This window comes from Candidatus Enterovibrio escicola (genome assembly GCF_002464935.1).
Classification (GTDB): Bacteria; Pseudomonadota; Gammaproteobacteria; order Enterobacterales; family Vibrionaceae; genus Enterovibrio; species Enterovibrio escicola.
Window position 1 is genome coordinate 1 of record NZ_NBYY01000036.1, and the last position, 57,671, is coordinate 57,671.

Genomic DNA, 57,671 nt, shown 5'->3' on the forward strand with positions numbered 1-57,671 from the left:
ATTGGAAGTGCCCTAACTGTGGCATTCAACATGACCGAGATATTAATGCAGCCTTGAATATTCAGCATCAAGGAATAATTGAAATAAAAGCGGCGGGACACGTCGTTACTGCTTGTGGAAGCTTGCGTAAATCTCGTCACGAACGAGTTGCGGCCTAAGAAACAAGAAGCCTCGCCCGATTAGGGCGAGGAGTAGTCACCTATACATAAATGTCTTGTTTTCTAACCTCAGTTTCCCCAAAACCTTTAATAAAAAGTCTCAATAACAATAAATGAGAGCGTTCTTTAACACGAAAGAGGTGTAATATGGAATGTCACATTACAATCGGTACTGCATGCATATACACAAAAAAAGCCCCAGTCGTTAACTAGAGCTAATGTATTACTACTTTAATTTCAATGACTTATAGAGTTGTTTTCTATCTTCTCTAAGATGTTCTCCTCAATAACTTAAGTTAGTTGTTAGGTATTAATAACCTAGACGCTGTTTGCTAGACTTCCCTCCCTGCGTGGAAAAAACACCTCATTTCTTCCGGTATCAAACAAGGAAACAAGCCTTCTCGCCTCTCAGTTAGCGAAGTGATGACGATAGTGATAGCTTTCCATCAATCAAGATATCGCGATTTTAAAACCTATTACATCCACTTTGTTTGTCGTTACCGCACGGTCAGGCAAAGCCGACAAGGATTGCCTTCGTTGATTCGTCTAGGCTACAAATTTATCACAACCTCCGAATTTTTAAACATCAGGTTTTTGAAGGTATAGCGAAGTAAGGAAAAGAAACGATGGGGTGGTTCTACGGTTTTGAATTATACTTTATTATCAATGAGTAAGCTGTTATTATCTCAGTTAAAGTGACGATGGTTAACGTGGATGATAGAAAGCTTGTGTCGGAAATTACTGACGAGTTTTGGGGTTTTTTATACGGGGATAAATGTTATATCTCTGGTCCGTTGGAGCAGGAATTCTCAGACAAGGGAGTGACACTAATAACGGGTGTAAAAAAGAACATGAAACCTAAAGTGATGAAATTTTGGGACCGCCTGATACTCCTGAAACGATTTATTATTGAAACTGTTTTTGAGCAACTAAAAAACACATCCCAAATCAAGCATTCTCGGCACCGTAGGTGTATCAGTTTTATGGATAATTTGCTGGCGGGGTTCATCGCGTATTGATTTCAACCAAAGAAACCGTGTATCAAGAGGACTCAGCTTGATAAGCAAGCGCTTATGCAGGTCTGAGGTTAAATTATTCATGCCTAAGTCAGTTTGAAACTGATTATTTAGTTCATTTCTTATGTGTAGTTCAGCTTGAGTCTTATATTTGGATGACTAGAAATATCTAGAGAGATGATCTTTATTATCGTTACACGATGCTATATTTAAACAACTTGAAGATGCAGGTGTCAGCGGGTTTTGCTGATTTCATGATTAGATCATCATTTTGTAAGTATAGGGAGCTCCATCAAAAATGGAAAACACCGTGCAGGTCACTCTTAAATTTGCCCCACGGGGGCATCTTGGCGATCATTCCGTCGTTAAATCTCGTGAAATAGACTGATTGCTCCTATGAAGATTTACTTCGAACTGAACGTACTGATGACCTTTAAAATTTGGTTATGTATTCAATAAGTTGGTTCCCGTTTAGAAAATAAACGCTTTTATGGTACAAATCCTGTTAGGACATGTGATATCTCCGGTAGTAGACAACAGGGTTGAAAGCCATACTGGCGAACCATTCAACTTATTGAATATATAACCCTAAAATCGAATTTCTTTAAGTTACTTTGGTATAGCTCATTATCATTAAAGAAAATCTTCCTTTACTAATTTTGTTACCAGCGAAGGTGTTGTAAATAAAGTAATGTCGTACCCTTTAATCACTCTATTACGAATGTCGGTACTTCTCACATGAATAGTTTCCGGACATACCAGTATATTCCACCGTTCCATAATCTCGGTGAATTTATGGAATTTGCCAAAGTTTAAAAAATTGTCTGGCCCTATAACAAAGGTCAAAATAGCATTTGGATATTGGTTTTGAAGTTGATTGAGTAATGCCCACGTTGTTATCGGACCTTTTTTTCCCAATTCACGTTCATTTGAACACAGTGAAAGGTTAGCAAGACTGGCGTCCGAAATAAAAGTAGTTACCCAATCGCATCGTTTATCAAAATTGATCATTGCCTTTCCCCATACGTGTACACGGCTTGGAACGAGTAATACCTGATCAAAGTGTGATAATCGTTTGATAACACTAAGATGTCCAAGGGTTGGAGGATTAAACGCACTCCCAAACACGGCAATTTGTTCTAATCTGTTCTTGTTCTTCATATTATTTCCCTTTTTTCTAGCAATGATTCTTAATTTGATTCAGTTAATTAAATAGGAGAAGTAGTACGGATTAGTTTGAGGCAAATAAAACGGAGTTGTTGATTATATAATGCCTATAACGCACTGATCTTAATTTTTTTACAGTCTTAATTTGTCTGCAGGCTAAGAGGCATATCGAGTCTTATAACTTTGTGCATCGCTTTCATATTTACCAGCGCTTAACCAACTTGAGCATTGTAATTACGAAGAGTTAGTTTAGGGCTGAGCAACTATTTAATAGCGAAATAGTGTTGTCTCTGCTAATGAGTGTTTGTGATAACGCCTGTTCTTTTTCCACCTCGCCAGTTTGTCATCTATCAACGCTTTTACAGCTTCATTTCTAGGATGGCCTTCCTCCCAGTACCAAGCGTTGCTTCGAGGTGGAATGAGTTATTTCTTTGTTCTTCAGTACGTGGTGAGATGCTTTTGTAGCATAGGCCCCATCGGCACTTACTTGCTGTATCTTTCGTCGTTATAGGTTAAGAAATTATAGGTAAAACCTCATTGTCACCCACAGAAACTAGGCTAACTTTTGCAGCAATATCCTCATGAGCAAACACATCAATAGTAAGATGAAGTTTACGTCAGATATACTGCTTTTCTTTACTGTGTTTCCGCATTTTGAATTGACCTTTGTCGTATACCTTTAGGCCTGTCGCATCAATAACGACGTGGGCGACAGCTCCTCGACTCGGTAAAAAGTACTTAACTTCTACGTTCTTCAAACGCATTACTAATGCAAGTGTATGTAGGGGATTCCAGCGGGATATTCATCAACGTGAGAACAGAATTTAGAAGGCCTTTTAATCCACGAAGTGGCGCTTGAAAATATTTTTCACCATCAGTGATGTTGCGATCGCAGTATCCAAAAATATAAACCTACGGTCACGATGATCATGATGTTTTAAATAATACTATGCCTTAATGGTAGCGGTGTCTATTCAAAAACTGACTGAGCCACGGTTTAGTAAAACTTGATTATATTGTTTCCAGTTGCTGATCTTGTGCTTGGCCTTTCTTATCATTACCTCCCGTTTAACTCCATGATTATCTGACCGTAGTAATTTTGATTAGTTAAACTGAGTTGTGCATAAGAAATGAACTAAATGTCCAAGTCGCGAGTCTGGTTGTTTAAAATAACCATATTGACTGCACAAAGATTTGAGTATGAATAATTTAGACGATGTTTTCGTTGATGTCGATGAATTCTGCCAAACTTTCCTTCCTATATGGGGAAATACTTCCTTTCTTTCGATATCAAGCAAAGAAATAAGCCTTAATGCCTCTCCGTTACCGAGTTTACTAAACTAAAAAACCCGCTTAATGAACTGCTGAAACAAGGCGTACATCAGTTGTAGGCTAAAGCTATAGAAGCCGAGGTTTAATCCTTGCTCGATAATTTCATATCACTCCAAGCTAACGGAAAGCAGGGAGTGGTTCGTAATGGACATTTGCCTGAGAGATACCTACAAACTGGACTCGGCGACATTACCGTCAAAGTTCCAAAAGTTCGAGATAGAACAGGGAGCGAGATCAAGTTCAACAACACACTGGTTCCGCTTTATCTCAAGCGAACCAAAAACATAGAAGAGCTTATCTCTTGGGTCTATCCTGCGGGAGATCCCACGGGAGATATGCAGCTAACCTTGAAATTACTCTGAGTGAAGCAAACCAAGGGGTTGTCATCAAATAATCTTTCTCGACTCAAGCAGCAGTGGGAAGCAGAATACGACGAGTAGCGTAAGCGGGAGCTAAGTAAGCTTAGATCTACATAAGCGCTTGCTTATCAAGCCGAGTTATCTTGATGCTTGGCTTTTTTGGTTGAAATGAATATGCGATGAATCCTGCCAACAAGTTGGCCATAAAGCTGATGCAACTACAGTTGTCAAAATGCTTGATTTAGGATATATTTTTAGTTAGTCAAAAACGGTTTCGATAATAAATCGTTGCTGGAGTATCAGGCAGTCCCAAAGTTTCATCACTTTGGGTTTCATATTCTTTTTTATACCCGTTATTAGTGTCACTCCCTTATCTGCAAGTTCCCGCTACAATAGATCAGAGATATAACCTTTATCTCCGTATAAACACCCCCAGAGCTCTTCAGCCATTTTTGATACAAGCTTTCTATCATTCACGTTAGCTATCGTCACTTTGACTAAGATAATGCTACCTTGGTCATTGATAATAAGGTGTAATTTGAAACCGTAAAACACCCCATCGTTCCTTTTCCTCGCTTCGAGGTACCTTTAAAAACCTGATATCTAAGAATGCGTAGGTTATGACAAACCTGCAGCTTGAATGAATTAACGAAGGCAATCCATGTCGGCCTTGCCTGACGGTGAGTGAGGTAAGAGAAAAGTGGGACCAGAACACCTTGCATGAATTTGAGTATGTTCGTGTAGCTGACTAATTCAGGAAATTAGTTGGTGAAACAGAGGCAAGCTAAAGTGGATGTAATAGGTTTTTAAGTCTCGATACCCCGATTAATGAAAAGCTATCACTATCCTCAACACTTCGTTAACTGAGAGGAGAAAATGCTTGTTTCTTTATTTGATACCGGAAGAAATGAGGTGTTTTCCCATACAGGGAGGAAAGTCTGGCAGAAATCGTCGACATCGACGAAAATGGCGTCTAAGTTATTCATGCACAAGTCCTTGTGCAGTCAATAGGTTATTTCAAACAATCAGATCGCGATTTTGGCATTTAGTTCATTTCTTGTGCGCAGCTTAGGTTAAGTAAACGGCAGTATGTTTAGATTTAGACTGATGGTATTTACTGTAAAGTTCGGATGGATGACAAGCTTTGTTTGCTTGTTGTCATCGGCGTCGATGATGCCGACCGTAAGGAAGTTCTAGCCGTTGTCAATGGGTACAGGGAGTTAGAGGTCAGTTAGCTTGAAGTTCTGTCATAGCTAACGTACCAAGGTATCAGTATCACTTCTGACCCGCCATTGGTGATGGCGCTTTTGGTTTTTGGAATGCAGTGATAATGCAGGTGATAAATTATTGGTTAACGACGCGTCATCAGTGCTTCTGGGTACACAAAACGGTCTTTGTATTAAACAAAGTCCTAAAATCTGTTCAATTAGAAATGAAAGAAACGCTTCGCGATATCTAGATGACAGAGACATAACAAGAGGTACAGAAAGCCTTCGGACAGTTCGAAACACGATATGATACTAAATAGCCTAACGCAGCGGAGTGCCTATATCAAATACAAAGTAGAAATGCGGGCATTTTACGATTTTCCCGTCAATTACTGGACACATATTCGAACGACAAACCCCATTGAATTAATGTTTTCAACGGTGAGGCTAAGAACGAACAAAACCAAGAATTGTGGAAGCCAAAAAACGACACTGGCAATGGCCTGCAAATTGATGCGAACCGCTGAGGTTAACTGGTGTAGCCTGCGAGGCTTTAAATTACTCTCGGATATCATCAAAGGCGTGAAATTCAGAGATGGCATTCGTGAAACAAACGTCAATCATCAGGACACTGCTCTGGAAGCTTTACACCAGATTTGATCATAGTTCTTCATTTCAGATGATGGAGGGTATTCTAAACCTAGACAAACTGTAAGTAAGACCACAAACAGTTAACTGTAAAATGTCAGATTAAGAGTAGCTTACTTTACATATGCATTGGAAGTTTGTGATAACAAAAGAGTATTTAAACAAGCTTATCGTGTTCATTGATAAGAGTTCTTACTAAAGTACAAAAATGAGATCTAAATCGCCTTATCAAGGAAATATCTAAGGGGTTTAATGAGAAGCTAAATCTTCATGCTTTTTCCATGTAAAGGAACCTCTTATTTTTAAAATTTACAGCAACATATCTTCCTCAATTGGAATAAAGTAATCCGCACTATTCACTAAGGAATTAGCCGTCAGTGAAGGTACACCAAACACGAAGGTTTTTTTGCCATATCCCTGACTTACTTTTTCAATCAGCAAGTCAAAATCTCCATCACCAGAAAGTAAGACAACGATGTCAACATATGTTACAATGTCGAGCATATCAATGACGATACCCACATCCCAGTCTCCTTTGCTGCTGCCGTCACTGCGTTGAATATAAGGCTTCAGTTTAACATTGAAACCTATGTGACGTAGTGCATCTTGGAACTTAATCTGCAGATTATCATGACGACGAATCGCATAGGCCGTAGCATAAACAACTTCACCTATTTCTGCTAGTTTTTTCCAAAAAAGGTGGTAATTGAACTGACGTCCATACACTTGCCTAGTGGTATAATAAACATTTTGAACGTCAGCGAAAACGGCGATCTTTTTCAAGATTTCTCCTACAGAGCAGTAGTAAACAACCGTAAAATCGTAGCACAATAGCCCATGGTTTTGTTGAAATATCGGAAAATAAACGACGATGAACTGAAATTCTCAATTTAAATCGCAACGAATGCAATGTTCGTTGTTATGTTTAAGAAACAACACCTTCTACACATCCTCTTTATGGCTTGGAAATGTGCATGGTTCATAAACAGTTAAATGACAATGACCTATTTTATATTAAGCTACGATTGGTTGAAGGTGATTCCTTTAACCAGATTGTTTGAACACATGGCTGTACTTCCTCCACTCTCAGTCGAGAAATAAAACGTCATATCCCAGATAATTTTTCCGATGTATACTGTCATCGCTTTGCATCAGAACAGGCTAAAGAAACCTGCCCAAACACCAGAAACGTACTGGCTTTTGGTTTTATTTATTTGGAGAGAATGTAGGCTTTGATTCATGAACGTCTCAGTACACATACATCACTCGATGTGATTAACCTCAGATCTACATAAGTGCTTGCTTATCAAGCCGAGTTATCTTGATGCTTGGCTTCTTTGGTTGAAATGAATACGCGATGAGCCCTGCCAACAAGTTGGCCATAAAACTGATGCAACTACGTTGCTGAAAATACTTGATTTGGGATATATTTTTAGTTGGTCAAAAACGGTTTCAATAATAAAGCGTTTCCGGAGTATCAGGCGATCCCAAAGTTTCATCATGTTGGGTTTCATATTCTTTTTTACACCCGTTATTAGTGTCACTCCCTTATTTGCAAGTTTCCACTACAATAGATCAGATATATAACCTTTATCTCCGTATAAACACCACAAAGCTCGTCAGACATTTCAGATACAGGCTTTCTATCAGCCACGTTAACCGTTGTCACTCAGACTGAAATAATGCCACCTTGGTCATTGATAATAAGGTGTAATTTGAAGCCGTAGAACCACCACATCGTTCCTTTTCCTCGCTTCGCGGTACCTTTAAAAACTTGATGTCTGAAAATACGTAGATTGTAACAAACCTGTAGTTTGGATGAATCAACGAAGGAAATCCCTATCGGCCTTGCCTGACGGTGAGTGAGGTAATAGAAAAGAGAAACCAGAACACCTTGCATGAGCCTGAGCATTTTCATATAGCTGACTAATTCAGAAAATTCAGTGGTGAAATAGCAGAAAACAAAGTGGATGTAATAAGTTTTAAAGTCTAGATACCCAGATTCATGGATATCACTTCGCTAACTATAGAGACGATAAAGTTTGTTTCTTTGATACTGGAAAGAATGAGGTGTTTTTCCCATGTATGGAGGAAAATCTAGAGAAGTTGTCAACATCAACGAAAACGGCGGTATGTTTAGATTTAGACCGATGGTCTTTACTGTAAAGTTCGGATGGATGACAAGCTTTGTCTGCTTGTTGTCATCGGCGTCGGTGATGCCGGCCGCAAAGAAGTTCTAGCCGTTGTCGATGGGTACAGGGAGTTAGAGGTTAGTTAGCTTGAAGTTCTGTCACAGCTAACGTACCAAGGTATCAGTATTACTCCTGACCCGCCATTTGTGATGGCGCTTTTGGTTTTTGGAATGCAGTGATAATGCAGGTGATAAAGTATTGGTTAACGACGCGTCATCAGTGCTTCTGGGTACACAAAACGGTCTTTGTATTAAACAAAGTCCTAAAATCTGTTCAACTAGAAATGAAAGAAACGCTTCGCGATATCTAGATGACAGAGACATAACAAGAGGTACAGAAAGCCTTCAGACAGTTTGAAACACGATATGATACTAAATATCCTAACGCAGCGGAGTGTCTAATCCACACAAAGTGGAAATGCGGGCATTTTAGGATTTCCCCGCCAATTACTGGACACATATTCGAACGACAAACCCCATTGAATTAATGTTTTCAACGGTGAGGCTAAGAACGAACAAAACCAAGAATTGTGGAAGCCAAAAAACGACACTGGCAATGGCCTGCAAATTGATGCGAACCGCTGAGGTTAACTGGTGTAGCCTGCGAGGCTTTAGATTACTCTCGGATATCACCAAAGGCGTGAAATTCAGAGATGGCATTCGTGAAACAAACGTCAATTATCAGGACACTGCTCTGGAAGATTTACACTAGATTTGATCATAGCTCAGCAAGGAACAATCATCAGCCTGCAAAATGTTTAGGCCTTAAAGAACCTGCCGTTATTTCTAGCCATTTTTATCAGCCAATGGCTATAATACGTCGGAAATTTCCTAAAATAGTAGAAATGCAGATTCATGAAGCAGAATATTCTGATCTTTTTTAAAGGAATGGCGATGGGTGCAGCCGACGTCGTTCCTGGTGTCTCAGGAGGTACTATCGCCTTCATCATGGGTATTTATGACCCGCTTCTCGAGAGCATACGTCGCATCAATCCTTCGTTGATCTCAAAGTGGAATAAAGAGGGGATCTACGTTGTTTGGACACATATTAATGGCACTTTTCTTTGCTCACTCCTTGCAGGTATTTTGACCGCAATTTTAACACTGGCAAAAGTCGTTTCCTATGCTTTAACTGAACATCCTATAGTTATCTGGTCATTTTTTTTCGGACTTGTTATTGCCTCCACTATTCTTATGATTAAGCAAGTTAGAAATTGGTCTATTATAGAAATTTTACTGGTCGTAACGGGTGCTGTTTTTGCCTATGTAATCACCGTTGCCAACCCTATTACCCTAGAATTTACCTTACTTGCGGTGTTCTTTTCAGGTTTAATTGCCATTTGTGCTATGATCCTACCAGGAATTTCAGGTAGCTTCATTCTACTATTGTTGGGTATGTATGTACCCGTGCTTGATGCTGTGACAAGCTTCAACCTACCAGTTTTAGGACTGTTCACAGTAGGCTGTCTAATTGGTATTCTTTCATTTTCACATATGTTGTCTTGGTTGTTAAATAAATTCAGGAGCCTAACGATTGCGTTCTTAACGGGACTGTTGATTGGTGCATCATGCAAAATTTGGCCTTGGAAAGAAACTATCGGTTTCCGGGTAAACACCTCAGGTGAACAAATACCTCTACCTCTAATTGAAAAAGTCCTTTTTCCCGCGGCTTTTGAAACAGCGACTGGTCAGTCCGCCCAATTAGATATTGCTGTTCCCATGATGGTACTTGGCTTCGGATTGGTACTTGGCCTAGAGAAAATATCGATAAAACCTTCAGATTAAGCTTTGACAATATAAACTAATCTCAGATCTACATAAGCGCTTGCTTATCAAGCCAGGTCATTTTGATACTCGGCTTCTTTGGTTGAAATCAATATGCGATAAGCCCACCAGCAAGTTGACCATAAAGCTAATGCAACTAAGGTGCAGAAAATGCTTGATTTGGGATATGTTTTTTAGTTGATCAAAAACGGTTTCAATAATAAATCGTTTTCGGAGTATCAGGCGGTTCGAAAGTTTCATCGTTTTGGGTTTCATGTTTTTTATACGCGTTATCAGTATTACTCCCTTGTCTGTAAATTCCCGTTTCAATGGACCAGATATATAACCTTTATCTCCGTATAAACACCCCAAAGCTCGTCAGACATTTCAGATACAGGCTTTCTATCATCCACGTTAGCCATCGTCATTTTGACTGAGATAATGCCCCTTGATCATTGATCATAAGGTGTAATTTGAAACCGTAGAACCACCCCCTCGTTTCTTTTTCTCGCTTCGGGGTACCTTTAAAAACCTTATATCTGAAAATACGTAGGTTGTGACAAACCTGTAGCTTAGACGAATTAACGAAGGCAATCCTTGTTGGTTTTGCCTGACGGTGAGTGAGGTAAGAGTAAAGCGGAACTAGGATACCTAGTATGAGTTTGAGCATGTTCGTGTAGCTGACTAATTCAGGAAATTAGTTGGTGAAACAGAGGCAAGCTAAAGTGGATGTAATAGGTTTTTAAGTCTCGATACCCCGATTAATGAAAAGCTATCACTATCCTCATCACTTCGCTAACTGAGAGGAGAGAAAGTTTGTTTCTTTGTTTGAAACCGGAAGAAATTAGGTATCCTTCCCATGCAGGAAGGAAAGTCTAGTAAAAGTCGTTGATATCGACGAAAATGGTATCTAAGTTATTCATGTACAAGTCCTTGTGCAGTTAATAGGTTATTTCAAACGACCAGATCGCGACTTTTGCATTGAGTTCATTTCTTATGCGCAGCTCAGGTTAACCTAAGATCTGTATAAGTACGATTTTCTCAATTTGAGTGATTTTAAGGCTCTGCTCTTTAGGTTGGAACGTATACGCAATGAGTCCAGCAATCAGGTTGACCCTGATCTTAGACTCAAATTTAAGGGTTTAAGAATAGATCTTCAGAAAATATCAATCATGTATTTATTCGGCTAAAGAGAGTGATGAAGGCTAGCGATTTTCTCTAAGTTTGTGGGCACAGGCATTAAGACATAGCGCCTGTACAACCATTTTAGATTTTCACGTTGATATAGCTGAATTCCGTCACATATAATTTGCCTTGTAAAAACAAACGTTCAAGGCTATGAACGGAAATCTCTGTCTGTACTTTTTTAACTTAAATTTAGTAGGCTTTTAACGACTTGTATATACATATTCGTGTGATATTTCGTTACTCCAATCGCAGTGTCGATACATCACTTTAGATGTGAATAGCTATCATCATAATTTTGATTGTGTCAGCCTACTTTTACACACAAACATTTCGATGAAAAACGCGAGATTTTTTGAACATATTTTTGTATCGAGGGTTTCAATAAAAAAGGATAACCTCACGTGCAATCTGTTAATAGAGTTCTTCTGATATTGAAACAGTCTATGGTTTCACCAGAAACCAGAGCATTGAGGCACAAGTTATCCCAGAAGTAGGATAGGTTGAAACTACTGAGCAATCTCTTAAGAAGGAGACAACTTCGTTGGATTTTTAACATCGACTTGGAGTGGCGAGATAATGCATACTACATCAATAAGGCACTCAAGCTAGAGATATACGCCTGCCCTTCCGCAGGGATAGCTTACTGACGTCACATACGATGATATCTATTTTTGATGGCACTTACAATGCCTACAAATGGGTAGCTTGATCATAACATCAGTAAAATGCTTTGAAATCTACATCTTCAAGTTGTTTTGGTATATATCAGTGCCTAGGATGATTACACCTGAATTCAGGTATGAAGTGCGACACTTTTCAATCAAACATGTAAATGTATTTTTTAAAAAAATGTCAGGTTGCTTAAAGCCTAAGCATTTCTTAGGCCGATGATTGATCCTTGCTTGAGCGAAGGTAATATATTCATTTATGATCATTTTTAACTCTGTCCCTTTTTTTGCGCACTCTCTAAAAATTCTGTGAGCATCTTCATTTGCCCATCATTTCCATGAAAAGTAGGGTGTGTAAAATAAACTTCAACATCCAAATCTTTTGCTATTCATTCATAATGAACAAACTCTCGACCATTATTTGTCATAATTGTATGGACATTATTTTTTCATGGCATCAGTAAATCAATGGGCGCTGTGGTGACATCATTTGTTGATTTAAATGCTACTTTTTTAATTAAATAAGAACGGCTTTTACGTTCTAATTCTGTGACTGATAGCATCAGTACCATTTTTGCCTAAAACTATATCAATTCTCTAATTACCAAATTATTCCCGATGATCTACAGAAGGAGGGTAGCTCATCAATGGTGACCGCATTTTTAATGGTTGTTGACTTTTCTTTACGATCTTTTTGATATAGTTTAAGATCCTTTTCTTAAGTGAAGATAGAGCTTACATCCTTGCCGTTTATCGGATGCGCCTAAACAATAAATTTACTCATAGGTGACGTATGCTTCTGCATTTAGTTAGTACGTGTGATATTTTCTCTAGACTCCAATCGTTTTCGGGCAGTAGATTAACAAAAGATCTTTGATCTGTTGGTATATTGTATTTGCTTGCTTACGTGTGATTTATCGTCGATAGATTCGATAGATTCGATAGATATTGAGCAATGCGAGGGCAATAAGCACAGTTATTACTATAATTTTTCAAGACTCAAGAAACTGGAGAACAATGGCATTTGATTGCCCTTATAGGAGGTTGTTGATTAAATCAAGGCTGTAATGCACTGATCCCAATCTTTTTTACAGTCTTAATTTATCTGCTGTTGAACAGGCATACCGAGTTTTATAACTTTGTTCTTTCACCTAGGAATTTCCTTCCAGAAACTCTATGGTGGTGGGGCTTAAGGCATGTCCCTTTCTGTGATACATTTAGCACGATTGAATAGATAAAAGGCATGAATAAATTTCAAAGGTATCAAATCGAAGCTGCTTCGCTTTAAACGTATTTTTACTACTAATTGGATCATATTCATATCCAGTTATCTCCACTATAATACCGATTAGTATCATTCAGAAATTGCTAAGGTGCTGAAGTGTGAAAGCTCATAAAAGGGCTTTGCCACTTACCAATGATTGGGTTGAGGTCAAGGGCAACATAAAGTTAATTTTAATTGTAAGGGGAAAGCTTGTCCGCAATGTAAAAAGCGTTATGCACGGGAGATTGTGGTCAAAATAGGCGTCTGCCTATTTTCTAGAGTGAGCTATCGGCAAGTTGTCTTAACATTGGCTGAACAACTTCGTATTCCTTTCTATAATCACTCCAATCAGAAGCGTTTGTATTCTGGATTTATGGTCTTGGAGGAAGCCTGCTTATTAGATTTGATTCAGGCGCACTTTAAGACCGATGAGTGTGAAAGCGCCGTCATTGTTTTCATCCATACCCACAGTCCTAATGGCAACTACAATCTTCATTTACATGTGATACTGGCTGAAGGTGCATTTTTTTCTTCGAACCAAGATTGGAAAGGGTTTAAGCATTTATTGTTATCTCAGTTACGATTACTTTGGTAAAAACACTTACTGAAGTTAATGGAGATTGAGTTTCCGGCGCGTCAATATGTAATTAGAACCTTATGGGCTAATTATCCTAATGGTTTCTATGCCGTAATCGTTTACCAGTCTCCCATTAAAAAGAAATAAGTGATGATCATCTACCGATTGATAATTGCTTATTGAGAGATCTTTTCAGCCTGCCAAAAGGGCTTCATGAAAAAGAAGTATTTTGAAAATGAACCACCCACCGTGGAACAATTTGGCTCCGAGCAAGCCAACGTACTCATCCGTGAACTATGGAACAAGTTTCGTGAGTACGAGGATAAGTTGTCTGCTAGTTCACGGAACTCATCAAGCTCTCCGTCGTCAGACTCCCCCGCAGCGAGGGACGAGCGAAAAAAGTTTAACACCCTCGCAGCCGAAATCAGGTGGGCACTCAGCTTGACCACATTGCCGCTTTATCTGGCCAGTATTATCTGAGTATCTGCAAAATGCAGCGCCTTTTTATGGATAAATACGGTACGCATTTTTCTATTGGACTGATTAGTGAAGCCCAAGGACGAGTCAGTAGTATGTTAATGCCGTTGAATCAGGCGCTACATTACCATGTAAAATAATCTGCTGTTATTCATACTAGATGAAACAACGACAAACGAAATGGGGAAACGGTTACCTGATGGATCTGGCTCCTCAGTGGCAGTGATGCGGTATATCAGACCATTTGTTATCCTCGTAATGAGGAAGCCAATACTGGATGAACAGTGCCACGCGATAGTGATAACCAACTAATGTGGTAGTTATAACTGACTGGATCCCACGTGCCACCAGTTCTGTTGGGCACATGTCACCCGTAATTTACAACAAATTGTGGAGTACAGCGGTGGAGGTTTAACTTCTTATTATTGGCAAACGTCTTGTTCTGATCTGCCATGCGGTATTCCGAATTTAGCATCGTTATGAGCAAGGAAAAATTACCGACAGCGAGTGGCGGCGACGAATGTTTCGTCTTAGGAAAAACCTTTCGGATTGGCTAAAAAAAGGCGAACAGATCCCAACATATCGGTACACTGGAAAGTGTTCCTATATCTTGAAGCACGAATAGGGAATCTGGGTTCTCCTTGATCATGAAGGCGTACTGTTGACCAATAATGAAGCTGAGAGGTGTATTCATGGCAGCGTCATCATGCGGAAAATCTACTTAGGTACTAGCTCTCACCGAGCATAACAGTTCCGTTTACGTGTTCTGTCTATGGTGGAAACCTGTAAGAAACGTGGGCTGTCTGCATTGGATGTCATTAAGTGATGTAGTGTCATCGGTGATCCGAAAGAAATTTTATCCCGACGTGTTTAATTTCATAAACATTTAGTCAAGCCACCTCTAGTGAACGCTTACCCTTTTCGGTAGTTGGCTTTTTATTTTACGCTAGACGACAAGTGTGGCAGTCATTATCGGAATTTAGGAAACTATAATATATTAAAATTATAAATGGTATTGATTCTCATTTATAAGTCGGGTACTTTCTCTACATTGATAGGTCCAAGTATGAAGATGAACTAGTAGTGGAAATTCATAAAGTGACAAGATCAAAAGGATTATCATCCTTGTCTAACCTGCAATTTATGGGTAAATTTAAACGTAAGCTGATGATGTTGGGACCCGCATTTATTGCGGCAATCGCTTACATCGATCCCGGAAATTTTGCGACCAATATTGAAGCTGGGTCATCATTTGGTTATCAACTGTTGTGGGTGGTGCTGTCTGCAAACTTAATGGCAATGTTTGTCCAGTATTTATCCGCAAAGCTCGGTATTGTCACAGGTAAGAACCTAGCAGAACATTTGCGTGATCGCTTGCCAAATAAATGGGCGGTAGGTTTTTACTGGATCCAAGCAGAAATTATCGCTATCGCGACTGATCTGGCTGAGTTTATTGGTGCAGCGGTTGGTTTCCAGTTGGTATTTGGCATTTCGGTGTTCGAAGGGGCGATGGTCACCGGTATCACGAGCCTCCTGATTTTGATGTTCAACAAAAGAGGACAAAAGCCCCTTGAAATTATAATAGGATCTTTGCTGTTGTTGGTGGCAGTCATTTACATTGTTGAGTTGTTTTTTGCCCATCCGTCTGGCAGTAAATTAATGGAAGGGCTGTTGATCCCTAATTATATTGGTGAGCATCAGATATACTTAGTTGCGGGTATATTAGGGGCAACGGTAATGCCACACGTTATTTACCTTCACTCGGCATTGTTTAAGAACAGCTACGGAGAAAAAACGGAAATCCGTCTGAGTTCGACGCGTGTGGATATCTCAATTGCGATGGTGATTGCAGGCTTTGTGAATATCGCGATTGTTGTGATGGCTGCTGCGGTATTCCATTACTCAGGTAACCAAGATATTGCTGAGATTGAAACTGCTTATATGACGTTGACACCATTGGTGGGTACCGCAGCGTCACTTCTGTTCGGTATATCTCTGATTGTTTCAGGCTTGTCTTCAACGGTGGTTGGCACAATGGCAGGGCAGGTGGTGATGCAGGGTTTCGTTCGATTTACTATTCCGATGTGGGTACGCCGTGTAGTAACGATGGTGCCTTCATTTGTGGTTATTGGACTTGAAAGTAATACCACTGATATTTTAGTTATGAGCCAAGTCATATTGAGTTTTGGTATAGCGTTTGCGCTTATCCCGTTAATTATGTTTACCAACAGCGAGTTATTGATGGGAAAATTTAAGAATAAAGGGTGGGTATCCTGCGTAAGTATGGTTATCGTGGCTATCGTTCTAATGCTTAATCTATATCTGATGCTTACGTTGATATAAACTAAAAATAAATAATGAGTTGTACGTATACTTCTTTATTCTATGACGCAACAACCTTGGAGACGCAACAACCTTGGACTGTCTATTCTTCTCCTATGACCACCGAAAGGGTAAGTTATGGTTAACAAGTGGAGGGCGTTGTTTCCCAAATATTTGAACTAATCACAATTCCTACGATCAGATCATTATGGAGTTAAGAGGGAGTTTATAATGGGAAAGATCAAGCACAAGATCATGTCACCACGTACTGCAAAATAGAGGAATAACGCCCAGTATTCCATCTCGAAGCAATGCGGGTACTGGGAGGATGGCATCCTAGAAATGAAGCTGTAAAGGCTTTAAAATAGGACAAACTGGCGGAGTGGAAAAAGGACAGGGGTTATCACAAACGTTCATTAGCAGAGACAGTGATATTTTGGTATAAACAGTTGCTCAATCCTAAACTTGCTCTTCGTAATTACAATGTTCAAGTTAGTGAAACGCTGGCAAATGTGAAAGCGATGAACACAGTTATAAGACCCGGTATGCCTGTTCGCCAGCAAACAAAGTAAGAGTGTAAAGAATGTCAAGAAGATTGGGATCAGTGCGTTATAGGCCTTATTTAATCAACAATACCACAACTAACTCTAAGGTAAAAAACCTCAATGTTTCTGATCAGGAAGAATACCCGTAATCGTTCATCAGTCCCCTATTGAAAATCAATAAGTGATGATTATCTCCCGATTGATGATTACCTATTGAGTGATCTTCTCAGCCTACCAAACGGGCTTCATGAAAAAGAAGAATTTTGAAAATGAATCACCCACCGTGGAACAATTGGGCTCCGAGCAAGCCAATGTACTCATCCGTGAACTATGGAATAAGTTTCGTGAATACGAGTATAGGTTGTCTGCTAGTTCACGGAACTCATCAAGCTCTCCTTCGTCAAACTTCCACGCAGCGAGGGACGAGTGAAAAAAGCTGAACACCCTCGCAGCCAAAATCAAGTGGGCACTCAGCTTGGCCATAAGGGACATAAAAGACCAGTAAGCGAGCTTAAAGAAACCGATTCCATCGTTTGTTGTTAGCCAGATATTTGCTGCACCAAATGCAGTGGGAATGTTGTTCCGAATACGGAGTCTACCCAGGGTCATCAACTCTTTGAGTTACTAAAAGCATCGTTGGATATTACTGAATATCAGTTATTCCATGGTCGATACCCACACCGTCCGAGCCAATGTGCCCGATGATGCCCCATCAAGTCAGTTAGGACCTCGTGCTTGGCCACATTGCCGCTGTATCTGGCCAGTATTATCTGAGTATCTGCAAAATGCAGCGCCTTTTTATGGATAAATACGGTACGTATTTTTCTATTGGACTGATTAGTGAAGCCCAAGGACGAGTCAGTAGTATGTTAATGCCGTTGAATCAGGCGCTACATTACCATGTAAAATAATCTGCTGTTATTCATACTAGATGAAACAACGAGAAACGAAATGGGGAAACGGTTACCTGATGGATCTGGCTCCTCAGTGGCAGTGATGCGGTATATCAGACCATTTGTTATCCTCGTAATGAGGAAGCCAATGCTGGATGAACAGTGCCACGCGATAGTGATAACCAACTAATGTGGTAGTTATAACTGACTGGATCCCACGTGCCACCAGTTCTGTTGGGCACATGTCACCCGCAATTTACAACAAATTGTGGAGTACAGCGGTGGAGGTTTAACTTCTTATTATTGGCAAACGTCTTGTTCTGATCTGCCATGCGGTATTCCGAATTTAGCATCGTTATGAGCAAGGAAAAATTACCGACAGCGAGTGGCGGCGACGAATGTTTCGTCTTAGGAAAAACCTTTCGGATTGGCTAAAAAAAGGCGAACAGATCCCAACATCTCGGTACACTGGAAAGTGTTCCTATATCTTGAAGCACGAATAGGGAATCTGGGTTCTCCTTGATCATGAAGGCGTACTGTTGACCAATAATGAAGCTGAGAGGTGTATTCATGGCAGCGTCATCATGCGGAAAATCTACTTAGGTACTAGCTCTCACCGAGCATAACAGTTCCGTTTACGTGTTCTGTCTATGGTGGAAACCTGTAAGAAACGTGGGCTGTCTGCATTGGATGTCATTAAGTGATGTAGTGTCCTCAGTGATCCGAAAGAAATCTTATCCCGACGTGTTTAATCTCATAAACACCTAATCAAGCCACCTCTGGTGAACGTTGATGAATACCCAAGTGTAAAAAAACCAGCATCATACCTGACCAGAGTTACACTAATTGTCACCAAATACAGCTCAATATTGTATTCCAACAAGCTAGTTTTCCCATAAATCCCCAGCGGGTGACAGACAGGTAGGGTAGGTATCCAGTTAAACTTCCTATCGAGCAGCCAGAGATTGTGGAGAAATTTTTTCAAAAGCTTTTTTGATATGGTAAAGGTGATATAGTGTAATTCACAATTAAGGAGTCGATACTGCCTAGTGGGTATCCATCACACGGTGATCTTATTCCATAGCTATTGCTAGCTAACTTGAGCTGTGCATAAGAAATAAACTAAATGCCCAAGTCGCGATCTGATTGTTTGAAATAACCTATTGACTGCACAAGGACTTGTGCATGAATAACTTAGACGCCGTTTTCGTTGATGTCGACGATTTCTGCCAGACTTTCCTCCCTGTATGGGAAAACACCTCATTTCTTTCGGTATCAAATAAAGAAACAAGCCTTTTCGCCTCTCAGTTAACGAAGTGATGAGGATAGTGATAGCTTTTCATTAATCGGGGTATCGAGACTTAAAAACCTATTACATCCACTTTAGCTTGCCTCTGTTTCACCAACGAATTTCCTGAATTAGTCAGCTACACGAACATGCTCAAACTCATGCAAGGTGTTCTGGTCCTACTTTGCTCTTACCTCACTCACCGTCAGGCAAGGCCGACATGGATTGCCTTCGTTAATTCATTCAAGCTGCAGGTTTGTCATAACCTACGCATTCTTAGATATCAGGTTTTTAAAGGTACCGCGAAGTGAGGAAAAGGAACGATGGGGTGTTTTACGGTTTCAAATTACACCTTATTATCAATGACCAAGGTAGCGTTATCTTAGTCAAAGTGACGATAGCTAACGTGGATGATAGAGAGTCTGTATCAAAAATGGCTGAAGAGCTTTGGGGGTGTTTATATGGAGATATAAGGTTATATCTCTGGTCCATGGGAGCGAGAATTTGCAGACAAGGGAGTGATATTGATAACGGGTGTAAAAAATATGAAAACCAAAGTGATGAAACTTTAGAATCGCCTGATGTTCCCGGAAACAATTTATTATTTAAACCGTTTTTGACCAACTAAAAATATCCCAAATTGAGCATTCTAGGCACTGTAGTTGTATCAGTTTTATGGTTAACTGGCAGGTAGGGCTTATCGCGTATTTATTTCAACCAAAGAAGCTGAGCATCAAGATGGTTAGGTTTGATAAGCAAGTGTTTATGCAGATCTAAGGTTAAAAAATCTAGATCAGTGCATTAATAGGCCTTATTTAATCATAAATACCTTGCGGTGGTGGTTGCTTCGTGGATTTCTAGATCTTGAGAAATCATCGCGGTACTCTAACCTTCAGATGCAAGCACACCCGCTTTAATACGGACGTGAATAGACCATCACGCGTTGTATAATGCTGGGTCTCGACTGTTATTCTTGTTTTCGGTCAAAGTTCCTTTACGACGTAGTGCAGTGCGTAGTTTGACCTATATTTTACTGGAAATAAATCATTTTCAATGATTACGGGTATAGGCCTGTTGATGGTTTTGTTATTAAATGTTTTTATGTTTCTCCTATAAAACGCTTGATCAAGTTCTTTTAGTTTGTTATTAACGGTTTAATGATGCTGCCTATAGTCAAGGATTAGCTATGAGAATTGGTATTCCAAAAGAAAGAGTTGCACACGAAACACGAGTGGCTGCTACACCTAAAACGGTCGAACAGTTAATTCAAATGGGATTTGATGTGGTTGTCGAATACAATGCAGGGCAGCTTGCCAGTTTTGATAATGAGGCGTTTGAACAAGCCGGGGCTACGGTCGGTGATACTGATTTGGTTTGGCAATCAGAGATCATTATCAAGGTCAATGCCCCGATAAAGTGTGATGAATCTTGCGTCGATGAATTGGAGCTCATCAAAGAAGGCACAACGCTCGTGAGCTTTATCTGGCCAGCGCAAAATGAAACCCTGATGGGAAAACTGTCCGCTAAAAAAATTAATGTACTAGCCATGGATGCAGTACCGCGGATTTCACGGGCGCAGGCTCTGGATGCATTGAGTTCTATGGCAAACATTGCAGGTTATCGAGCAGTAGTTGAAGCAGCGCACGAGTTTGGACGTTTCTTTACAGGGCAAATAACGGCAGCTGGCAAAGTGCCACCGGCAAAAGTTTTTGTCGTTGGTGTGGGGGTCGCTGGTCTTGCAGCTATCGGCACTGCGGGTAGCTTAGGTGCGATTGTTCGTGCCTTTGATGTTCGTCCAGAAGTAAAAGAACAGGTTGAAAGTATGGGCGGTCAATTTCTGCAAGTTGCATTTGAAAAGCAAATGGGTAGCGGGGACTGTTCTACGAAAGAAATATCGGATGATTTTAATCGTAAAGTAGCTGAGTTATATGCTGAGCAGGCGAAACAGGTTGATATCATCATCACGACTGCATTGCTTGAAGGTCGTCCAGCACCAAAACTGATTACTACTGAGATGGTTGATGCGATGCAACCAGGCAGTGTGATCGTGGATTTAGCGTCGGCGAATGGGGGTAACTGCGAATATACCGTCGCTGATAAAGTTGTTGTAACTGATAATGGTGTGAAAATTATCGGATATACCGACATGGTCGGACGTATGCCTACTCAGTCCTCACAACTTTATAGTTGCAACGTTGTCAATTTAATGAAGCTACTTTGTAAAGAGAAAGATGGCAATATCCACATCGATTTTGCTGATGTGGTTTTGCGTGGTTTAACAGTGGTTAGAGACGGAAAAGTTACATGGCCTGCACCACCGATACAAGTATCTATGCAACCTCAAGTTGAGCATCAGGTTGAATCTGCGGTAAACCCCGTCAAGGAGTCAATCTCACCGATGAAAAGGCTGGTTGCACTTGTGTTGGGTATGGGTGGATTTACATGGGCTGCTTCGTTTGCCCCCGTGGCATTTCTTTCCCATGTTACGGTATTTGTTCTTGCCTGTGTTGTTGGTTACTATGTGGTTTGGAATGTGGCACACGCACTTCATACACCACTTATGTCGGTGACGAATGCAATTTCCGGTATTATTGTAGTTGGTGCGATACTCCAAATTACTCAAGGTAACGTTGTCGTCTCATTCCTTGCGTTTATTGCCATTCTGATTACGAGTATCAATATCTTTGGTGGTTTCACAGTAACCAAGCGCATGCTTGAAATGTTCCGTAAAGATAAATAGGGGGTAATCAGTAATGTCTGAAGGTTTAGCACAAGCGGCATATATTGTTGCTGTACTGTTTTTTATTATGAGTTTGGCAGGTTTATCAAAACAAAAATCTGCACAAGCAGGTAACTATTATGGTATCGCGGGTATGTCGATTGCTTTAATAGTGACCGTATTCGGTCCTGATTCTCAAGGTTTGGCATGGATTATCATTGCAATGGTGATTGGTGGTGGTATCGGTATTTATTATGCAAAACGCGTTGAAATGACCGAAATGCCTGAGCTGATAGCTGTATTGCACAGTTTTGTTGGTTTGGCTGCTGTATTCGTTGGTTTCAACAGTCTTTTTGCACCTCCGGAAATGGGATTAATTAATCCTTCTGGTATGGATGCTGAGAATGTTATTCATTTAGTTGAAATATGCATCGGTGTATTTATAGGTGCAGTTACCTTTAGTGGTTCGGTTATTGCCTTTTGTAAACTGCGTGGAATCATATCTTCATCTGCTCTAAAAATTCGACATAAACATAAGTTAAACTTAGCGGCTATCGTTGTTTCATCAATGCTGTTGATCCACTTTGTGGAGGTGGATGGTAGTATAGTGGCACTAATTGTAATGACACTCATTGCCTTTGCATTCGGAGCACATCTGGTTGCGTCAATCGGAGGTGCGGATATGCCAGTTGTCATATCAATGCTTAACTCTTACTCAGGTTGGGCAGCAGCCTCAGCAGGCTTCATGCTTGCTAGTGATCTTTTGATCGTTACGGGTGCGTTGGTAGGTTCTTCGGGCGCTATTTTGTCGTACATCATGTGTAAGGCCATGAATCGCTCATTCATCAGTGTTATTACAGGTGGATTTGGTCAACCCAGTTTTGTCTCTGGGGATATTGAAGAAAGTGGATATCACGAAGTGACCGCTGAAAAAGTAGCAGAAATGTTGAAAGAATCACATTCTGTGGTTATCACTCCTGGATATGGTATGGCAGTCGCACGAGCGCAATACCCTGTTCAGGAGATTACTGAAAAACTGCGTGCTAAGGGTGTGAATGTTCGCTTTGGGATTCATCCGGTCGCTGGGCGTCTTCCTGGTCATATGAATGTGTTACTTGCAGAAGCGAAAATTCCGTATGACATAGTTCTTGAAATGGCTGAGATCAATGATGATTTTTCTACAACAGATACCGTTTTGGTGATCGGTGCGAATGACACGGTCAATCCATCAGCCATTGATGATCCTAATAGCCCTATTGCTGGGATGCCCGTGCTTGAAGTGTGGAATGCAAAAAATGTTATTGTGTTTAAGCGTTCTATGAATACTGGTTATGCTGGTATTCAAAACCCACTTTTCTTTAAAGATAACACTTCGATGTTGTTCGGTGATGCGAAGGTAAGTATCTCTGCCATAGCAAAAGCTATTTAAGTGTATCAGTTTCGATATAAGTCTTTTATTCTCAACAAAAATATAAGAGATAACTTTCTATGCAGTGTATTGTCTCTGTTTTAATATTAACTCCTCCGGTCTTTTGATAGGTATTAGGAGGAACAGTAACTTTTAGCCTTGGTAAAAGAATGTGAAACGATTCAAAACAGCATAGTTTATCATCGTTCCTCATCGAAGATCTGTTTCCCACCCCTTCCTGAAAGTAAGGGGTGGGAAACAGTCAAGGTTTTGCCTTGAAAACTTATAATTGGTCAAATAAATAGACACGCTTACAGAAATAGGTATTTTAACCTCAGATCTGCATAAGTGGTTGCTTATGCAGATCTGAGGTTAAACAACTAAGTTGGAGCTTAAAAATACCTTTCATCAGCAGTGCTGTTTCAATCGATGTATCTAAAAATATAAACCCACGGCCACGATGACCGTGATGCTTTAGACAATGCCATACCTTAATGGCAGTGTCGTTTATCCAAAAAGTGATTGAGTCTAGGTTTACTAATCCTTGATTATATTGTTTCCAGTTGCTGATCTTATATTTTGCTTTTCCTTTTCCCATCAATCACCTCTTGCTTAACTCCATGATGATCTGATCGTAGAAATTGCGATTAGTTTAGATATTTAGGAAATAACACCGCGTGATATAGGTAATACCATTAACTCTCGATTTTCACGTAGCTCTCATTCATTCGCTATGAGGTTGCTACAGCACTTTGCTTTTTCCTAGAAGTTTGCTCCAGCTGAGGCGGAATATTACAAAACCTAGAGGTGGAGGATTACGTGATTCGTGACTCATCCCCGTTCTTTGACTATTTCATCGATCTCTAGGTAGCTAAGTTGATAGGAGACGTAGTAGTGGACAGCTTGAAAGATCAGTTTATCTGGATATTGCTTACCGTTGGAATCGAGTGCCATGGAGTTAATGCTCCTTGGAAATGTCGGAGAATTATCAAAATATTAACCCACCCCGTCAACTTTGCGACAGAACTCGATCTAAAGGCTTCATTATGTAATTTTGCTTACTTAATATTATTTGACAAAGATCTAGGACGTTAGATAGTATTATTGTATACAAATATGTATTTTAGAAAACAACTTCAACATAAATAGGACAAACGAAATGGCCAAATGGGAAGAATGGCTGCAAACAGACACTTCTAAGAAAGATAAATTTAACTTAAAATCCAACGAGGATTTTGATAACCGTCTTCAACGTGCAAAAAAAGGCCGTCGTAAGGTACGTATTAATCGTACAATTTGCTACGATATATATCCGTTTATTTGATGTAAAGGGTTGCGGAGGTGACCATCACTGACTCTATTATATTGAATGAATTAAACCGTAGTATCGGTGATGGACACTTAAGGTTATTGATACAATAAGTTAGAGGGTGTACCAACGTCACTGCAGCACGTTTCATTTCCCTAAAAGTCAGCTTTGGTTGAGGTGCATATTTAAAAATCCAGCGGTGGAGGGTTGAGTGATCCATGCCGAGTCCCCGTTTTTTGAATATTTCCTCGATGTTCCAGTAGTTAAGTTAAGTTGAGAGGAGATGTGGTAGCGTTTAGCTCGAAGGGTCAGTGTATCCCAGTATTTATTGCCGTTCAAATTGAGTGCCATAGGATTAATGCTCCTTGGAAATATCGGAGCATACATCAATATGTTAGCCCATCCCGTCTCTTCGAGACAGAACCGTTTATTAGCGTTTGTTCTTTAGGTAGCGCTGTCGGCGTTCTTTCTTTCTCCTGATTTGTTTATCTGCTTCCACTGCCATAGTTTCTTCCACTTTGAGTAGCTCTTTGTTGATTATGTCTGGGTATTCCAGTGTGATTAACCCTAGAACGCCATTACGTAGCTCGTTGATTAGAATTCTAGATGCTTTGGACAGGTCAATACGCCCGCCTGAACGTAGGCAACCACGTTTCTGGCCGATCATTCCCATTAATTCGATTGCATTATCGGGTAGCCTCTCGATATGATAACGTTTTCTTAGCAAGTCTGGATACGTGTTTGCAAGGTATTCCACGATGTAGAAAGCAACCTCATCATATTCTACCACCGTGTCTTTTACTGCCCCAGTTGCAGCTAAGCGGTAACCAGTATTGGGGTTTTCTAGCTTAGGCCACAAAATTCCTGGAGTGTCAGATAGTACAATACCACTTTCCAACTTGACACGTTGTTGCTGACGTGTGATAGCAGGTTCATTACCAGTTTTTGCTACCACACGTCTAGCCAGCATGTTGATAATTGTTGATTTTCCAACATTTGGGATACCTACAATGAGGGCATGAATATGTTTGCCAATTTTCCTTCGGTTTGGAAAAATACTGTGACAAAGATCTATGATCTTGTTTACCTCAGTGATCTGTGTAGTAGTGATAGCCATCGTTTTAGTGCCTTGCTCTTTTTCAAGGTGTTTAAGCCATAGGGCAGTCATTGCAGGGTCAGCAAGATCTCGTTTGTTTAGGACTTTGATAACGGACTTATCCTTGCGTAGGTGACGGATCAGTGGGTTTTTACTGCTAAATGGGATACGTGCATCAAGTATTTCGACTATGATGTCGGTCTTTGGAATTATTTCTTCGATTTGTTTGCGTGCCTTATGCATGTGACCAGGGAACCATTGAATTTTTTGATTATTCATTTTGATTATGTACTCTTTTCTAGTTACCTTAAGCGGTAAAACAAAGGGTAGTGAGATTTATTCTAAAAGATTTAGGTATTTTATTTTTGCTATTAGCCGCACCATTATGAGTTTGATCACTAAGTTTGAAAAGAACTGGAGATCGATTTTCTATGGACATATTTATGCTACCAGTGAATAAAACCACTTCCAGACAGACATGTAACCCGCCTTTTCCACCTCAGCTTTCCTGAGCATCTGCCACAGCCCAACATTGGTTATCGTGGCCTTAGGGGGTACTGTCAACGGATTTCCATCCTAGGCTCTGTCGCATCTTCCGCTTCACCGGATGATAGATCTGCTCCACGATGTTGTTAAACTATTTCAGCTTGAGTGCCTCTCTATAATCATCTCAACCACCACTGAAAAACCGATGACGCAGTTAAGATTGAATAACGCCAGTTCATTGGCACTGCTCTGCTCTATAACCAGTTTTTGAGGGAGTTCATGCAGGTCGTTGACCTTATCTAAAAAGCCTAGATGGCAGACTCATCATAGATTTCAAAGGGATAGTAATCCACAGAGTGTTGCTGTGCTTATCGATAGCGAGATACAGGTAATACCATACACCCTCGATTCTCACGTAAGTTTTATCCATTCGCTAGGACGTCGCTACAGCACGTTTCCTTTCCTGAAAGTCTACTTCATCTTAGGCGTAGTAGCGGATAGCTTGAAGTATCAGTCTATTCGGATATTGCCTGCCGTTGAAATCGAGTTTTATGGGGTTAATGCTCCTTGGAAATGTTGTTCCACCCCGTCAACTTCACGACAAAACAGAAGAAAGTCATCGTCAACTGTTGTGTAGACATTGTCTAACTTAAGATCTGCATAAGCGCTTGCTTATAAAACCGAATCCTCTTGATGCTTGGTTTCTTTGGTTGAAATAAATATGCGATAAGCCCCGCCAGCAAGTTGCACATTTCCGATACAGGCTTTCTATCATCCACGTGATCCGTCATCACTTTGATTGAGATAATGCCACCGTGGTCATTTATAATAAGGTGTAATTTGAAACTGTAAAACCACCCCATGATTATTTTCTTACTCTTCGATATACTTTAAAAACCTGATGTCTGAGAATGCGTAGGTTGTGATAAACCTGTAGTTTGGGCGAATCAATGAAGGCAATCCCTGTCAGCCTTACTTGACGTGAGTGAGGTAAGAGCGAAGCGGAATCAGAACACCTTGCATGAATTTAAGTATTTGCGTGTAGCTGACTAATTCAGGAAATACGTTGGTAAGACAGAGGCAAATAAAGTGGATGTCATAGGTTTTGAAGTCTCGATACCCCGATTGATGGAAAGCTATCACTATCGTTATCACTTCGCTAACTGAGAAGTGAAGAGACTTGTTTCTTTATTTGACACTGGAAGAACTTGGGTTTTTTCCCATGCAGGGAGGAAAGTCTGGCAGAAGTCGTCGACATCGACGAAAACAGCATCTAAGTTATTCATGTCCAAGTCCTTATGCAGTCAATAGTTTTTTTGGTATGCGGATTTAGTGATTGATTTTCACAGGATGTATTAATTGGTTAAAATCGGATTTAATGATTGACATCATAAACCAAATACACTTGTATTAAGAACGTGGAGACATCCACAGCCGAACTCAGCGGCGACTCTGAGAAGACAAGGATTTAACCATGAAAACTATCTCTATTGCTTAATTTGAAACTCTGGTAGCTCGCAACGACTGGCAGCGAGAACAAGATTGCGAAGTTTTAGAGCGTCTTGATCGTCAGGTTGAAGAGTGGAACGAAGAAAACGAATGTTTTGATCTGAACGATATTCCTCACGTTTTTGGTTTGGCTTCTAAAACCTCAACCTTAGATGGTATCAAAATTACTTATACCGAAGGCTTTAACTACGACGAATGCGACTCCGACTCTCTGTCTACATGAACCGAGGGACAGGATGCTGTTTGGTCTGTAGAAAGCGTTACGGTTGTTGATGAAGATTGTGACGAGCTGAATGCACATGAATTGGCTGACTATCTGGATTCTGATTTCAGTAGCATTAATTACAGCGTACTTGAGATAGAGCAAATAATTGACGTAGACGAGGACTCTGACATGGAAACATTTACACTTGATATTGATAACGCGCCAAACGTTCGCTTTACTGGTGAACTGGTAGCAAATGCGGCTAGTTCTGATAATCAAGCTATTGGCAGTAGTTATAACGGTCAAACTGGTCGTTGGACAGAGTTATCTCTTTACAAGACCAAAGCGGAAAATTTATCTGTCATCAAGTCGGTCGCACTAGAAGGCAAGATGAGCGTGACCGTTTTAGCGGCAAGGTCTGTGAAACGCTGGAAGAGGTTAAAGAGTTTTTCTTTGTCATTTGGAACAGTCAGACGCGTGATGAAGCTTAGCAAGCTTAGCAAGCTTAGCAAGCTTACTACGCTTGGCTACGACTGGTTTCACCTGAAATGACGCGGTATTTCGATCCGCTAATCAAAGCTATGGGGAACTGGCACAATGAAGTTTTTGCGTACTTTGATCATCCAATAACGAATGCTTATACGGAAAGTCTCAACAACCTCATTCAAGTTATGAACCGTACTGGTCGAGGTTATAGCTTTGAAGCTATTAGGGCTAAAATGCTATTTACTGAAGGGTTCCAAAAAGTGAAACGTCCACTATATCAACGAGATCCAATTCCTGATGATGCCATTAGCTTGTTTGATATGGCTGTGGAACAGAAAATAGTAACGAACTATGGTTCGAGCATATCAACTTTGATCAAAGAATTTGAAAGGGATTTTAAAAGTCCCATTTCACTCACTAAATCCGCATACCCGTTTTTTTAAACGATCAGATCTCGACTTGGGTATTTAGTTCATTTCTTGAGGACAGCTCAGGTTATTTATCTTTAATATACAAAGAGTAAGATACAGATATTCCTAATTCAGGATATTGTTAAATTATGAATTGCTGAGTAGTGAAGAATTATTCACTCTTATAGTACGGCATAAATAGGAGAAACTTTCTATAATTCGTTTATATGACGTTCGCTAACTGTATCGAGTGTATTGTCATTAATCTCGTGCGATCTGAATATAAGTTAAGCTGAGTGTTGATCTTTTAACTCATTTTCTAATGTAAAATGTATGTGAGATTTTAGTTCATATTTTTAATATTTTGATTTAGGGGATTATATATTGCAACAACTTTTGCGTCTGTCCCACGATAGTTGCAGAGTTTATATGACTTTGATGCCAAAGGCAGATCAATACGCCCCTCCAATTAAGAGGAAGCACATTGTGAAATGGCTGGTTGAGCATAACGTCGCCAGTTATTTTCGTTTCGAAGAATCAATTGAAAGAATTCTCCTTAAAATTAATGATCCCACTGATGAGTGGAGAGGGGAACCCGACGATGTGATCGTCGCAGAACGCCGAGATGCATCAGTGATCGCACGTATCGATGATGGAAAAATGACAGCATTTCTTCGTGTAAATGGTGCATGTGGTGGTAACCCAATTAGAGGTAATGATTTACTTGTGGCATTAAAAAGAGCACATATTGCTCGTGGCGTGAAAAAGCAGACGTTACAAAAACTATTAACCGCATCCGTGCGTCTCAAACCAGGTGAATATTTAGAGGTGCTGATAGCTGTTGGTAAATGGCCAATTATTGGCGATGATTCTAAACTTGTGTACCTAGTGCCAGATAGTAAGTCTCGTATCCTGCGTCCTCAAGAACGCGATGATGGTACGGTTGATATGCGTGATTTAGGAAAAATGGTTACTGTACAAGAAAGCCAGCCATTGGTGAAACGTATTCCACCAACGAAAGGGATAGAAGGTTTTCGTATCGACGGAACAGTGTTAGCGACAACTCCAGGTCGAGAACTACCACTCAAATTATATCCAGGTAGCCAATTCAGTTGTAGTGATGAAAACGTTATCGTGGCGACAACCTCTGGTATGCCTATTCTACAACCAGAAGGTGTTGAAGTAGACAACGCCTTATGTATTAAGGCGGTGACTGTAGCAACAGGTCATATTAACTTTGAAGGAAGCGTGGTTATTAACCATGACGTCAATGCAGGTATGAAGGTACAAGCCACTGGCTCAATTACCGTCGGTGGTGTGGTGGAAACAGCTATTCTTGAAGCGGGCGGAGACATTGTTATTCATAACGGTATTTTAGGAAAACAAGTACATATAGACCAGAAAAGCATAACAAGAATTAAGGCAAAAGGCTCTATTATCGTAAGATTCGCGCAATACGCTAACATTGAAGCTGAAGGCGATATTATCGTCAGTCAACATGCGATGCATTGTAATACGCGCACGAAAAGCAATCTACATATTGGTGATAAGGTAAAACGAACTGGCACATTAACAGGTGGCTATCATGTTGCTCGGTGTGGTATCCAAGTTGTTACTCTTGGTGCAACATCCGGTGTGGTTACACGTGTGCATGCGTTCTCAGGGCTAAGTGAACTCCTAGAAGAGACACTTAAAGTTACCAAAGAATTAGACATCGAGTATGAGGAATTAGTAAGAATTAAAGATGCAGAATTAAGATTGTTGCAACAACCTACGAATAAACGTACAAATACTCTGATAGAGAGATTAGCGTGGACGAAAACACATCATTTTGAACATATAGAGGAGCTTAAGACAAGAATAGAATCTAGCTCCTCTGAGCTACACACTCTTTATAGAAGACATACGGTCGATGTGATAAAAAATTGTTTCCCAGGCGTACATTGCCACATTGGAGATGCTATGTTGACAATTGACCATGAATATGGTCCATGTCGTCTCGTGAGCAATGGAAAAGAGGTTATTATTGAAACTCGGACATAAACGCTCTCATACTAGATACTAGAGAGGTTGATATTTATACCTTAAATAGGTGTTGTTGATTAAACTAGACCTATGATGCACTGATCCCAATATTTGTTACAGTCTTAATTTGCCTGCTGGCGAGCAGGCATACCGAGTCTTATGACTTTGTTCATCGCTTTCACATTTGCCAGCTCTCCACCAACTTGAGTATTGTAATTAAGCTGAGCGGCGTATAAGAAATTAACCAAATGCTAAAGTCGCGATCTGCTCGTTTGAAAAAAACTATTGATGAAATAAGGACTTTGGCATGAATAACTTAGAAGCTATTGTCGTCGATGTCGATGACTTCTGCCAGACTTTCCTCCCTGCATGGGGAAAAACCCAATTTCTTCCGGTGTCAAATAAAGAAACAAGTCTTTTTACCTCTCAGTTAGCGAAGTGATAACGATAGTGATAGCTTTCTATCAATCTTGGTATCGAGACTTCAAAACCTATGACATCCACTTTGTTTGCCTCTGTCTCACCAACGAATTTCCTGAATTAGTCAGCTACACTCAAATACTTAAATTCATGCAAGGTGTTCTGATTCCGCTTCGCTCTTACCTCACTCACCGTCAAGTAAGGCTGACAGGGATTGCCTTCATTGATTCGTCCAAGCTACAGGTTTATCACAACCTATGCATTCTCAGACATCAAGTTTTTAAAGTATATCGAAGAGTGAAAAAATAACCATGGGGTTGTTCTACGACTTCAAATTACACCTTATTATAAGTGACCACGGTGGCATTATATCAGTCAAAGTGATGACGGATCACGTGGATGATATAATGCCTATATCGGAAATTGATGACGAGCTTTGGGGCTGTTTATACGGAGAGAAAAGTTATATCTCTGGTCCATTGGAACGGGAACTTGCAGACAAGGGAGTGACACTGATAACGGGTATGAAAAAATATCCCAAATCAAGCATTCTTGGCACCGTAGTTGTATCAGCTTTATGGTCAACTTGCTGGCTGAGCTTCATTGCGTATTCATTTCAACCAAAGACACAGAGTATCAAGATGACTAGGCTTTATAAGCAAGCGTTTATGCAGATCTAAGGTTATTTATCTATATAGGCCATAGGCCTGATTTAATCAACAACGCCTTCAGTGTTACAATAGAAGCCCATGATTGAATAACTTGTTATGAAAAGTTGAAGAAATCTGTTTGTTAGTAGATATATCCTAGAAGGAAGGTGTTAGAGGATTAAATTTATTTTTGCCAACTAAGGCTTAGGGACACGGAATCGGCAAAGCGAAGTGCATGTGGTTTATCGATAGTTACTTTCGCGTACGTGACCCAACGATGATCGACTGTTATCCTGAGAACACTAGAAACCAATCTCTCAAGCAGCAGGAAACGTCCGTTTTCAACGTGATTGATAATAGCTTTGGTAATCACTTTATAGTTTAGGGCATCTTCGATGTTGTCATTTAAACAGGCTTCTTCTACGGGATAATGAACCTCAATATTTAATACAATATCCTGTTTTTTATTCTTCTCTTCTAAGTTGAGTCCAATATAAGTACGAAGGCGAAGATTAGTGATCATAATTATGGCATTTTGCATATTTGTCGTCCGTTATTACTATTTTTAATAGGACATTATTTGAGAGCACGACCTCCGTCCAGATTGATACTTTGTCCTGTCATATATCGGCTATTCAAGATAAATTGGACAGCATTAATCACTTCAAACACACCTGGTGAGATACCTAGCAGTGACTTTGACAGAACTTTCTTCTTATGTTCATTTCGATCATGGTTATTCAACATGATCAACGCAGGTGCGATGCTATTTACTTTTAATTTTGGAGCAAATTTTTGGGCGAAGGATAATGTTAAGTTATCCAATGCTGCTTTGCTAGCTGCATAGGCGATATGTCTTGGGCTGCCTTTTTTAACGACATAGTCAGTGAAATGAATAATGTCGCTATTAGAAAGCATATAGGGTTCCAGTGCGTGATTCAGTATGTAAGGCGCTTTCGCATGAACCTGCATCATTTTATCTAGAAGGGATGCTTGGTCATCAGTCTGGCTTTCTGATTTCCAATCCGAGGCATTATGAATGAGTCCTCGAATATTAAGATTTAACTCAATCACCGCCTCGGAAAATGCAGTTATGCCCGTATTGGTAGTAAAATCAGCTTGTATACATGTTACGCCTGAATTACGAAGGCTACGGATAGTTACCCGTTCTGTGCGATAGGACACTACGACAGGTATTTGTTGCTCTGTAAAGTGTTTAGCAAGCGCTAACCCTATGCGCTGTCCAGCCCCAGTGATCACGATTGTTTCTTGCTTCATATATTTTCTGTCCAACAAAAGTTATTGTGCGAATTCAGGTCAAGAACAACAATAATTTCATTATGACTTATATGAGATCCAAAATCTAACTGGGCTAGCAGCCTTCAAAGGAAGTTGTATAGGGGTAAAGACAGTATTGGGGGATGGCTCACATTTTGTTAGGAGAGATGCTGGTACATAATTTAGCCTAAGCTCTGTATAAGCGCAGCTTTTGAGAACTGAGTAATTTTAAGGTTACGATTTGTTGGTGGGAAACGTATAAGCAATGACTCCAGTAATAAAGATGACCATAAAGGTCATCCAATTTAGGTGCTGAGAGTGCTCTGTTTGGGATATGTTTTTAGTCGGATAAAGATTATCTCAATGATAAATCGTTTTCTCAACGTAAGACGATCCTAAAACTTCATCACCTTTGGTTCCCTGTTCTTCCGTTCATTCGTGATGAGATTGATCCCCAGAGATTATCGGTCATATCAGGCATAGGTTTTTTGTCATCAACATTGGTTGTTGTTACCTTTACCTCATTTAACCATCTCCTCAAACCCGCGATGCCGTGGAATACGTAAATTATGACAAGCCTGTAGCTTAGTAGAATCAACGAACGTGATACCAGAGCACTTTGCATCAACTTAAGTGTCAATGTATAGCTGACTAAATCAGGGAATTAACCTATTAGGAGATGGCAGACAAGTGGTTCGTTTCTTGTTTTGAAACCTGAAATTCGGTATTTTTCCCGATTTAGAAAGGAAAACCTGCCGGAAATCGTCGTTATCGGTGAAAACAGCGTCTAAATTATTCATGCTAAAGTCCTTTTATGACTGATAATTTAATTCAAACGATTTGATCGCGATTCTGGCATTTAGTTCATTTATTATGCGTAGTGCGTAGTTCAGGTTAATCACGAAGAGTGAGTTTAGGGCTAAATAACTCTACTATAGCTAAATATTGCTGTCTCTGCTAATGAGAGTTTGTGATAACCCATGTCTTTTCTTCACTCCGCCAATTTATTTTCTTTTATCGGCGTTGTTTCCTAAATATCTGAACTAATCGAAATTTCTACGATCAGATCATCATGGAGTTGAGCTGGAGGTGATGATAGGAAAGGCCAAACATAAGATCAGAAACTGGCAACAATATAATGAACAATACCCTCTCTACACCTACACATGACTGCCTTGACCATGATATCAGTAAAGATTTCTGAAACCTGTATCTTCAAGTTTTTTGGTTATAGTATGTTTGGTTAAATTATTTTAATATCTGATAACATCACCTGAATACAGAAAATTAATTATGTATCATGATAAAAAATGCATAGTTTTCTCAACGGAAACAGAGCAAATTAAAAAACAGAAACTAGGACTTCAGCACGAAAAAGGAGATGGCATTATTCGTATTCAACGCCAAACCAAAGGTCGGAAAGGCAAGGGCGTTTGTGTAATTACAGGATTAGATCCAAATAACACACATCTCAAACTGGTTGCTGCAGAATTAAAAAAAGTCTGCGGTTGTGGTGGAACTGTAAAAGGAGGTGTGATTGAAATTCAAGGTGACAAGCGTAATCAGATCAAAGCGTACTTTGAAAAAAAAGATTATAATGTCAAATTTACGGGGGGTTAGTTGACGTTGTTGATTAAATCAGGCCTATAATGCACTGATCCCAATCTTCTTTAACAGTCTTGATTTATCTAATGGTGAACAGGCAGACCGAGTTTTAAAACTCTGTGCATTGCTTTTACAATTGCCAGTACTTCATTAACTCGAGCATTGTAATAACGAAGAGTGAGTTTAGGGCTGAGCAACTCTGTTATAGCGAAACAGTGCTGTCTCTGCTAATGAGATTTTGTGATAACCCATGTCCTTTTTTCACTCCGCCAGTTTGTCCTCTTTCAACGACGTTACAGCTTCATTTCTAAGATGCCCTTCCTCCCAATAAACCGCGTTTCTTCGAGGTGGAATACAGAGCATTATTCTTTTGTTTTTCAGTACGTGGTGACACGCTCTTATGTCAGAGGCTCCATTAGCAGTGACTTACTGTATCTTTCGTCGTAATGGGTTAACCAATATAGATAAAACCTCATGGTCACCCACAGAAACAAGGCTAATTTCTGCAGTAATAACCTCATGAGTAGATACAGCCATGGCAAGATGAAGTTTGCGATAGATACACCGTTTCAGCTTACCGTGTTTATGCGTTTTCCATTTGCCTTCGCTGTAGACTTTTAGGTCTGTAGTATCAATAACGAGGTGGGTCACAGCTACTCGACTCAACAAACGGTACTTAACTTTTACGGTTCTAGAACACATTACTAATGTAGGTGTATGTAGGGGATTTCAGCGGAACATTCGTCAACGTAAAAACTGAACTGAGGAGGCCTTCTAATCTACGAAGTGGGAGCTTAGAAATACCTTTCCCCATGAGTGTCGTTTCAATATCAATATCCGAAAAAATAAACCCACTGGTATGATGACCGTGATGCTTTAGACAATGCTATTACTTAATGGCATCGTCGTCTATCCAAAAAGTGACTGAGCTTCTGTTTACTAATGCTTGATTATATTATTTCCAGTTGCTGATCTTGGCCTTTCCCTTTCCCATCCTCACCTACCGCTTAACTCCATGATGATCTGATCGTAGGAATTATGATTAGTTCAGACATTTGGGAAACAATGCTTATATATGGCATGATAGGGATAAGCTAGTTTTGTCGCAAAGTTGAAGGTGTCGCTAATATACCTCAGATCTGCATAAGAGCTTGCTTATAAAGCCGAGTCATCTTGATATTCGGCTTTTTTGGTTGAAATGAATACGCGATGAGGCTCAGCCAGCAAGTTGACCATAAAGCTGATACAACTACGGTGCTGAGAATGCTTGATTTGGGATATTTTTTCATACCCGTTATCCGTCATTACTTTGACTTAGCTAATGCCACCTTGGTCGTTGATAATGAGGTATAATTTAAAGCCATAGAACCACCTCATCGTTCTTTTTCCTTGCTTCGAGGTACCTTTAAAAAACTGATGTTTGATAATGCGTAGGTTGTGATAAACTTGTAGTTTAGACGAATCAACTAAAGCAATCCCTGTCGGCCTTACCTGATGGTGAGTGAGGTAAGATCAAAGCGGAACCATAACACTTTGCTATAACTAGATAACTATATCGTTTAATTGATCAGTATTCCCCATGAATGTGGACGTTTTCCAAGTATTTAGCTATTTTGTTTATTCGCTGTCGAGTCAATTCATCACGAATGGCTTGACCTTTTAACCCTGTCGCCACTATTGATTTTACATCTACAGTGATTGCGGCATCAAATACTCCCTGTAACCATTGTGCTTGTAGGTAGGGGTGTGTTCTGCATCCTATGCTTCCTTGGTAGATTACTTGGCTTGCCAGCACGAGTTGGCCGACACGTTCCGGTTTTCGCCAAAAATCATTTCGGTTGAAGATATCAATGAAAGTCGATGCTTTTAGTTCGCCTGCATTGTGGATATTGAGGTGTTCAACACGAATAAGAAGTGCAGCATCACGGTAAATATTTGGCACGTGAAGGCGTTTACATATGCCTTTTATGAGTCTTGCACCTTGCATTACATGCTGCTTATGCCTCGGATACTCTTCTTTTTTTTGTGTGAGTGTTTTTCCTATATCGTGCAATTGTACGGCAAAGCGAATGCAGGTGTTGTCAGTTAAACATGTTGCCCGACGTGCTACCATTAACGTATGAATACCAGTATCGATTCCAAGAGAACACCATTCCGGTTTAAATACTCCAAACAGAGTATCAATTTCTGGCAAAACCACTGCAAGTGCACCACATTCTCTTAATACGCTCAAAAATATGTCGGGATATTCTGTTGAGAGTGATTTCTTCCACTCAATCCATACGCGTTCTGGGGTCAGGGTATCAAGTTCACCACTATCAACGATAGTTTTCATTAATATCATGGTTTCGTCGACTACTCTAAAACCTAATCCATGAAAGCGCGCTGCAAACCTGGCTACGCGGAAAACGCGCAAGGGGTCTTCCACAAAGGCTGGTGATACATGACGCAGCAGGCGATTTTCTAAATCAATTTTTCCGTCGTATGGGTCGATCAAACTACCATCTTCCGCTTGGGCCATGGCATTGATGGTTAGATCACGTCGTTGTAGATCTTCTTCTAGGGTTACATCGGGTGTGAAATGACAGATGAAGCCTGTGTAGCCTTGGCTTGATTTACGGTCAGTACGGGCAAGGGCATATTCCTCATGGGTTTTTGGGTGCAGAAATACGGGAAAATCTGCTCTAACCTGCTGGTAACCCTCCGAGACCAAGGTATCGATATTAGCACCGACAACTACCCAGTCTTTGTCCTTGATATCTAACCCCAACAGTTGGTCTCTAATTGCGCCTCCTACGAGAAAGGTATTCACATATTAATCCAATAATTAGATAATAATTAAAGTCATGATATACCTAAACAGGTCTCTGACGGTGGTTTAAATATCAACGATCTGCTAATAAAAGACAATAAAAGTGTGAATCATTACCTGAATAGTTATGTCATTGTATTATCCCTGCTTGGTGGAATTTACCACACTTACAAGTGATTTCCTTAATCATGACATCAGTAAATCAACTCTACTCACGTGTATTGAGGATGTATTCTATCTTGGCAATTCCCTCATTACTGACCTCGTTGAAGTCAGTTCCTTTAGGTAAAAATCTCCTTATCAAACCATTGGTATGCTCATTTAGCCCCCAACTACTTGACCGATAAGGTCTGGCAAAATAGGAATCAACGTCTGTGATTCCAGCAACCTATTCATGACCGGCAAACTCTAATAACCGTTGTTTGACGTGAGGGTGCTGAAGTCATGGAAGGTGGCATTTACAATATCAATAAATGATTTCACCACTGTACCCTCCTGCTTATTGAGCATCTTTCTTATGTAGTTAGAGTTTATTGGCTTTATCCATCATGGTACCCAGGGAAAATCTGTGCTAAGTTCCGACGACAGTGTCAATTTCAAAACTACCAAATTCGCTCTTCTTGTCTGCAATATTAGGTCGTTTTTAAATGCCAACACGGTTATTTATTTTTACCTTATCTCCGTTGCTTATTTTGATTCTGTAGGTTTTTTCATGATGGGAAAAATCCTTGTATAGCACCCTACCATGCCATATATAAGAATTGTTTCCCAATTGTCTGAACTAATCGCAATTCCTACGATCAGATCATCATGGAGTTAAGCGGGAGATGATGCGGGAACAGGGAAATGACAAGCACAATATCAGTAACTGGAAACAATATAATCAAGCATTAGTAAACCGTGGCTCAGAAGGCCTTCTTAGTTCGGTTTTTATGTTGATGAATGTTCCCCTGAAATCCCCTACATACACCTGCATTAGTAAGTGTTCTAAGACCGTAAAAGTTAAGATCCGTTTACCGAGTCTAGGAGCTGTGGCCCACGTCGTTATTGATACTACAGACCTAAAAGTCTACAGCGAAGATAAATAGAAAACGCGTAAACACGGTAAGCTGAAACGGTGTATCTATCGCAAACTTCATCTTGCCATGGCTGTATCTACTCATGAGGTTATTACTGCAGAAATTAGCCTCGTTTCTGTGGGTGACCATGAGGTTTTATCTATAATTGGTTAACCTATTATGACGAAAGATACAGCAAGTTGGTGCTGATGGATCTTATGACACAAGAGCATGTCGCCACGTACTAAAGAACAAAGGAATAATGCCCAGTATTCCACTTCGAAGTAATTCTGGGTACTAGGAGGAAGGGCATGCTAGAAATGAAGCTGTAAAGGCTTTAAAAGAGGACAAACAGGCGGAGTAAAAAAGGACAGGGGTTATCACAAACGCTCATTAACCTGAGCTGCGCATAAGAAATAAACTAAATGTCCAAATTGCGATCTGATTGTTTGAAAAAAACTATTGACTGCATAAGGACTTGGGTATGAATAACTTAGACGCTGTTTTGTTAAAGTCGACGATTTCTGCCAAACTTTCCTCCCTTTATGGGAAAACACTTCATTTCTTCCGGTATCAAATAAAGAAACAAACCTTTTCGCCTCTCAGTTAACGAAGTGATGAGGATAGTGATAGCTTTTCATTAATCGGGGTATCGAGACTTAAAAACCTATTACATCCACTTTAGCTTGCCTCTATTTCACCAACTAATTTCCTGAATTAGTCAGCTACACGAACATGCTCAAACTCATGCAAGGTATTCTGGTCCCACTTTGCTCTTACTTCACTCACCGTCAGGCAAGGCTAACATGGATTGCCTTCGTTAATTCGTCCAAGCTACAGATTTATCACAATCTACGCATTCTCAGACATCAGGTTTTTAAATGTACCTCGAAGCGAGGAAAAGGAACAATGGGGTGGTTCTACGGTTTCCAATTACACCTGATTATCAATCACCAAAGTGGCATTATCTCGGTTACATTGACGATAATTGACGTGGATGATAGAGTGCATGTATCAAAATGGCTGATGATCTTTGGGTGTGTTTATACGGAGACAAAGGTTATATCTCTGCTCCATTGGAGCGGGAACTTGCAGACAAGGGAGTGACACTGATAACGGGTGTAAAAAAGAATATGAAACCAAAAGTGATGAAACTTTAAACCCGCCTGATACTCCGGAAATGATTTATTATTGAAACTGTTTTTGATCAACTAAAAACATATCCTAAATCGAGCACCCTCGGCACCGTAGTTATATCAGTTTTAGGGTTAACTTGCTGGCGGAGCTTATCGCGTATTCATTTCAACTAAAGAAACTGAGTATCAAGATGACTAGTGTTTGATAAGCAAGCGCTTATGCAGATCTGAGGTTAATTACAATACTCGTATTAGTGAAGAGCTAGCAAATGTGAAAGCAATGAACAGAGTTATAAGACTCGGTATGCCTGTTCAGCAGCAGATAAATAAAGACTGTAAAGAAGATTGGGATAAGTGCGTTATAGGTCTGATTTAATCAACAACGCCTTTTAGGCCTGTGGCATTAATAACGACGTGTGCGACAACTCCTTGACTCGGTAAACGGTACTTAACTTTTACAGTCTTAGAACACATTACTAATGTAGGTCTCTGTAGAGGATTTCAGCGTGATATTCATCAACGTAAAAACCGAACTGAGAAGGCCTTTTAATCCACGAAGTGGGAGCTTAGAAATACCTTTCACCATCAGTGCTGTTTCAATATCGATATCCGAAAATATAAAACCACGGGTATGATGACCGTGATGCTTTAGACAATGCTATTACTTAATGGTATCGTCGTCTATCCAAAAAGTGACAAAACTTCTGTTTGCTAATGCTTAATTATATTGTTTCCAGTTTCTGATATTGTGCTTAGCCTTTCCCCTTATCACCTCCCGTTGAACTCCATGATGATCTGATCGTAGGAATTGCGATTAGTTTAGATATTTGGGAAACAACACAGATCAAAGAGGGTTCTATCTTATAGAGATGGGTTTAAAAGCAAGTATCATGCTAAGAAATTACACAATTCCATGTAAAAAGAAAGATATAAACGGGCTTTTCGTTGATTTAAATGATTGGGACAACATGTCTACAAGGAACCTCAATGAGAAATATACTACCTGCCGTCGGCTAACTCACCAATGGTACTTCGGTCGTAGTTCCAGCTGTGTTAACTAGCCTCCGACAACAAATTCATATTGCCTAAGAATGTAAACGGTATTCGTATTTTCCTAGCGGATTTCGGTGTTAACTGCGATTAGATCGTGGTACAAAGTCAGAGCATTGATTTCTACGGCGGAAGTAGGATGCCAAGGTTCAATTAGCATGAACACAATCTTAATTTGAGCTGTGAATCCATCAGTAGATTGGGGTAAGTACCCTAGATCGAGAGGTATTACACGGGGACTGTGAACGTCATTAATACTACACGACTAGTGTTATACGGTGATAGCGAATACTTAGTATCACTAAACAATGTGGATCTAAACCGCAAATGAAACTTGGCTCGATATGATGCACAAATATCAAATATAAGGGAACGTCTTAAATGGTGTTCTTGCCACCAATCCTGTCACCTTTAATGTTGTCACCCGTTGACGTGGTTAGTCATCTTCCTAACTTATTGTAAATCAAGATTATTACGCGATTCAAAGAGGTGATAAATGTTTAGAATACGAAATATGAACACCCGAACACATCGTTAATTTTCGCGTTTTTAAGCAGATGCGAATGAAAACATTTCGTACGGAGATGTATAAATGGATAGAAAACTGAAGTTTAATGAAAGTCACGAGTGGATAAAAGACAATGGCAACGGTACGATCACTATCGGTATTTCTGATCATGCACAACAATTGCTTGGAGACGTAGTATTTGTTGATTTACCAAAAGTGGGCAGAAAAGTAAAAATTGGCGAAGGATTCTCACTCGTAGAATCGGCCAAGGTTGTATCGAACATCTACGCACCAGTCAACGGTGAAATCGTCGAAGTGAACAAAATTCTGGAAAGAAAACCAGAATTGATAAACGAAGAACCTTTTAATGGTGGTTGGATTGTCAAAATCAAGCTAACTGACAATTGCAACCTTGACCATCTGATGACGGCTGGTGTTTATCAAGCCAGTATCGAAAACTAATTCAGGATGATAAACATGATAGAATTACGCCTACTCGATCAACTTCAACCTCATGGTGAGTTCGTAACTCGTCATAATGGCCCGAATGATGCTGATCAGAAAGAGATGTTGCAAACTATAGCAACCAGCAGCCTCGATCACCTTATTGTAGAAACAATACCTTCTCATATTCGTTTAGCACAGCCTTTAGCTATTGATGATGCATTAAGTGAAGTTGATATGCTTGACAAACTAAAAGCTATGGCTAGGAAAAATATCATCAAGTGTAGCCTCATTGGGCAAGGCTACTACGATACGCATACACCAAACCCTATTCTACGTAACATCTTTGAAAATCCCAGTTGGTATACTGCTTATACGCCCTATCAACCAGAAATCTCACAAGGCCGTCTTGAATCACTATTAAACTTCCAGCAAATGGTGATGGATTTAACTGGCATGGAACTGGCAAACTCATCTCTGTTGGATGAAGCAACGGCAGCAGCAGAGTCCATGACACTGTGTAAACGAGGGGGAAAAAGTAAGAGCAACACCTTTTTCGCTGCAGACGATGTCCACCCGCAAACACTCGACGTCCTTAAGACCCGCGCCCGTTTCATGGGCTTTGATGTTGTTATTGGACCTACAGATTCACTGCCACAATACGATGTGTTTGGTGCGTTACTGCAATATCCAGGTACTACAGGTCAAGTACGTGAACTGACAGATCTGATTGCACATGCACAATCCAATAATGCACTGATTTCTATCGCTACTGATTTACTATCTCTAACACTGCTTAAAGCACCGGGAGAAATGGGAGCTGATATCGTCATTGGTTCAGCACAACGATTTGGTATACCTATGGGTTATGGTGGACCTCACGCGGCTTTTATGGCAATACGTGACAAACTAAAACGAGCTATCCCAGGTCGAATCATTGGAGTGACTATCGATTCGAAGGGTCACCAAGCATTAAGAATGGCGCTGCAAACGCGTGAACAACATATCCGCAGGGAAAAAGCGACATCAAATATTTGTACTGCACAAGCATTACTGGCAAACATGGCAGCATTCTATGTGGTTTACCATGGACCAACCGGTCTGAAAAAAATCGCACGTCGTGTACATCACTTTGCAGCATTGGCTGCAACTGCGTTTAATCATGCAGGTATTGAATTAGCATTTCGTTATTTTTTTGATACTATCACCCTGAAAACCGGTAATCAAACAGATGCACTGTTCCAGAAAGCACAAGATGCAGGTTTCAACTTACGCAAGCTTGATGGTCAACTGGGTATCAGCTTTGATGAAACCACCACGTTGAACGATGTTAACGGTTTGCTAACTGCATTAACTGATGAAACAAATATTGCACGGTTTGCTATTTCGATTGAAGCTGATGAATTCTCGGCTATTCCGATGGTTTGCCGGCGTACCACAGATTTTCTAACACATCCGGTCTTTAACACTTACCATAGTGAAACTCAGTTAATACGTTATATGAAAAAGCTTGAAAATAAAGACTTTTCCTTGAGTAATGGTATGATCCCTTTGGGTAGCTGCACCATGAAGTTAAATGCCACTTCGGAGATGATCCCCGTGACGTGGCCTGAATTTGGCGCATTGCATCCGTTCGTACCCGCAGATCAAGCACTCGGTTACACAGAACTAGTTGATTCATTAAGCAAAATGTTATGCAAAATTACAGGTTATAATAAGATTTCATTGCAACCAAACTCCGGTGCACAGGGTGAATATGCTGGCTTAATTGCTATTCGTCGATATCATGAAAGCCGTGGCGATAGCCACCGTAACGTTTGTTTGATCCCAAGCTCTGCGCATGGCACAAACCCTGCCTCTGCGACTATGGTCTCCATGAGAGTGGTGGTGGTTGGTTGTGATAAAAACGGCAACGTCAATATTGATGATCTCAAATCGAAGATCGATAAGCATCGTGACAAACTTTCTTGCATCATGATCACTTATCCATCGACACACGGTGTATACGAAGAAACAGTGCAACAAGTATGTGAATTAGTGCATAAATCAGGAGGTCAAGTCTACCTTGATGGTGCTAATATGAATGCCCAAGTTGGTCTTACCAGCCCAGGATTTATTGGTTCAGATGTCTCTCATTTTAACCTTCATAAAACTTTCTGTATTCCTCATGGTGGTGGCGGTCCAGGTATGGGACCAATCGGCGTAAAATCACACCTCGCACCGTTCTTACCTGGTCATGTTGAAGACGGTACGGCGTTTGCTGTGTCTGCTGCAAAATTTGGCAGTGCCTCGATCCTGCCGATCTCTTGGGCTTATATCACCATGATGGGTGGTCAAGGTCTGATGGAAGCGACCAAGATAGCGATCTTGAATGCAAACTACCTGATAGAGCGTTTACGTCCTTACTACCCTCTACTCTATCACGGGACACACGGACGAGTTGCGCATGAGTGTATCATTGACATTCGTCCTATTAGAGAAGCGTCAGGCATTAATGAAGAAGATATCGCAAAACGGTTGATGGACTTTGGATTTCATGCACCCACTATGTCCTTCCCCATAGCTGGAACACTCATGATTGAGCCAACGGAAAGTGAAGACAAAACGGAAATAGATCGTTTCTGCGACGCAATGATAGCAATTAGCAAAGAAATAATGAAAGTACAGGACGGTGAATGGACATTAGAAAACAACCCACTAGTCAATGCACCACATACACAAGCTGATTTGATGGTAGAGACATGGGAACATCCCTATAGTCGTGAGCAGGCGTGCTTCCCAAGTAAACATTCCAAAGAAGCTAAATACTGGCCAACAGTTAACCGTATCAACAATGCTTACGGTGACCGAAACCTAGTTTGCTCCTGCCCAAGCATTCAAGATGACATAAGAAACTAATCTGAACGATCATGGAGAATGATCATTCAGTTAGATGATCCTTGTACTTATATCTTTCTCACTTTAAACACCAACCTCAGGTGGGTAACAGTGGTTAAGGGCTCATCTGAAGCACTCATGCAATAGTGAATTGAGCCATGGATACCGAGTTTAGTTAACCTGAGCTGCGCATAAGAAATGAACTAAATGCCCAAGTCTTTATGCAGTCAATAGTTTTTTAAAACGATCAGATCTTGACTTTGATATTTAGTTCATTTCTTATGCGCAGCTCAGGTTAATTACGAAGAGTAAGTTTAGGAATGAGCAACTGTTTATAGCGAAATATTGCCATCTCTGCTAATGATCGTTTGTGATAACTTCTGTCCTTTTTCACTCTGCTAGTTTATCCGCTTTTAAAGCCTTTACAGCTTTATTTTTAGGATGCTCTTCCTCCCAGTACCCCGCGTTGCCTTGAGGTGGAATACTGTGCGTTATTCCTTTGTTCTTCAGTACGTGGTGACACGCTCTTGTATCATAGGATCCATTAGTACTGACTTGCTGTATCCTTCGTCGTAATGGGTTAACCAATATAGGTAAAATCTCATTATCTCACACAGAAACTAGGCTAATTGCTGCAGCAATAACCTCATGAGTAAATACATCCACGGCAAGATGAAGTTTGCGCTAAAAACACCGTTTCTCCTTGCCGTGTTTACGTGTTTTCCATTCACTTCTCTGTATCCTTTTAGGACTGTAGTATCAATAACGACGTGGGAGACAGCTCCTTTATTCGGCAAACGGTACTTAATTTTTACGGTCTTAGAACACGTATTAATGCAGGTGTATGTAGGGGATTTCAGGGGAACATTCATCAACGTAAAAACCGAACTGAGAAGGCCTTCTAATCCACGAAGTGGGAGCTTAGAAATACCTTTCACCATGAGTGCCGTTTCAATCGCGGTATCCAAAAAGTCACTGAGCCACGGTTTACTAATGCTTGATTATATTGTTTCCAGTTGCTGATATTGTGCTTGTCATTTCCCTGTTCCCGCATCATCTCCCGCTTAACTCCATGATGATCTGATCGTAGGAATTGCGATTAGTTCAGACATTTTGGAAACAGCACCCCGCTGAAATGTTAATATCTTAGCAACTCGACTCGCACCATGATCATGGAGTTAAACATGTTTCAGGATCTATTCAAAACCCCATTGCATGCATTGCATATTGAAATGGGTGGCAAGATGATTCCATTCGCAAACCATGAAATGCCAGTTCAGTATGCATTGGGCGTACGTAAAGAACATATCCACTGTCGTAAACATGCAGGCCTGTTTGATGTTTCTCACATGGGTCAACTTCGTCTTCACGGTGTAAACGCAGCAAAATCACTTGAAACATTGGTGCCTGTAGACATCATCGATTTACCAATAGGGAAGCAACGTTACGCCTTGTTTACCAACAAACAAGGTGGCGTAATGGATGATTTTATGGTAACAAACTTAGGAGACCATCTATTTCTTGTGGTTAACGCTGCTTTCAAAGAACAAGATATCGCGCACTTGCGTGCTAATCTACTAGGCGAAGTTGAGCTCGAAGTGATTGAAGATCATGCGTTGCTTGCGTTGCAAGGCCCTGAGGCCGCTAAGGTATTGGCATCAATGAATCCTGCAGTGGCTGGCATGTTCTTTATGGATGCAGCGATGCTCGACTTGATTGGCATCGAATGTTTGGTGAGCCGTTCTGGATATACAGGCGAAGATGGTTATGAGATCTCAGTACCTGCGGATAGAGCCAATGAACTTGCTCGCGCATTGCTGGCAAACGTTGCTGTAGAGTGGATTGGTTTGGCTGCAAGAAATTCTTTACGTCTTGAATGTGGTTTGTGCCGGTATGGACACGATATCGATACCAGCACCACACCCGTAGAAGCAAGCCTGATATGGGCATTGAGTAAAGTTCGATGTGCCGACGGTGAGCGTTCGGGTGGCTTCCCCGGTGCAAAAATTATTCTTGAGCAAGTTACCACCAAAAATGTATCTCGCAAGCGTGTTGGCTTAGTAGGTTTTAGAGGAACCATTGCTCGTGATGGTGCGATTCTGTTTAATGCAGATGATAAAGAAGTTGGTGTGGTGACCAGTGGTACTTTTGGTCCAACAATAGGTTACCCCATTGCCATGGGGTATATATCAACACCGCTTGCAACAAGGGGTACGATAGTATTCGCTGAAGTCCGAAATAAGAAGTTAGCGATGACGGTTGAAAAAATACCACTTGTATCACAACGTTACCATCGTGGTTAAGAATTACTGGTAACTTAGGTCATATATTCAATAAGTTAATTTCCGTCTAGAAAATGGGTTTCTTATGCGAAGTTCAGGTTAAGTACCGTTATGCCGAGTAGGGGAGATGTTTCCCACGTCGTTATTGATACTACAGGCCTAAAAATATACAGAAAAGTGAATGGAAAATGCGTAAACACGGTAAGGAGAAACGGTGTATCTTGCGTAAACTTTATCTTGCCGTGGATGTCTCTTATGATGAGGTTATTGCTGCAGAACTTAGCCTAGTTTCTGTGTGGGATAATGAGATTTTACCTATATTGCTTAACCTATTACAACGAAAGATACAGCAAGTCAGTGCTGATGGAGCCTATGACACAAGAGCATGTCACCACGTACTGAAGAACAAAGGAATAACGCACAGTATTCCACCTCGAGGCAACGCGGGGTACTGAGAGAAAGGGCATCCTAGACATGAAGCTGTAAAGGCTTTTAAAGAGGATAAACTGGCGGAGTGTACACAGAATCATAGTGATCACAAATGCTCATTAGCAGAGACAGTAATATTTCGCTATAAACAGTTGCTTAGCCCTAAACTCACTCTTCATCATTACGATGCTCAAGTTAGTGAAGTGCTGGTAAATGTGGAAGAGATGAACAAAGTATAAGACTCGGTATGCCTGTTCGCTAGAAGACAAATTAATACTTTAAAAATATTGGGATCAGTGCGTTATAGGCCTGACTTAATCAACAACGCCACTCCTAATTAATTAGAGTAAGTAAAAAACTTTCTATTGGCCATTAAATATACGTTTTGTTACACTAGGGTACAATGCGATTAGAGGTAACCGCTTACGCCTGTTGTAAATTATATCAAAAACTATGTTCTAAATGTTCTATCAGAGGAAAATAATTTCATCTCAATGGAGAAAGTAAAATCGCGTGCAACAAACTAATGATCCTTTTTTAGAAATCCGTCCTTTTTTTGACGAAGAAGTCCCTTCTGCATTAAAGCGTATAATTAATGACGATGAATTTATTACTGCCATTCTTAAATATCATTATCCACGATTGACTGCTACCGCTTATGGGTTAATTAAACCGTTTATTAAGCAATACTTGCGCTTGAAGTGGAAAAAAGTAACAACAATACGTGATGTTCAGTTCCATGTTGCAAAATACATGGCATCTATGATCAAAAACACAACAGAAGGACTCTCGGCGAGTGGTTTAAGTAAACTTGATCCACATGAAAGTTATTTGTTCGTGTCTAATCACCGTGATATTGCCATGGATCCCGCCTTGGTGAATTGGTGTTTGTACCAGAATCAATTTGATACAGTACGCATTGCTATTGGTGACAACTTACTTAAGAGACCTTATGCGACAGAACTGATGAAATTGAATAAAAGCTTCATCGTTAAGCGTTCGATAAAAGCCCCTCGTGAATTGATGAAAGCACTTACTCAGCTGTCTGCGTATATAAAAATGTCGCTAGATGAAAAGCAGTCAATATGGATTGCACAAAAAGCAGGTCGTGCGAAAAACGGGCATGACAAAACAGATCCTGCTATTTTAAAAATGTTTTTTATGGAAGGTCGTCGTCAAAAGTTAGGATTCTCAGATTACGTAGCACAACTTCGTATTGTGCCAGTCACTATTTCATATGAGAATGATCCGTGTGATGTGACAAAAGCTAACGAATTATATCGAAAAGAAAAAGAAGGCGCCTATGAAAAGAGTGAATTTGAGGACATCGAAAGTATCATTCAAGGCATTATTGGACAGAAGCGGCGAATACATGTTGCGTTTGGTGATGTGATTAAAAACGGATTAGCAACTCCTGAGTTGCTGGCTACTGAAATTGACCGCCAGATCTATGAAAACTATTATTTATTCCCATCGAACTATATTGCTGCTGGTTATGAACATAATTCAGTGACGGATAAAGAACGTAAGCAGTTTGCTATCAAGTTATTAGCACTACCAAAAGGTATCGCCGACATTGTTCGTGGGATGTATGCGGAACCAACGGATAAGAAAGTCGACATTTAAACATGACTAATCCTTATAAAAGCTTGCTAAAACCTGCAGCTTTTTTAGCTTTAAGTCTATAACTCTCAAGACTGATCTGAACCATATGAGAATAATGTAATAGCCGGTCGAGTAAGACCGATAAGGTTGTATCATTGGAGGACGTATTCTACCAGTGTGAGACTAGTAAGTTACTGGTCACGATAATACTGCCTTCTTCATAGCGTTTGGTAATGACGTTTAAGAATAAATTAGTTTTTCCTATTTCCAAGGGTGAAATATCCAATTTTATCGACGATAAGAAGTTTTAGATCCAGTACGTTCTTTTTGGGTCGTGTGTTCAATAGCTGATTTCCGTCTAGAAAATGAATTATTTCGTGGATTAAAAATCCTTATTTAAGGTATATGATATCTGCAGTAGTCGACAGCTGTGTTACCTGTTATACCAACGAATCATTCAATTTATTGAATACATAACCTCCTTTTGAGATAGATTTACAATTGACCTTATATCTTGGTGGTTGCTAGTTGCAACATCGAATCTGAGGCTGTAATGAACATGTTGTCCTTCATTTTTGAACGACCCTGCTGGTAAGATTCATGGCAAGGTGGCTTTTGCCAACACAACTTGTTTCAATCAGGACAACATTCTACTTTCTTGCTATGAAGGAAAATTCCGTGAATTCTCAAAGTTAAAATTTTGGTATGATACTCTTTCAAGCTAAGCGCTTATATGCTTATTCATCTCTTAGGCGGTAAACTTAAAGCCATGTTATTTTAACGTCGCTACCAACGGGGTAATTAACCTCAGATCTATATAAGTGCGTCTTTTTTAGGCTGAGTGGTTTTAAAGCTAAGATTCTTTAGTTGATCAAAGACTATCTTGATAATAAAGGCCTCGATCAGGTGAAATGAACAACCTAGAGTAAACCTAGCCAGACTGAAGTACACTCTCCGTATCCTCTTTTATATGGAGATATGCATGACCAATAAATAGTTAAATGAAAAAACTCAGTTTTATATTGAACAATAATTTGTTGAGGGAGATTCCTTTAGCCATATTTATAGAACACTGGGCTATACTCACTATATTCTCAGCCGAGAAATAAAACACTATATTCCAGATAACTCTCACGGCGTGTACTCTCATCGCTTTGCATCAAAAACAGACTAAAGAAACTAACTCCAACGCCATGAACTGGATGGCGCTCAGTAACATTTCAGAGAGAACTAAGATATTCACTCATGAGCGTCTCAGTAAATATATGTCACCTTAGGGGTAGACAGGGAATTAGTAAATTATCCTACGCTAAGGGCTTGGCCAACGGTACTCTCCAGTTAATGCAATGTGCTCCCAGCCCAAGGGCGATATATGCTGAAGAAGCTTGTCATCAACCTCTATACCTTGTTTTCTAAGGGTTTCTACTGCTTTTTCTAAGTAGATTGTATTCCAAAGAACAATTGCCGCTGTGACTAGATTTAAGCCGCTGGCGCGGTAGCGCTGTTGCTCAAAACTACGGTCTCTAATTTCACCCAGTTGGTTAAAGAAAACGGCACGTGCAAGCGCATTACGAGCTTCACCTTTGTTTAAACCTACTTAGACTCGTCGTCTGAGCTCCGGACTTTGAATCCACTCCAGCATGAATAACGTATGCTCAAGCCGCCCAAACTTCCTTAGCGCGAGTGTTAGATCGTTTTGCCTCGGGTAACTTCCTAGCTTGCGCAAGATTAGAGACGCGGTCACAGATCCCTATCTAATTGATGAGGCAAGCCTTAATATGTCATCCCAATAGTCTTCGATGAGTTTAATGTTGAGTTTCTGACCTATCATTGATGATAATGCTGGAAGATCCTTTAAAATCGAGGCTGAAACAAATAGCCGCTTATCATTTAGATCTCTTATCCTTGGGGCAAAGCGAAAGCCAAGTAAATGGGTTAGCGCAAAGACATGATCAGTAAACCCAGCCGTATCGGTATAGTGTTCCTCTATTCTGAGTTCAGATTCATGATAGAGAAGCCCGTCTAACACGTGGGTAGAATCACGTATTGCAGTGCTAATATTTTGAACATAGTAAGGCGCGTATTAGTCAGATATATGAGTATAAATCTGTGAACCTGCTTTTTGACCATATTTAAGATTAACCCGTCCACCGTAACTACCACGAGCACCAACCTTAAAATTTTGGCCGTCAGATGACGATGTGGTGCCATCCCTCCAAACGTCAGAATATGGGTGACGTGACTGAAAATTAACTATCTCAGCTAACGCCTCCGAGTACGTTTCATCTCTGACATACTAGGCTTGAAGCCAAGCTAGCTTAGAATAAGTGGTGCCAGGGCAGGCCTCAGACATTTTGCTTAAACCTAAGTTAATAGCATCTGCCAAAACCGTAGTCAGTAGCGATGTTCTGTCGGGCGCTTCTTTGCCTGTTTTTAAGTGGTTAAACTGCTTCGTAAAGTCTGACCGCTGGTCAACCTCTGCCAACAAGTCAGTGATTTTACTGTGTGGCAAAAGCCCTACAACCTTTGAAGCTAGAAGTTCGGTCTCATACGGAACAAAGCGTTTGAGCGATGAGACCCGCAAACCACTTTCAGAGATTGAGGCATCCGGTAAGTCACCCTTAGAAGCTAAGTTATTGATAGTTCCTGAGTTTTTGTTGAGTGTCAATAATCGCTCCTCAAGATAGCTTTCGCATCGAGGATCAATACTAACAGGTAAGGATCGGTTCTTTTCTAGATTACGATATTCTGCTAGAGGCATCATATAATCATCAAAGTCCTTGAATTAACGCGAACCGATAATGTAAATATCCCCTGATTGTAATGCGGCTTTCAATTGAGTTAACGCGCATATTTCATAGTAGTGTCTGTCGATAAGACCGTTGATTAATACCAACGGTTTCCAGCGTTTAGGAATAAATTTTAACGGGGCATTGCTCGGCACACTACGTGTGTTTTCATTATTCATCTGCTGTATTGTTTTTATTGCTTGCAGCAAATCAGAGGCTGATGGTGCCGCCTTTAAATTGAGAATATTCAACATGGCCGGTGTATAGCGCCGTAATGTTCGATAGCCGTCGGCTACAAAGTGCAAAACATCATAGTTGTTGCTAGTAGTAAGTTGTGTGGCCTTGCCAACGCTATTTTTAAACTGGCTCCAGGGCATTACATTTTCTATTGCATCAAATGGGTTCATCCCTTCCCGTTTAGCCGTGATCAGTGCTTGCCCTATTTTCTGGAACTGATTGAGCTGGTGATGAATATCTTTTGACGACTGCTATAGCTTCTCTGTTTGCGTTCGTTTTGCTTTATTGAAAATCTGGTTAATAAAGCGATCATGTAAATCTACTATCTGATCTATCAGGGTTGCGCGAGCCTCAACTGCAATTGCAGCTAACGTGGCATAGCGTCTGTTCGATTCGAATTTTGACAAATCCTTAGTCGTCATCTTCCCTCCCTCACGGGAGATTTTTAACAATCGATTTTGATGTATAAGTCGGCCTAAGCCATCAGGCAAATCAAGACCTTCAACGACGGAAAGTCGTTCTATGTGTAATAAGATATGTTTTGTATTTGCCTTCAATGGAGGTTGGCGCAGCTATACTAGTGTCGAAGTATGAGTTTTATCATGATGATCTAATAAACTGTTTAATGCTGTTTTTTGATTTTTAGTCAGTGCATTTGTAAGTGTCGAATAAACCCGCTTGCGTCCAGCAGTTAATGATTTAATACAAACACGCTCAATGACCGAAATCGAGGGAACCAAAACTCCCTTTTGGCGAAGCCAAATAACCATGGCTCTAGCCAGTTCTATGCCTTTATCAGTTCGAGTTGCTAGCTCTGTTAAGTATTCAGTTACTCTTTCTCGGAGAACTGTTGTAAATGGAGTTAAATCGAAAAATTCATATAATTCCTTAAAGTGCTCCCATCGAGTCGTTGGTTGTTCACTGTAATCGTGCCACTTACTCACATCGATCTTAAGATTCTTGGCCACCATCGTAACTAAATTTGCGTTAGGCATTACACCAACTTCGATTACTGCACCAGTATAATCGAGATAACAAAGCTGAAGGGAAAACCCAAGTTTGTTTGCATCACCTCCTCGTTTATCGATGAGATCTTTTTCTTTCTGTGTGAATGACGTTAACCGAATTAGCGTCGATTCATCGCCCGGAATACTTTTTAGCTCCTCACGCTCTAGTTGAGTTAACAATGGTTGTTTGCGTGGCATGCAGACTTTCCTCTATTGTAAAAACGTTCGTTTGTGCAACGGTTATTAACGCAAGGCAGAATAAAGGTTTGCGCGTTGCACAAATATATTGCAAGATAAAAACAAATAGCAATAGGTTATCGCAACAATGAAATGTGGTTACGCACGAATATCAACTCAAGATCAAGACACCCAAGTACAGGTAGCAGCGCTCAAGAGCGCTGGGTGCAAACTGGTCTTCGAGGAACAAGCCTCTGGCGGCCGCTCTGGAATCGACCTGAGTTACACCGTCTGCTTGAGCAATTGCGCCTCGGTGATACGGTGGTAGTTTGGAAACTAGACCGACTATCGCGGTCGTTAAAAGATTTACTAACAATCTTAGAAAAATAGAAATTGCTGGAGCGACCTTTTTGAGTCTCACAGAATCAATCGATACCTAAGCCCCTGCTGGACGTATGATGATGCAGATAGTGGGTTCGTTTGCTGAATTTGAACGAGCTATGCTTCGAGAACGTACAAAAAATGGTCTAGATGCCGCCAGAAAAGAAGGGCGAGTTGGTGGGTGTCGGCCGAAACTAACCAAACAACAGCAAGACGAAATAGTCTCATTGGTTACGTCTGGTAAAAAAACAGGCGCTAATGCGGCCAGGTTGTTTCAAGTACATCCGTCTACAGTTAGTCGTCTTTTAGCAAAAGACAAATAAATTTTACCTGTACCATCCCCGAACTTTTAAAAAAGTTAGGTTTTAAGGTTGGCGATTGAAGAGAAAGTACGTGTTATTTTGTGTTTTTTAATCCTTAACGTAGGATAATTTACTAATTCCCTGTCTACCCCCTTGAGGTTAACTGGTTACCGAGCACGATAGGGCGCTGATTGAAAGCACTATTTACCTATATATATGGCATGACAGGGATAATGGAAGGGCGTTATACAAGGATTTTCCTCATCATGGTAAGCTCTATAAAATGAAGATGAATAGCGGAGATAAGGAAAAGATAAAAAACCGAGTTGGCATTGAGAAACTCCCTGCTATTTCTGACTACAAGGCCGTGTTTTGTCATTTCGAGATTGCCACTGTCGTTGGGACTTGGCACAAGTATTTCCGGCTTATCGTGGTTAATAAAGCAAATAAGTTCTGCTGAAATCAGAAAGATGCTCAATAAGCAAGTGCGAACTCTAGTGGAAACATTTATTGAAATTATAAATTCCACCTTCTATGACTTCAAAACCCACACGTCAAACAACAGTACAGAGTTAACCGATTATGAGGAGATTGCTGCAATTACAGATGGTGATTTCTATTTTGCCAGATCTTATCGGTCAAATGATCGAGGTCTAAATAAGCATAATAATGATCTGATAATGAGATTTTTATCCAAAGAAAGGGATTCCAACGAGGTCAGTAATTAAGAAATTGTCAAGATAAAAAATATCCTTAACATACGTGATAGAGAGAGTCTTGGGTATAGTTCTCTTAACGATGTCTTTTTAGAATATTGGAGGGCAGATTTAGATATAATACCTATGTAACCTCAGATCTGCATAAGCGCTTGCTTATTAAACCGAGTCATCTTGATACTCGGTTTTTTTGGTTGAAATTAATAAGTGATGAGCCACGCCAGCAAGTTGCTCATAAAGCTGATAGAATTACGGTGCCGAGAATGCTCGATTTGGAAGATGTTTTTAGTTGGTTAAAAACGATTTCAATAATAAATCGTTTCTGGAGCATCAGGGGATCCTAAATTTTCATCACTTTGAATTTTATATTTTTTATACTCGATATTAGTATCACTCCCTTGTCTGTAAGTTCCCGCTTAAATGGACTAGATATGTAACCTTTATCTCCATATAAATACCCTAAAGCTCGTCAGCTATTTCAAATACAGGCTTTCTATCTCCACGTTACCCTTGATCATTTATAATAAGGTGTAATTTGAAGCCGTAAAATCACCCCATCGTTCCTTTTCCTCACTTCGAGGTACCTTTAAAAACCTAATGTCTGAGAATGCGTAGATTGTGATAAACCTGTAGCTTGGACGAATCAACGAAGCTAATCCCTGTCGACCTCACCTGACGGTAAGTGCAGTAAGAGCAAAGTGGGACAAAAACACATTGCATGGGCTTGAGCATTCGCGTGTAACTGACTAATTCAGGAAATTCATTGGTGAGATAGCGGCAAACAAAGTGGATGTAATAGGTTTTAAAGTCTTGATATTATGATTGATGGAAGGCTATCACTATCGTTATCAGTTCTCTAACTGAGAGGCGAGAAGGTTTGTTTCTTTGTTTAACACCGGAAGAAATTAGGTGTTTTTTCCATGCAGGGAGGAAAGTCTGGCAGAAGTCGTCGACATCGACGAAAACAGCATTTAAATTATTCAGGATAAAGTCCTATTATGATTGATGTTTTAATTCAAACAATCAGATCGCGACTTGATCCGTTAGTTCATTTCTTATTGCACAACTCAGGTTAATTAAAAAATTGGCATCGAAATAGGTAACGGACGACACCGCAGTGATAATTTATTTATTGATGCCAAACAAAAAACATGTTCATCCTATTAAGGAAAATAAGGGTCGAAAGTTTACCCATGATTAAGATGATATCAAACGCTTTGGATACAGAGATTTACTTTCCCTACCTTTACTTTTCAGGGGAGCAAGGGAAAAATGAAAATGCTAATGCTCTTTTGAGACAATACGTAAAGAAAGGGTCATATTTAAGAAGGGTCACCGATGAAGAGATTAACTTCACTGAAGTAATGATCAATTATCAACCTTAGAAAGGTTTAAGTAGCCTATCATCTTTTCTAAAGAAATGGCATCTTCAGCTTAATTGGAAAGTATCTCATTTCGGACTTAAATTCAGATCTAGGTGATAGAATAGCAACTCTCTTCTCTATTTCCAGAAATAGCTAGTCTCCCAAGTTTTAGTTGGAATAACTATAATTTTCTTGATAGCTGAGAAATGATGTCAAGAAGTAATCTAGAAAGAATCATCTATTCAATAAATTGCTCTTTCCGTCTAACGTGCTTATTTAATACCTGTCCTGGGACAACGCCCGTTAAGAGTTGTATTGCCTACACTCGCCACTTTGTTTCATTAATCCACATTTAATAATCATATATGAACGTTGATATTCGTCATTATATGGAAAGGCTTCCGCCAACTTAGTATATTCTCTAAACGCCTCAACTTTGCGGTTACTGTTGTAAAGTGACCATGCCTTAATTTCGGTCAATTTTATATCTTTCCCGTATTTTTTTATATACTCATCAATATGATAGACAGTGGTAGCAAATGTCTCAGCCTCAAATGCGTTATAAATATGTTTTAGAGCAATCTTTTTGCCTATCGCCCCGCGTATCTTTTCACTATCAATCTGCATTGCGTGCACTTGTGCTTTATTTGAGAACCCTGATTTTTCTAACGATAACACATAACCATATTGGATTAAATCCCATTCAGGATCGCTAGGGGACATCAAACTCACTGCAATTTCAAATTCTATCACTGCTGACATTGGGCGTTCTAATTCATATAACTTCCATCCTTTCAATGCATAATCAGATGCAGTGAATGATTGATGTTTATCTAACATTTTTAAACAGTGAGCGGCAGATTTTTTACAAGACAAGTCATCTTTTGCACCAGTATCAAAATCCATCGACACGATAGATGGGTATTTTTCTGACCATTTTGTAAGGTTTAAATCCAACTGTTCCCATTTCTCCATCCTTTCAAGACTCAGCAGTTTTCCTTCGATGCGCTTAGCAGTGGCCCCCGACCAATCAATCGAGTGCTCAAACCATTCAACAGCATTCTCAGCATCATCATTATTTAGAAATTTCCATCCAATTAATTCTGCAGATTTTGCATCCTTATCCTTTAACACAGATTTTCCAATTCGATGTAATTCACGGTTTGAAACCGAATATTTAGCAAGCCGAGCAAGCGCAATATCGCGTTCCATTTTTTCACCTTTCTCTGGGTCATAACCGTCAGAACCTCGATATAGACTTAGAATATCTCTCGATGCACGGTGACTGGACCATGTTATCAACTTTTGGGTGGTGCTCAATTCGTGTCCTATACAGTCGTTCAATATAAGTTGATATTTTTCTTTGGCAAGAGGTCCATAGCCAGTAGATACTTCATTTTGTAAATCAAGCCATACCCACTGAATTCGTGCGCAATTCGACCACTCAGGATATTGGCTAATCAGCTCATTACTATCTATATAGTGTCCATTTTTTACGTAAGATGTTAATAGAGATAATGATTTCTGATATTTAATTTCCTTGGTAAGGTTAGGTGAAACATCTAACTCGGATACTGCGGATTGAGCCGCTTTCCAACCGTGTTCATTGAGTACCACCCAATACGGTGATTCATCAAATTCAGTTCTCACTTCGTTCGACAACTCAATTACGATACGGTCATCAAACACAGTAACTTCATCATGTTCTTGAGTGGAGACAGACGTAGCAAATATAACCGAGAGTAATATTGTTTTGTTCATTCACAAATCCCTTCGTTAAATGCCATATGTGATAGCAGTACTAAGCTATCTGAGTAGTAATCTTT

General features: G+C 40.1%; 41 protein-coding genes and 23 pseudogenes (1 of these 64 running past the window's edge). 35 read left to right on the forward strand and 29 right to left on the reverse strand.

The window, feature by feature from the left end; all coding sequences use genetic code 11:
- Positions 1-158, forward strand: a 158-nt coding sequence (locus tag BTN49_RS21425) for a zinc ribbon domain-containing protein (RefSeq protein ID WP_146678983.1), incomplete at its 5' end; no start/stop codon positions are given.
- Between the two features lie 366 nt (positions 159-524).
- Positions 525-1,243 (forward strand): annotated as a pseudogene (locus BTN49_RS22745) (IS982 family transposase).
- Positions 1,244-1,807: 564 nt separating this feature from the next.
- Here the strand turns inward: BTN49_RS22745 and BTN49_RS11690 are convergent.
- Positions 1,808-2,335: a nicotinate-nicotinamide nucleotide adenylyltransferase gene (locus BTN49_RS11690; protein WP_097357325.1), complete on the reverse strand. Its 528-nt coding sequence runs from the start codon at positions 2,333-2,335 to the stop codon at positions 1,808-1,810.
- Positions 2,336-2,481: 146 nt separating this feature from the next.
- Positions 2,482-3,396: pseudogene (locus BTN49_RS11695) on the reverse strand (IS5 family transposase).
- 145 nt (positions 3,397-3,541) lie between these two features.
- Between BTN49_RS11695 and BTN49_RS14320 the strand changes: the two are divergent.
- Positions 3,542-3,685, forward strand: a complete 144-nt coding sequence (locus tag BTN49_RS14320; RefSeq protein WP_158523769.1) for a hypothetical protein — start codon at positions 3,542-3,544, stop codon at positions 3,683-3,685.
- A gap of 77 nt (positions 3,686-3,762) precedes the next feature.
- Complete coding sequence (locus BTN49_RS11700; protein ID WP_097357326.1) at positions 3,763-4,035, forward strand: transposase; 273 nt, start codon at positions 3,763-3,765, stop codon at positions 4,033-4,035.
- Between the two features lie 106 nt (positions 4,036-4,141).
- On the opposite strand, the pseudogene BTN49_RS22750 reads toward BTN49_RS11700, so the two are convergent.
- Positions 4,142-5,018: pseudogene (locus BTN49_RS22750) on the reverse strand (IS982 family transposase).
- 528 nt (positions 5,019-5,546) lie between these two features.
- On the opposite strand from BTN49_RS22750, the gene BTN49_RS11710 reads away from it, so the two are divergent.
- On the forward strand, positions 5,547-5,900 hold the full coding sequence (locus BTN49_RS11710) for a transposase (protein ID WP_097357327.1): 354 nt from the start codon (positions 5,547-5,549) through the stop codon (positions 5,898-5,900).
- 297 nt (positions 5,901-6,197) lie between these two features.
- On the opposite strand, the gene BTN49_RS11715 is transcribed toward BTN49_RS11710, so the two are convergent.
- Complete coding sequence (locus tag BTN49_RS11715; protein ID WP_097357328.1) at positions 6,198-6,671, reverse strand: NYN domain-containing protein; 474 nt, start codon at positions 6,669-6,671, stop codon at positions 6,198-6,200.
- Between the two features lie 504 nt (positions 6,672-7,175).
- Positions 7,176-8,017 (reverse strand): annotated as a pseudogene (locus tag BTN49_RS22755) (IS982 family transposase); the annotation flags it as partial.
- A 561-nt stretch (positions 8,018-8,578) separates the two neighbouring features.
- Between BTN49_RS22755 and BTN49_RS21435 the strand changes: the two are divergent.
- The gene (locus BTN49_RS21435; protein ID WP_146679453.1) at positions 8,579-8,791 is read left to right on the forward strand and encodes a hypothetical protein; all 213 of its coding nucleotides are present in this window, start codon (positions 8,579-8,581) and stop codon (positions 8,789-8,791) included.
- Positions 8,792-8,934: 143 nt separating this feature from the next.
- Positions 8,935-9,864 (forward strand): polyprenyl-phosphate transporter, encoded by a 930-nt coding sequence (locus BTN49_RS11730; protein WP_097357330.1) that lies wholly within the window; start codon positions 8,935-8,937, stop codon positions 9,862-9,864.
- A gap of 28 nt (positions 9,865-9,892) precedes the next feature.
- Here the strand turns inward: BTN49_RS11730 and BTN49_RS22760 are convergent.
- A pseudogene (locus BTN49_RS22760) lies at positions 9,893-10,766 on the reverse strand (IS982 family transposase).
- A gap of 2,384 nt (positions 10,767-13,150) precedes the next feature.
- On the opposite strand from BTN49_RS22760, the pseudogene BTN49_RS11740 reads away from it, so the two are divergent.
- The 8 genes and pseudogenes from BTN49_RS11740 to pntB all read left to right on the forward strand — a co-directional run.
- Positions 13,151-13,558: pseudogene (locus tag BTN49_RS11740) on the forward strand (hypothetical protein); the annotation flags it as partial.
- A 195-nt stretch (positions 13,559-13,753) separates the two neighbouring features.
- A pseudogene (gene tnpC / locus BTN49_RS11745) lies at positions 13,754-14,907 on the forward strand (IS66 family transposase).
- 253 nt (positions 14,908-15,160) lie between these two features.
- Positions 15,161-16,360, forward strand: a complete 1,200-nt coding sequence (locus BTN49_RS11750) for an Nramp family divalent metal transporter (RefSeq protein WP_097357332.1) — start codon at positions 15,161-15,163, stop codon at positions 16,358-16,360.
- A gap of 428 nt (positions 16,361-16,788) precedes the next feature.
- A complete protein-coding gene (locus tag BTN49_RS21440; RefSeq protein WP_394336685.1) occupies positions 16,789-16,911 on the forward strand; it encodes a hypothetical protein in 123 nt (40 codons plus the stop codon).
- A gap of 220 nt (positions 16,912-17,131) precedes the next feature.
- Positions 17,132-18,545: pseudogene (gene tnpC, locus BTN49_RS11755) on the forward strand (IS66 family transposase).
- A 417-nt stretch (positions 18,546-18,962) separates the two neighbouring features.
- Positions 18,963-19,842, forward strand: a pseudogene (locus BTN49_RS22765) (IS982 family transposase).
- A 409-nt stretch (positions 19,843-20,251) separates the two neighbouring features.
- Positions 20,252-21,805 carry a Re/Si-specific NAD(P)(+) transhydrogenase subunit alpha gene (locus tag BTN49_RS11765; protein ID WP_097357333.1) on the forward strand — a complete coding sequence of 518 codons (1,554 nt, stop codon included), beginning with the start codon at positions 20,252-20,254 and terminating at the stop codon, positions 21,803-21,805.
- Between the two features lie 13 nt (positions 21,806-21,818).
- Entirely contained in the window at positions 21,819-23,213 is a 1,395-nt protein-coding gene (gene pntB / locus BTN49_RS11770; RefSeq protein WP_097357334.1) for a Re/Si-specific NAD(P)(+) transhydrogenase subunit beta, read from the forward strand.
- A gap of 361 nt (positions 23,214-23,574) precedes the next feature.
- Here the strand turns inward: pntB and BTN49_RS11775 are convergent.
- Positions 23,575-23,790 (reverse strand): annotated as a pseudogene (locus BTN49_RS11775) (transposase); the annotation flags it as partial.
- Positions 23,791-24,023: 233 nt separating this feature from the next.
- A complete protein-coding gene (locus tag BTN49_RS19540; protein WP_263364210.1) occupies positions 24,024-24,146 on the reverse strand; it encodes a hypothetical protein in 123 nt (40 codons plus the stop codon).
- A 205-nt stretch (positions 24,147-24,351) separates the two neighbouring features.
- Between BTN49_RS19540 and BTN49_RS16595 the strand changes: the two genes are divergently transcribed.
- Entirely contained in the window at positions 24,352-24,516 is a 165-nt protein-coding gene (locus BTN49_RS16595) for a hypothetical protein (RefSeq protein ID WP_190319247.1), read from the forward strand.
- Positions 24,517-24,663: 147 nt separating this feature from the next.
- Here the strand turns inward: BTN49_RS16595 and BTN49_RS13545 are convergent, their stop codons facing one another.
- From BTN49_RS13545 to BTN49_RS19545, 6 genes and pseudogenes are all read right to left on the reverse strand, one after another.
- Positions 24,664-24,852 (reverse strand): hypothetical protein, encoded by a 189-nt coding sequence (locus tag BTN49_RS13545; protein WP_146679454.1) that lies wholly within the window; start codon positions 24,850-24,852, stop codon positions 24,664-24,666.
- A 79-nt stretch (positions 24,853-24,931) separates the two neighbouring features.
- Positions 24,932-25,876: a ribosome biogenesis GTPase YlqF gene (gene ylqF, locus BTN49_RS11785; protein ID WP_097357337.1), complete on the reverse strand. Its 945-nt coding sequence runs from the start codon at positions 25,874-25,876 to the stop codon at positions 24,932-24,934.
- Positions 25,877-26,378: 502 nt separating this feature from the next.
- A complete protein-coding gene (locus BTN49_RS21445; protein WP_097357338.1) occupies positions 26,379-26,513 on the reverse strand; it encodes a DDE-type integrase/transposase/recombinase in 135 nt (44 codons plus the stop codon).
- A 214-nt stretch (positions 26,514-26,727) separates the two neighbouring features.
- Positions 26,728-27,110, reverse strand: a pseudogene (locus BTN49_RS21450) (transposase).
- Positions 27,056-27,238: a hypothetical protein gene (locus BTN49_RS16610; protein ID WP_199399611.1), complete on the reverse strand. Its 183-nt coding sequence runs from the start codon at positions 27,236-27,238 to the stop codon at positions 27,056-27,058. Before BTN49_RS16610 ends, BTN49_RS21450 begins: the two are co-directional and overlap by 55 nt.
- Positions 27,235-27,369 (reverse strand): hypothetical protein, encoded by a 135-nt coding sequence (locus tag BTN49_RS19545; protein WP_263363844.1) that lies wholly within the window; start codon positions 27,367-27,369, stop codon positions 27,235-27,237. The genes BTN49_RS16610 and BTN49_RS19545 overlap by 4 nt, the downstream gene beginning before the upstream one ends.
- A gap of 527 nt (positions 27,370-27,896) precedes the next feature.
- On the opposite strand from BTN49_RS19545, the gene BTN49_RS16615 reads away from it, so the two are divergent.
- From BTN49_RS16615 to BTN49_RS11810, 3 genes are all read left to right on the forward strand, one after another.
- Complete coding sequence (locus BTN49_RS16615) at positions 27,897-28,349, forward strand: hypothetical protein (RefSeq protein WP_199399612.1); 453 nt, start codon at positions 27,897-27,899, stop codon at positions 28,347-28,349.
- Positions 28,346-28,726, forward strand: a complete 381-nt coding sequence (locus BTN49_RS16620; protein ID WP_199399613.1) for a transposase — start codon at positions 28,346-28,348, stop codon at positions 28,724-28,726. The genes BTN49_RS16615 and BTN49_RS16620 overlap by 4 nt, the downstream gene beginning before the upstream one ends.
- 405 nt (positions 28,727-29,131) lie before the next feature.
- Positions 29,132-30,736, forward strand: a complete 1,605-nt coding sequence (locus BTN49_RS11810; protein ID WP_223823854.1) for a DUF342 domain-containing protein — start codon at positions 29,132-29,134, stop codon at positions 30,734-30,736.
- Between the two features lie 104 nt (positions 30,737-30,840).
- On the opposite strand, the pseudogene BTN49_RS13550 reads toward BTN49_RS11810, so the two are convergent.
- Positions 30,841-30,936, reverse strand: a pseudogene (locus BTN49_RS13550) (IS5/IS1182 family transposase); the annotation flags it as partial.
- A gap of 89 nt (positions 30,937-31,025) precedes the next feature.
- On the opposite strand from BTN49_RS13550, the pseudogene BTN49_RS22770 reads away from it, so the two are divergent.
- Positions 31,026-31,818 (forward strand): annotated as a pseudogene (locus BTN49_RS22770) (transposase).
- Positions 31,819-31,972: 154 nt separating this feature from the next.
- Here the strand turns inward: BTN49_RS22770 and folX are convergent.
- The 4 genes from folX to BTN49_RS14325 form a co-directional block, all read right to left on the reverse strand.
- Positions 31,973-32,329 carry a dihydroneopterin triphosphate 2'-epimerase gene (gene folX / locus BTN49_RS11820; RefSeq protein ID WP_097357340.1) on the reverse strand — a complete coding sequence of 119 codons (357 nt, stop codon included), beginning with the start codon at positions 32,327-32,329 and terminating at the stop codon, positions 31,973-31,975.
- Between the two features lie 35 nt (positions 32,330-32,364).
- Positions 32,365-33,066 (reverse strand): dihydromonapterin reductase, encoded by a 702-nt coding sequence (gene folM / locus BTN49_RS11825; protein ID WP_097357341.1) that lies wholly within the window; start codon positions 33,064-33,066, stop codon positions 32,365-32,367.
- 521 nt (positions 33,067-33,587) lie between these two features.
- Positions 33,588-33,674 carry a transposase gene (locus tag BTN49_RS21455; protein ID WP_097357372.1) on the reverse strand — a complete coding sequence of 29 codons (87 nt, stop codon included), beginning with the start codon at positions 33,672-33,674 and terminating at the stop codon, positions 33,588-33,590.
- Between the two features lie 48 nt (positions 33,675-33,722).
- Positions 33,723-33,866 (reverse strand): hypothetical protein, encoded by a 144-nt coding sequence (locus BTN49_RS14325; RefSeq protein WP_158523771.1) that lies wholly within the window; start codon positions 33,864-33,866, stop codon positions 33,723-33,725.
- Positions 33,867-34,359: 493 nt separating this feature from the next.
- On the opposite strand from BTN49_RS14325, the gene yciH reads away from it, so the two are divergent.
- Positions 34,360-34,686 (forward strand): stress response translation initiation inhibitor YciH, encoded by a 327-nt coding sequence (yciH, locus tag BTN49_RS11835; RefSeq protein WP_097357342.1) that lies wholly within the window; start codon positions 34,360-34,362, stop codon positions 34,684-34,686.
- 68 nt (positions 34,687-34,754) lie between these two features.
- Here yciH and BTN49_RS11840 read toward each other — a convergent pair.
- From BTN49_RS11840 to BTN49_RS11850, 3 genes and pseudogenes are all read right to left on the reverse strand, one after another.
- A pseudogene (locus BTN49_RS11840) lies at positions 34,755-35,665 on the reverse strand (IS5 family transposase).
- 139 nt (positions 35,666-35,804) lie between these two features.
- Positions 35,805-36,207 (reverse strand): annotated as a pseudogene (locus BTN49_RS22775) (transposase); the annotation flags it as partial.
- Positions 36,208-36,238: 31 nt separating this feature from the next.
- The gene (locus tag BTN49_RS11850; RefSeq protein WP_097357343.1) at positions 36,239-37,483 is read right to left on the reverse strand and encodes a multifunctional CCA addition/repair protein; all 1,245 of its coding nucleotides are present in this window, start codon (positions 37,481-37,483) and stop codon (positions 36,239-36,241) included.
- A gap of 830 nt (positions 37,484-38,313) precedes the next feature.
- On the opposite strand from BTN49_RS11850, the pseudogene BTN49_RS18610 reads away from it, so the two are divergent.
- The 5 genes and pseudogenes from BTN49_RS18610 to BTN49_RS14335 form a co-directional block, all read left to right on the forward strand.
- Positions 38,314-38,937 (forward strand): annotated as a pseudogene (locus BTN49_RS18610) (IS5 family transposase); the annotation flags it as partial.
- 88 nt (positions 38,938-39,025) lie between these two features.
- Positions 39,026-39,151, forward strand: a complete 126-nt coding sequence (locus tag BTN49_RS19555) for a hypothetical protein (RefSeq protein ID WP_263363845.1) — start codon at positions 39,026-39,028, stop codon at positions 39,149-39,151.
- 125 nt (positions 39,152-39,276) lie between these two features.
- Positions 39,277-39,648: a transposase gene (locus tag BTN49_RS16635; RefSeq protein WP_199399616.1), complete on the forward strand. Its 372-nt coding sequence runs from the start codon at positions 39,277-39,279 to the stop codon at positions 39,646-39,648.
- On the forward strand, positions 39,618-39,701 hold the full coding sequence (locus tag BTN49_RS21465) for a transposase (protein ID WP_263364242.1): 84 nt from the start codon (positions 39,618-39,620) through the stop codon (positions 39,699-39,701). The genes BTN49_RS16635 and BTN49_RS21465 overlap by 31 nt, the downstream gene beginning before the upstream one ends.
- 178 nt (positions 39,702-39,879) lie before the next feature.
- A pseudogene (locus BTN49_RS14335) lies at positions 39,880-40,053 on the forward strand (hypothetical protein); the annotation flags it as partial.
- A gap of 87 nt (positions 40,054-40,140) precedes the next feature.
- On the opposite strand, the pseudogene BTN49_RS11870 reads toward BTN49_RS14335, so the two are convergent.
- A pseudogene (locus BTN49_RS11870) lies at positions 40,141-40,302 on the reverse strand (transposase); the annotation flags it as partial.
- Positions 40,303-41,319: 1,017 nt separating this feature from the next.
- On the opposite strand from BTN49_RS11870, the gene gcvH reads away from it, so the two are divergent.
- Together gcvH and gcvP are read left to right on the forward strand one after the other, a co-directional pair.
- On the forward strand, positions 41,320-41,697 hold the full coding sequence (gcvH, locus tag BTN49_RS11875) for a glycine cleavage system protein GcvH (RefSeq protein ID WP_097357346.1): 378 nt from the start codon (positions 41,320-41,322) through the stop codon (positions 41,695-41,697).
- 15 nt (positions 41,698-41,712) lie between these two features.
- Positions 41,713-44,577, forward strand: a complete 2,865-nt coding sequence (gene gcvP / locus BTN49_RS11880) for an aminomethyl-transferring glycine dehydrogenase (RefSeq protein WP_097357347.1) — start codon at positions 41,713-41,715, stop codon at positions 44,575-44,577.
- 277 nt (positions 44,578-44,854) lie between these two features.
- On the opposite strand, the pseudogene BTN49_RS18615 reads toward gcvP, so the two are convergent.
- A pseudogene (locus BTN49_RS18615) lies at positions 44,855-45,610 on the reverse strand (IS5 family transposase); the annotation flags it as partial.
- 130 nt (positions 45,611-45,740) lie between these two features.
- On the opposite strand from BTN49_RS18615, the gene gcvT reads away from it, so the two are divergent.
- The 3 genes from gcvT to BTN49_RS11905 all read left to right on the forward strand — a co-directional run bounded on the left by gcvT (position 45,741) and on the right by BTN49_RS11905 (position 48,893).
- Positions 45,741-46,859 (forward strand): glycine cleavage system aminomethyltransferase GcvT, encoded by a 1,119-nt coding sequence (gene gcvT, locus BTN49_RS11895; protein WP_097357350.1) that lies wholly within the window; start codon positions 45,741-45,743, stop codon positions 46,857-46,859.
- Positions 46,860-47,059: 200 nt separating this feature from the next.
- Positions 47,060-47,293, forward strand: a complete 234-nt coding sequence (locus BTN49_RS11900) for a transposase (RefSeq protein ID WP_241896516.1) — start codon at positions 47,060-47,062, stop codon at positions 47,291-47,293.
- 487 nt (positions 47,294-47,780) lie between these two features.
- A complete protein-coding gene (locus BTN49_RS11905; protein WP_097357352.1) occupies positions 47,781-48,893 on the forward strand; it encodes a 1-acyl-sn-glycerol-3-phosphate acyltransferase in 1,113 nt (370 codons plus the stop codon).
- A gap of 13 nt (positions 48,894-48,906) precedes the next feature.
- On the opposite strand, the pseudogene BTN49_RS11910 reads toward BTN49_RS11905, so the two are convergent.
- Positions 48,907-49,158, reverse strand: a pseudogene (locus BTN49_RS11910) (ATP-binding protein).
- A gap of 1,023 nt (positions 49,159-50,181) precedes the next feature.
- A pseudogene (locus tag BTN49_RS11915) lies at positions 50,182-53,103 on the reverse strand (Tn3 family transposase).
- Positions 53,104-53,230: 127 nt separating this feature from the next.
- Here BTN49_RS11915 and BTN49_RS19560 point away from each other — a divergent pair.
- From BTN49_RS19560 to BTN49_RS11925, 4 genes and pseudogenes are all read left to right on the forward strand, one after another.
- Positions 53,231-53,472 (forward strand): annotated as a pseudogene (locus BTN49_RS19560) (recombinase family protein).
- A 65-nt stretch (positions 53,473-53,537) separates the two neighbouring features.
- A complete protein-coding gene (locus BTN49_RS19570; protein WP_263363847.1) occupies positions 53,538-53,786 on the forward strand; it encodes a recombinase family protein in 249 nt (82 codons plus the stop codon).
- Between the two features lie 262 nt (positions 53,787-54,048).
- A complete protein-coding gene (locus BTN49_RS14340; protein ID WP_158523774.1) occupies positions 54,049-54,225 on the forward strand; it encodes a hypothetical protein in 177 nt (58 codons plus the stop codon).
- A gap of 10 nt (positions 54,226-54,235) precedes the next feature.
- Positions 54,236-54,493, forward strand: coding sequence for a hypothetical protein (locus BTN49_RS11925; protein WP_097357353.1), 258 nt, complete (start codon positions 54,236-54,238; stop codon positions 54,491-54,493).
- Between the two features lie 122 nt (positions 54,494-54,615).
- Here BTN49_RS11925 and BTN49_RS22780 read toward each other — a convergent pair.
- The 3 genes and pseudogenes from BTN49_RS22780 to BTN49_RS11945 all read right to left on the reverse strand — a co-directional run.
- Positions 54,616-55,465, reverse strand: a pseudogene (locus BTN49_RS22780) (IS982 family transposase).
- Positions 55,466-56,148: 683 nt separating this feature from the next.
- A complete protein-coding gene (locus tag BTN49_RS11940) occupies positions 56,149-57,606 on the reverse strand; it encodes a hypothetical protein (protein WP_097357355.1) in 1,458 nt (485 codons plus the stop codon).
- On the reverse strand, positions 57,603-57,671 hold the 3' portion of the coding sequence (locus BTN49_RS11945; RefSeq protein WP_097357356.1) for a glycosyl hydrolase family 8. Its footprint extends 951 nt past the window's final position; 69 of the gene's 1,020 nt are visible here — the last part of the coding sequence; its start codon lies beyond the right edge, outside the window; it ends in the stop codon at positions 57,603-57,605. Before BTN49_RS11945 ends, BTN49_RS11940 begins: the two co-directional genes overlap by 4 nt.

Excerpts from the sequence above, each read along its gene's own strand:
- BTN49_RS11690 (WP_097357325.1), bottom strand. The coding sequence starts at position 2,335 with ATGAAGAACAAGAACAGATTAGAACAAATTGCCGTGTTTGGGAGTGCG.
- BTN49_RS14320 (WP_158523769.1), top strand. The coding sequence starts at position 3,542 with ATGAATAATTTAGACGATGTTTTCGTTGATGTCGATGAATTCTGCCAA.
- BTN49_RS11710 (WP_097357327.1), top strand. The coding sequence starts at position 5,547 with ATGATACTAAATAGCCTAACGCAGCGGAGTGCCTATATCAAATACAAA.
- BTN49_RS11730 (WP_097357330.1), top strand. The coding sequence starts at position 8,935 with ATGAAGCAGAATATTCTGATCTTTTTTAAAGGAATGGCGATGGGTGCA.
- BTN49_RS11750 (WP_097357332.1), top strand. The coding sequence starts at position 15,161 with ATGGGTAAATTTAAACGTAAGCTGATGATGTTGGGACCCGCATTTATT.
- BTN49_RS11765 (WP_097357333.1), top strand. The coding sequence starts at position 20,252 with ATGAGAATTGGTATTCCAAAAGAAAGAGTTGCACACGAAACACGAGTG.
- pntB (WP_097357334.1), top strand. The coding sequence starts at position 21,819 with ATGTCTGAAGGTTTAGCACAAGCGGCATATATTGTTGCTGTACTGTTT.
- BTN49_RS19540 (WP_263364210.1), bottom strand. The coding sequence starts at position 24,146 with ATGGCACTCGATTCCAACGGTAAGCAATATCCAGATAAACTGATCTTT.
- BTN49_RS16595 (WP_190319247.1), top strand. The coding sequence starts at position 24,352 with ATGGCCAAATGGGAAGAATGGCTGCAAACAGACACTTCTAAGAAAGAT.
- BTN49_RS13545 (WP_146679454.1), bottom strand. The coding sequence starts at position 24,852 with ATGGCACTCAATTTGAACGGCAATAAATACTGGGATACACTGACCCTT.
- ylqF (WP_097357337.1), bottom strand. The coding sequence starts at position 25,876 with ATGAATAATCAAAAAATTCAATGGTTCCCTGGTCACATGCATAAGGCA.
- BTN49_RS21445 (WP_097357338.1), bottom strand. The coding sequence starts at position 26,513 with ATGGATAAAACTTACGTGAGAATCGAGGGTGTATGGTATTACCTGTAT.
- BTN49_RS19545 (WP_263363844.1), bottom strand. The coding sequence starts at position 27,369 with ATGAATAACTTAGATGCTGTTTTCGTCGATGTCGACGACTTCTGCCAG.
- BTN49_RS16620 (WP_199399613.1), top strand. The coding sequence starts at position 28,346 with ATGACGCGGTATTTCGATCCGCTAATCAAAGCTATGGGGAACTGGCAC.
- BTN49_RS11810 (WP_223823854.1), top strand. The coding sequence starts at position 29,132 with ATGCCAAAGGCAGATCAATACGCCCCTCCAATTAAGAGGAAGCACATT.
- folX (WP_097357340.1), bottom strand. The coding sequence starts at position 32,329 with ATGCAAAATGCCATAATTATGATCACTAATCTTCGCCTTCGTACTTAT.
- folM (WP_097357341.1), bottom strand. The coding sequence starts at position 33,066 with ATGAAGCAAGAAACAATCGTGATCACTGGGGCTGGACAGCGCATAGGG.
- BTN49_RS14325 (WP_158523771.1), bottom strand. The coding sequence starts at position 33,866 with ATGAATAATTTAGACGCTGTTTTCACCGATAACGACGATTTCCGGCAG.
- yciH (WP_097357342.1), top strand. The coding sequence starts at position 34,360 with ATGTATCATGATAAAAAATGCATAGTTTTCTCAACGGAAACAGAGCAA.
- BTN49_RS19555 (WP_263363845.1), top strand. The coding sequence starts at position 39,026 with ATGAATAACTTAGACGCTGTTTTGTTAAAGTCGACGATTTCTGCCAAA.
- BTN49_RS16635 (WP_199399616.1), top strand. The coding sequence starts at position 39,277 with ATGCTCAAACTCATGCAAGGTATTCTGGTCCCACTTTGCTCTTACTTC.
- gcvH (WP_097357346.1), top strand. The coding sequence starts at position 41,320 with ATGGATAGAAAACTGAAGTTTAATGAAAGTCACGAGTGGATAAAAGAC.
- gcvP (WP_097357347.1), top strand. The coding sequence starts at position 41,713 with ATGATAGAATTACGCCTACTCGATCAACTTCAACCTCATGGTGAGTTC.
- gcvT (WP_097357350.1), top strand. The coding sequence starts at position 45,741 with ATGTTTCAGGATCTATTCAAAACCCCATTGCATGCATTGCATATTGAA.
- BTN49_RS19570 (WP_263363847.1), top strand. The coding sequence starts at position 53,538 with ATGATGATGCAGATAGTGGGTTCGTTTGCTGAATTTGAACGAGCTATG.
- BTN49_RS14340 (WP_158523774.1), top strand. The coding sequence starts at position 54,049 with ATGAAGATGAATAGCGGAGATAAGGAAAAGATAAAAAACCGAGTTGGC.
- BTN49_RS11925 (WP_097357353.1), top strand. The coding sequence starts at position 54,236 with ATGCTCAATAAGCAAGTGCGAACTCTAGTGGAAACATTTATTGAAATT.
- BTN49_RS11940 (WP_097357355.1), bottom strand. The coding sequence starts at position 57,606 with ATGAACAAAACAATATTACTCTCGGTTATATTTGCTACGTCTGTCTCC.